We start from the raw sequence: 55,855 nt of genomic DNA on the forward strand, positions 1-55,855 counted from the left end.
AACCTCAAGGCACTGGAAGAAGAGATCCGCAACGACCCGCAGATCACCGCGGTGCTGATCGCTGCGGCCAACAGCGCGGCGCTGCATCGTGACGGTGCGGTGCAGACCCTGCTGCAGGCGTTGAACAAGCTGGGCACCACACAGAGCATGAACCTGATCATGGGCCTGGCACTCAAGCGCAGCGCCAGGCTCAGCGACCCGTTGCTGTCACGCCATGCCGAGCATTTCTGGAGCCTGTCGCTGCACACGGCCGAGTATGCCGCCAGCCTGGCGCGGTCAATGGAGCTGGACCAGGAGCGTTGCTACTGTGCCGGCTTGCTGCATTGCCTGGGCGACCTGGCGTTGCTGCGCTGCCTGCAGGAGTGGAGCCTGGCCGGGGGCGAGCTGGACGAGGACGCGGTGCAGTTGTCGTTGAACGAGTATGGCGCTGCGTACGGCTCGGCGCTGCGTACCCGCTGGCGCTTGCCGCTGGAGCTGCGCGAACTGATTGCCTCGGTGTATCAGTTGGGGGGCGGGGTGTACTCGCGGGAGAACCTGATCTTGAACCTGGCCGGGCAGCTGGCGCGGCTGCCGGCCGAGCAGGGCCTGGAGCAACTGGCCGAGAGCAAGACGGCGCGCCTGCTGAGGGTGGGGTTGGCGCAGCTGGAGCTGCTGCGCAAGGCCTGAGACCGCAATCGCGGGTCAAGCCCGCTCCCACAGGGCCCTGGTAAACCTGTGGGAGCGGGCTTGGCCCGCGATGGGGCCGGCTCAGGCGCCGGACGTTTCAGCCCCTGACAATCTGGTTCTTGCCCTGCCGCTTGGCCTGATACATCGCCGCATCCGCCCGTGCGAACAGGCTGTCGAGCACTTCATCCTCCTCATCGATGCCGGTCAGCCCCTGGCTCACCGTCACCCCGAACACCTGTTCGTCCTGGCTGAAGCTAAGGCGCTGGATCTCGCGCTGCAGACGCTGCGCCACCTGCAGCGCCAGCTCCGGCGTGCACCCGGGAAACACCGCCGCGAACTCTTCGCCGCCAATGCGCCCGAACAGGTCGCCACGGCGCAGCACCGCCTTGCCGCTGTCGGCGATGCGTTGCAGCACCTGATCACCCGTCTGGTGCCCGTAGGTGTCGTTGACCTGCTTGAAGTCATCGATGTCCAGCAGCAGGAACGCCATCGGCGCCTGCTCCTGGCGTGCCTTTGCGAAGGTGTGGTGCGCGCATTCGAAAAAGTGCCGGCGGTTGCTGCTCTGGGTCAGCACGTCGGTGGTGGCCAGGCGCTGCAACTCGCCTTCGAGCTGCTTCTTTTCGGTGATGTCCTCGGCCATGCCGACCACGATCACGCCCTGTGCGCTATCGGCCTGCTGGTTGATGAAGCACTTGTCGCTGAGCCAGCGCACCTGCCCGTCGGCGGCGATGATGCGGTACTCGCGGTCTTCCACCGCGCCCTTGACCAGCACCTCGGCCAGGCTGCGTTCGGCGTACTCCAGGTCGTCGGGGTAGATGCTGTCGCGCCACTCGTTGTGATCGGCCAGCAGCAGACCGGCCGAGCGCCCGAAAATCCGCTCGTAGGCCGGGCTCACGTACAGCACGCGCCGGGTTTCCCAATCCATGGCCCAGAGCACCGCGTTGACACTGTCCAGCAGCGAGCTGAACAGCTGCTCGCGCTCGCTCAGGCGCGCGACTTCACCCTGGGCATGCAGCAGGGCCAGCAAGGTGTGCGCGGGATGCGACGGTGGGCTGAACGACGGGGACGGCGGGTTCTTGTTGACCATGTGCACGAAGCGTCTCGAAAAGCGGAATCGAAAGGCGAAGGGCGTGCGGCCTGACACGGCCCGCCACGCGGGCGATATGCCAGTCAGAGTGAAAATCGAAGGGAGAGTTCCTCAGGCGCGCCCCAGGACGGGGCGCGCCGATCAACGGCGTCAGGCCAGGGCAGGGCGCAGCGAATAGGTCTTGAGCTGTGCGGCGAAGTCGCGCAGCGACTGGATACCGCTGGCCTCGGCCTCGTGTACCCAGTCCTTCATCGCGGCCAGCATGTCGTGGCCGTTGGCGCTGGTGCGTGCCCAGATCTGCTGCAGGGCCAGGCGCTTCTCGTAGATGGTCTTGAGTGCCTGGCTGTGCGCCAGCATCGACTCGATGCGCTGGTGGTGGCGGTCTTCGAGCAGGCTCGGCTCACGCGAAAGCAGGCGCTTGGCGCGGCGGAACTGGTGGCGCACCGAGTCGTCCACGCGCATCAGCTCCTGCTTGACCAGCGGCGCGATCACCAGCTTGCGGTACTGCGCCATGATCTGGAAGCGGTTGTTGAGGATCGCCATGGCGGTATCCATGTCGAGCTGGCCCTTGCCCTCGACGCGGTGCGCGATGGGTGCCACGCGCTGCACCTTGGCCAGGCGCAGCCAGGTGAACAGCTTGATCCACGCCCAGCCCATGTCGAACTCCCAGCGCCTGACCGAAAGCTTGGCCGAGTTGGGGTAGGTGTGGTGGTTGTTGTGCAGCTCTTCGCCGCCGATGATGATGCCCCACGGCACCAGGTTGGTGGCGGCATCGCGGCATTCGAAGTTGCGGTAGCCCACCGCGTGGCCCAGGCCGTTGACCACGCCGGCGGCCCAGAACGGAATCCACATCATCTGCACTGCCCAGATGGTGATGCCGATGGTGCCGAACAGCAGCACGTCGATCAGCGCCATCAGCGCGATGCCGCCCAGCTTGTAGCGCGAGTACAGGTTGCGTTCGATCCAGTCCTCGGGGCAGTTCTTGCCGTAGATGCGCAGGGTCTCGGGGTTCTGCGCCTCTTCGCGGTACAGCTCGGCACCCTTGCGCAGCACCGTGGACAGGCCCTTGATGACCGGGCTGTGCGGGTCGTCGACGGTTTCGCACTTGGCGTGGTGCTTGCGGTGGATGGCGGTCCATTCGCGGGTGTTCTGCGCCGTGGTCAGCCACAGCCAGAAGCGGAAGAAGTGCTTGAGCCCGGCATTGAGCTCCAGGGAGCGGTGCGCGGAATAGCGGTGCAGATAAACCGTGACCGCGACGATCGTCACGTGGGTCATCAGCAGGGTGACGGCCAGCAGTTGCCAGGCTGACAGGTCGAGAAAACCGTTGTACCACATAGGCGGGTGGGCCCTCGTAAAGCGAAAGAAACAGCGCAAAGTATTATCCCTACCCTACTAAATAAAACCAGTCGGCGTTTTAGATAGGAGGTCACGGGATATTTCTACCCCTATAATGGCCATCATTTTGCCCTGGGTTCCAGCGACTCTATGTCTGTATCCGTTCGAGACGCCCTGCGTATGTCCGCGCTGTATCTGGTGCTGTCGGTCATGTGGTTGGTGCTGTCTGATCAAATACTGAGCAATCTTTTCGATGATCCCGCCCAGTTGGCACGCTGGGAGCTGATCAACGCCTACGCGTGGATGGGCTGCAGCGCTGCGCTGATCTTCGTGTCGCGCTGGCGCCTGCTCAATTTCATCGGCGTGGGCGCGCGCCTGCGCCGCGAGGACCGCGAGCGCCTGCGCATGGCCGCAGCGGTGTTCGACAGCACCCTCGAAGGGGTGCTGGTGAGCGACCGCGACGGCCTGATCGTGCACGTCAACCGGGCGTTCATGCAGATCACCGGCTACCAGAAGGACGAGGTGCTGGGCCAGCGCCCGAGCAAGTTCAAGTCGGGCCGCCACGACACCGCGTTCTACCAGCAGATATTCGCCACCCTGGCCGAGAAGGGCGAATGGAGCGGCGAAATCTGGAACCGGCGCAAGAATGGCGAGATCTACCCGCAGTGGCAGACCATCTGCGCCATTCACGACGACAGCGGCCAGCTGACCCACTACGTGGCGGTGTTCAGCGACATCAGCGCGATCAAGCACACCGAGCGCGAGCTGGCGCACCTGGTGCACCACGACCCGCTCACCGACCTGCCCAACCGCCTGCTGTTCAACGACCGGGTCAAGCAGACCCTGGCTGCGGCCCAGGCCAACAAGCGCGGCTGTGCCCTGTTGCTGCTGGACCTGGACCACTTCCAGAGCATCAACGACAGCCTCGGCCACAACACCGGCGACCAGTTGCTCAAGGCCGTGAGCGAACGCCTGCTGGCCCAGCTGGGCACCGGCATGACCCTGGCGCGGCTGGGCGGCGACGAGTTTGCCGTGCTGTCCGAGAACTGCGCCCAGGTCGGCCAGGCCGCTGCCCTGGCGCAAGGCATCATCGATTGCCTCAAGGAGCCGTTCGAGCTCGACCACCATCGCCTGTTCACCAGCGTCAGCATCGGCATCAGCCTGTTCCCCAGCGATGCGCTGAGCGCCGAGCAATTGCTGCGCAACGCCGACTCGGCGCTGTTCAAGGCCAAGGGCAATGGCCGCTCGGGGTACGCCCTGTACACCGAGGAGCTGACCGCCCATGCCCAGCAGCGGGTCGAGACGGCCGGCGAGCTGCGCCGGGCCCTGGAGCAGCAGGAACTGCGGGTGTACTACCAGCCGGTGCACGACCTGCTGACCGGCGCCATGATCGGCGTCGAGGCACTGGTGCGCTGGCAGCACCCCGAGCGCGGGCTGGTGCCGCCGGGCGAGTTCATTCCGATTGCCGAACGCACCGGGCTGATTGCCGAGATCGACACCTGGGTGATGCGCCAGGCCTGCCAGCAGATGGTGCAGTGGCAGGCCGAGGGCAAGGCCCTGAGGTTTGTCGCGGTCAACGTGTCCAGCCGCCTGTTCGGCAAGCGCAGCCTGTACCAGCTGGTGGCCCAGGTGCTGCACGACACCGGGCTGGACCCGGCGCGGCTGGAGGTCGAGGTGACCGAAAGCGCGGTGATGGAAGACCCCGAGGTGGCGCTGGAGCAGTTGCACCGCCTGCGCGAGCTGGGCCTGCAACTGGCCATCGACGATTTCGGTACCGGTTACTCCTCGCTGCTGCGGCTCAAGCGCCTGCCGGTGCAGAAGCTCAAGATCGACCAGGGCTTCGTGGCGGGCCTGCCCCATGACGATGATGACGTCGCCATCGTGAGGGTGATCATCGCCCTGGCGCGCAGCATGGGCATGCAGATCCAGGCCGAGGGCATCGAAGAGGCCGAGCAGGCGCGCTTCCTGCTGGAGCAGCAGTGCGACATGGGCCAGGGCTACTGGTACGGTCGACCGGTGCCTGCGCAGCAACTGCGCTGGTCCTGAGGGCCCTTTCGCGGGTCAAGCCCGCTCCCACAGGGGCCGGTGGAGAACCTTGTGGGAGCGGGCTTGACCCGCGATGGGCTGCAAAGCAGCCCGCCTCTACACTTTTTAGTTATATAAAAATTCTTAAATAGTATTTTTAAGAATATTCCACCCTCTCTAAGATTGCCCTCAAGCCAGGCGCAGTCGTCCCCTTCAGATGCAGCTGCACGGCACCCCTTATTTCCAGGAGCACGAGCATGAGCGCATCTCTGCGTAGCGTTGACGGACAGGACGAAGCCACCATTCTGCGCGAGATCCAGAGCGCATTGCGCGACCTGCGTTTCGGCGCGGTGGAAATCACCGTGCACAACGCCCAGGTCGTGCAGATCGAACGCAAGGAAAAATTCCGCCTGCAGAATCCAGGCAACAAGCCCAGCTGATTCAGCCCTCTAATTAGAAAAAAATACGCCAATCGGGAGCTTCACCATGTCCATCCGCCGTTATGCCCTGGCCGCACTGGCCAGTGCCGTGTTTGCCGGTTCCGCCATCGCCAAGGACTACGAGCTGTTGAACGTGTCCTATGACCCCACCCGCGAGCTGTATCAGCAGTACAACGCCGAATTCATCAAGCACTGGCAGCAGGCGCACCCGGACGACAAGGTCAAGATCCAGCAGTCCCACGGTGGCTCGGGCAAGCAGGGCCGTGCGGTGATCGACGGCCTGCGCGCCGACGTGGTGACCCTGGCCCTGGCCGGCGACATCGACGAAATCGCCAAGCTCGGCAAGACCCTGCCGGAGAACTGGCAGACCCGCCTGCCCGACGCCAGCACCCCGTACACCTCGACCATCGTGTTCCTGGTGCGCAAGGGCAACCCCAAGGGCATCAAGGACTGGGGCGACCTGATCAAGAAGGACGTGTCGGTGATCACGCCCAACCCGAAAACCTCCGGTGGCGCGCGCTGGAACTTCCTCGCCGCCTGGGCCTACGGCCTGAAGGCCGGCGGCAGCGAAGCCAAGGCCCAGGAATACGTGCAGGAGCTGTTCAAGCACGTGCCGGTACTGGACACCGGCGCCCGCGGCTCGACCATCACCTTCGTCAACAACGGTCAGGGCGACGTGCTGCTGGCCTGGGAAAACGAAGCCTTCCTGGCCCTCAAGGAAGACGGTGGCGCCGACAAGTTCGACATCGTCGTGCCGTCGCTGTCGATCCTGGCCGAGCCGCCGGTGGCGGTGGTGGACAAGAACGCCGAGAAAAAGGGCAATACCGCGATCGCCACCGAATACCTCAAGTACCTGTACAGCCCGGCCGGCCAGAAGATCGCCGCCGAGAACTTCTACCGCCCGCGTGACGAGAAGGTCGCTGCCGAATACGCCAAGCAGTTCCCTAAACTCGAACTGGTGACTATCGACAAAGACTTCGGTGGCTGGAAAACTGCGCAGCCCAAGTTCTTCAACGATGGTGGTGTGTTCGACCAGATCTACACGGCGCAGTGATGCGTGGCCGTTAGGATAATCGCCATTCAGTAGCCAGCATGGGCCCGGGATTCGTCTCGGGCTTCGTGCGTTAAACCAGGGACTTCTATGTCGCGTCGTATCTCCCCCGTCATACCCGGCTTCGGGCTGACGCTGGGCTACACCTTGGTGTACCTCAGCCTGATAGTGCTCATACCGCTGGCGGCCATGTTCATCCATGCCGCCCAGCTCACCTGGGACCAGTTCTGGACCATCGTCACCGCACCCCGGGTGCTGGCCGCGCTCAAGCTCAGCTTCAGCACCGCGTTCTATGCGGCGCTGATCAACGGCGTGATCGGCACGCTGCTGGCCTGGGTGCTGGTGCGCTACACCTTCCCAGGGCGCAAGGTCATCGATGCGATGATCGACCTGCCGTTCGCCCTGCCCACCGCGGTGGCTGGCATCGCCCTGACCGCGCTGTATGCGCCGTCCGGTCTGGTGGGCCAGTTCGCCACCGACCTGGGCTTCAAGATCGCCTACACGCCGCTGGGCATCACCCTGGCGCTGACCTTCGTGACCCTGCCGTTCGTGGTGCGCACGGTGCAGCCGGTGCTGGCCGACATCCCGCGCGAGGTCGAAGAGGCCGCCGCGTGCCTGGGGGCCAAGCCGCTGCAGGTGTTCCGCTACGTGCTGGCGCCGGCGCTGCTGCCGGCCTGGCTGACCGGCTTCGCGCTGGCCTTCGCACGGGGTGTGGGCGAGTACGGTTCGGTGATCTTCATCGCCGGCAACATGCCGATGAAGACCGAGATCCTGCCGTTGCTGATCATGGTCAAGCTCGACCAGTACGACTACACCGGCGCCACTGCCATCGGCGTGATGATGCTGGTGGTTTCCTTCATCCTGCTGCTGCTGATCAACCTGTTGCAGCGGCGCATCGAAACCCCGTGAAGGAGGCCTGACCCATGTCTGCATCATCTGTTGGTGTGGCCGCTTCGGCCAACGCTGCCCGCCGTGGCAGCGCGATTTCACGGCGCGTGCTGATCGGCCTCGGCTGGCTGATCTTCGCGCTGTTTCTGCTGCTGCCGCTGTTCATCGTGGTGTCCCAGGGCCTGAAGATGGGCCTGGGCACCTTCTTCGAGGCGATCTTCGAGCCCGACGCGCTGTCGGCGCTCAAGCTCACCCTGATCGCGGTGGCCATCTCGGTGCCGCTGAACCTGGTGTTCGGGGTCAGCGCGGCGTGGTGTGTGAGCAAGTACAGCTTCCCCGGCAAGAGCATCCTGGTGACCCTGATCGACCTGCCGTTCTCGGTGTCGCCGGTGATCGCCGGTCTTGTCTACGTGCTGATGTTCGGTGCCCAGGGCTTCTTCGGCCCGTGGCTGCAGGACCATGACATCCAGATCGTGTTCGCCCTGCCCGGCATCGTGCTGGCGACCATCTTCGTCACCGTGCCGTTCGTGGCGCGCGAGCTGATCCCGCTGATGCAGGAGCAGGGCACCCAGGAAGAGGAGGCTGCACGCCTGCTCGGGGCCAACGGCTGGCAGATGTTCTGGCACGTCACCGTACCCAACATCAAATGGGGCCTGATCTATGGCGTGGTGCTGTGCACGGCGCGCGCGATGGGCGAGTTCGGTGCGGTGTCGGTGGTGTCCGGGCATATTCGCGGGGTGACCAACACCTTGCCGCTGCATGTCGAGATCCTCTACAACGAATACAACCATGTCGCGGCCTTCAGCGTGGCCAGCCTGCTGCTGATCCTGGCGCTCTTCATCCTGCTGCTCAAGCAGTGGAGCGAGTCCCGCATTAACCGCCTGCGCCACAGCGCCGCGGAGGAATAATTCATGTCGATCGAAGTTCGTAACGTCAGCAAGCGCTTCAACGCTTTCCAGGCCCTGGACAGCATCAACCTGGATATCCACAGCGGCGAGCTGGTGGCGCTGCTGGGCCCGTCCGGCTGCGGCAAGACCACCCTGCTGCGCATCATCGCCGGGCTCGAGACGCCGGACCAGGGCAGCATCGTGTTCCATGGCGAGGACGTGTCGGGGCACGACGTGCGTGATCGCAACGTCGGCTTCGTGTTCCAGCACTACGCGCTGTTTCGCCACATGAGCGTGTTCGACAACGTCGCCTTCGGCCTGCGCATGAAGCCCAAGGGCGAGCGCCCGAACGAGACGCGCATTGCCGAGAAGGTCCACGAGCTGCTGAACATGGTGCAGTTGGACTGGCTCAGCGACCGCTACCCCGAGCAACTGTCCGGTGGCCAGCGCCAGCGTATCGCCCTGGCGCGGGCGCTGGCGGTAGAGCCCAAGGTGCTGCTGCTGGACGAGCCGTTCGGTGCGCTGGACGCCAAGGTGCGCAAGGAGCTGCGTCGCTGGCTGGCGCGGTTGCACGAAGACATCAACCTGACCTCGGTGTTCGTGACCCACGACCAGGAAGAAGCCATGGAAGTGGCCGACCGTATCGTGGTGATGAACAAGGGCGTGATCGAGCAGATCGGCTCGCCGGGCGAGGTATACGAGAACCCGGCCAGCGACTTCGTCTACCACTTTCTGGGCGACTCCAACCGCCTGCACCTGAGCGAGGACCACCACGTGCTGTTCCGTCCGCACGAAGTGTCGCTGTCGCGACAGGAGGTGGAAGGCCACCACGCAGCTGAAGTGCGTGACATCCGCCCGTTGGGCGCGACCACGCGGGTGACGCTGAAGGTGGAAGGGCAGAGCGAGCTGATCGAGGCCGAGGTGGTCAAGGACCACGACAGCCTGACCGGGTTGGCCCGTGGCGAGACGTTGTTCTTCAAGCCGAAGGTGTGGCAGAAGGTCGGCAATATCTGAGGCCTCACGGGCCTCATCGCGGGTCAAGCCCGCTCCCACAGGTACTCCACTGCACCTTGGATCAGTGATATCCCTGTGGGAGCGGGCTTGACCCGCGACGGGCCGCGAAGCGGCCCGCTTCACCACACCCCGATCTTCACCACGCTGTCCGCCTGCGGCTCCCCGTAGCGGAACCGCTCCCCCCGCCACTCGATCTCCGCATGGCTGATCGTGGTGCGGCGCTTGAGCCCGCGCAGCCACTGCAACAGGTACCCCTGATGCACCTCGCGCACGCCGGCATGCGCCGGATCATCGCCCAGGTCGTACCGCTCCTGCGGGTCTTCCTGCAGGTCGAACAGCTGCGCCCTGAAGCCGTCATACGCGATGTACTTGAAGCGCTCGCTGCGCACCATGGTCATGCGGCAACGGTCGATCGGCTGCCCCAGCCGCTCCCGCGCCGGGGTCTGGAACGCATAGTCGTACTCGGCAATCGCGTATTCGCGCCATCCCTGCGCCGTACCGTGCAGCAACGGTACCAGTGACCGCCCCTCCAGCCGATGCTCGGCCCCCGGCAATCCCAGTGCGTCCAGAAACGTCGGCAGCGCATCGATGGTCTCCACCAGCCGCGCATCCACCGTGCCGCGGGTGGCATCTGCCGCCCCACGCGGGTCGCGCACGATCAACGGCACACCCACCGCCTGCTCCAGCAGAAACTCCTTCTCCCCCAGCCCGTGGTCGCCCAGAAAATCACCGTGGTCGCTGGTGAACACGATCAGCGTGTCGTCCCAGCGCCCGGTGCGTCGAAGCACTTCGAACAGCCGTCCGAGCTGGTCGTCCACCTGCCTGATAAGCCCCATGTAGGTGGGGATCACCTTCAGGCGCACCTCCTCGCGGGAGAAGTTCACGCTCTCCTGATGCTGGCGGAACGCGCCATACACCGGGTGATCGCTGCGCCCGCCCGGCACCGCTGGCAGCACCTGCGCCGCGCCATACAGCGCGTGGTACGGCGCCGGTGCGATGTACGGCCAGTGCGGCTTGATGTACGACAGGTGCAGGCACCACGGCTGCTCGCCCTGTTCGGTGATGAAGTCGATGGCGCGGTCGGTGGTGTACACCGTCTCCGAATGCTGCTCGGGCAGGCGCGTGGGGCGGTCGGCGTGGCGCATGTGCCAGCCGCTGAGCACCTCGCCATCTTCGCCCTGCGCTGCATTGGCCCAGTCGTGCCAGGGGTTGTCGCCGCCATAGCCGTGTTCGCGCAGGTAATGGGTGTATGGCGCGCTCTCGCGCTTGTCGGCGAACTGCGGGTCGTCGGGGTAGATACCGTCATGGCGCACATAGGCTTCGAAACCCACTTCATCGAGCTGCCTGGCCATGTCGGCGTCGATGCCCAGCTGCTGCTGCGCCTGAAGGTTCGGCGTGGCGTGGGTCTTGCCCACCAGCGCGGTGCGGATGCCGGCCGGGCGCAGGTAGTCGCCCAGGGTCAGCTCCTCCAGCGGCAGCGGCACGCTGTTCCAGGCCACCTGGTGGCTGCTCACATAGCGCCCGGTGTACGCCGACATGCGCGACGGCCCGCAGATGGTGCCTTGAGTATAGGCGCGGCTGAAGCGCACCCCGGCGGCGGCCAGGCGGTCGATGTTGGGCGTGTGCAGGTGCGGGTGGCCGTAGCACGACAGGTAATCGCGACGCAGCTGGTCGCACATGATGTACAGCACGTTGCGCACTGGGGCAGGTTGGGTCATGGCGCTCACCGGTTGAAAGTCTGGTGGGTGATTTCGCCCTGCACGCCACGCGACCACAAGCGCATTTGCCGAATACCTTCGATGCGCCCGGCGCAACACCTCAGATGGCCAGGCGCTCCAGGTTGCACAGGTCCTGGTCGGCCTGATCGGTGGCGACGATCTGCGCGATCATTGCCTCGGCCAGCGGCGACAGGCGCTGGCGCGCACGGCTGACGATGCCGTAGCGGGTGTACAGCTCCTCGCAGTCGTCGTGCAGGCCGTCGATGTTCAGGCGCACCAGTTGCTGGGCGGCGCTGTGCAGCGCATCGCTGTTGGCGCTGCAGATGCCGATCGCGTCGGAGTTCAGCACCACCCCCAGCAGGCTGTAGCCGTTCTCGCACTCGACGCTGGCGGTGAAGTCCGGGCGCCCGCTCAGGTCGCTGATCACCTTGCGCAGGTTGGGCGGGCGCAGGGTCACCGCCAGGGGGTAGGCCAGCAGTTGCTCGGCGCTGACGCTCGGCAGTTGCGCCAGCGGGTGCGCGGCGCGGCAGCAGAAGTGCCAGCGGCGCGGGCGCAGGCGCACGGTGTGGTAGGCCGGGTCGGCCTCGAAGCGGCGGGTGTCGGCCACGAAGAACTCGAACTCCTCGGCCAGCAGGCGCTTGTCCAGGTTCTGCCAGTCATCCACCTGAAAGCGCACCCGTGCCCTGGGGTAGCGCCCGATGAACGTGCCGATGGCACGCGGCACCAGCCCGGCGGCCGGCGCCGGGCCGCAGCCAAAGCGCAGCTCGCCGGCCTCCAGGCCGTTGAACTGGCTGATCTCGTTGCTCAACTGATGCGCGCCGCTGACCAGCCGGCGCGCATGTTCGAGCACCACCAGGCCCTGCTTGGTCGGCGCCAGCTCCTTGCTCGACCGGTCCACCAGCAGGCACCCGGCGCTGTGTTCCAGGGCCTGGATGCTACGGCTGAAGGCCGATTGCGAAAGGCTCACCGCGTTCGCCGCCGCCACGAAGCTGCGGTGCTCGGCAAGCGCGATCAGGTGGCGAAGCTGGCGTAGGTCGATATGCATTTTTCACATGAAAAGTATCGGGCAAATGCATTTGCTCTGCCTCGGCTGCACTCCTTATAAAGGCAATCTCTTATGCAGTAAACATATGTGAAATCATAAATAAATAACTTTAAGGAATATCAATTCCTTGCCCAGGAGCTGCCCATGCGCCCGTCTTCCCCCGCCGCACCCTTGTCTTCCCGACGGCTCAAGCGCCTGCCGCTGGCCTTGCTGCTGGCCGGCAGCGCGCATTGGCTGCCGGCCCAGGCGGCCACCGAGGCGGCGCCCGAGGTCAAGCCCGACAGCCAGCTCAAGGCCGTCACCGTGACTGCGCGCCGACGTGAAGAGAGCGCCCAGGACGTGCCCACGCCGATGAGCGTGCTCGACGGCCAGGCCCTGGAAAGCCAGCGCGTGTACCGCATCCAGGACCTTCAGCAGTTGGTGCCCAGCGTCAACGTGGCCTACATGCATGCGCGCCAGTCCAGCGTGTCGATCCGCGGCCTGGGCAACAACCCGGCCAGCGACGGCCTGGAAGGCAGCGTGGGGCTGTACCTGGACAACGTCTACCTCGGCCGCCCCGGCATGGCGGTGTTCGACCTCATGGACATCGAGCAGCTCGAAGTGCTGCGCGGCCCCCAGGGCACCCTGTTCGGCAAGAACACCACTGCGGGGGTCATCAACATCAGCACCCGTGCGCCCAGCTTCACCCCCGAGCGCAGCATCGAGGCCTCGGTGGGCGAGGACGGCTACTTCCAGACCAAGGGCACGCTTTCCGGCCCGCTCACCGAGACCCTGGCCGGTCGCTTCTCGGCCTACCGCACGCGCAGCGACGGCGACATCAGCAACGAGCACGACGGCCACACCCTCAACGGTGGCGCGCGCCAGGGCTTTCGCGGGCAACTGCTGTACAAGCCCAGCGAGCGGTTCAACCTGCGCTGGATCGGCGACTACAACGAGGAAGACTCCAGCGCCGGCACCCGCGTGCTGTACAGCACCGGGCCGACCATCAACGGCGTCAACCGCTATGAAAACCGTGCGGCGGCGGCCGGCGCCACGCTGGTCGACGGCCGCCACCGCAAGGTCAACCTGGACGACGACCAGAAGGTAACGGTGTTCCAGGGCGGCACCTCGCTGGAGGCCAACTGGACCCTGGACAACGACTTCACCCTGACCTCCATCAGCAGCTACCGCTGGTGGGACTTCACTCCGCGCAACGACGACGGCCTGGATGTGCCGGCGACCTACAACGCCGGGGTGTCGGTGCAAGACAAGCAGTACTCCCAGGAATTTCGCCTGGCCTCGCCCACGGGCGGCTTCTTCGACTACGTACTGGGCGCGTACTACTTCGGCTCCAACCTGGACAACAAGTCCTTCGCCTTCTACGGCCCCCAGGCCGACGTGTGGAACGGCACGCCGACCGGTGCGCTGGCCAACGTCAGCTCGGTGGGCAAGGGGCACATCAAGACCGACAGCTTCGCCCTGTTCGGCCAGGGCACCTGGCACCTCACCCCGCGCCTGGACTTCACCGCCGGGATACGCGGCACCTACGAAGAGAAAAGCGCCTGGGTCAACCGCAGCGCCCCGGTGGGCGGCGCTGCGGTCAGCGGGGCGGCGGCAGCGGTACGCCAGGGACGGGCCGGTGCGTATGACTCGGGCGACCTCAACCAGTACAGCACCAGCCCCTCGGGCCTGCTCAACCTCAGTTACCGCTTCACCGACGACCTGCTGGGCTACGCCACGCTGTCCCACGGCGAGAAGTCCGGCGGGGTCAACCTGGCGGTGGGCACCGCACCGGTGGCTGGCGCCGACTCGTTGCTGATCGGCACCGAGCGCGCCAACAACGCCGAACTGGGCTTCAAGAGCACCCTGTGGGACCGCCGCCTGCAACTGAACGCCAACCTGTTCTGGACCCAGGTCAACGGCTACCAGACCAACGCCTACGACGACGCCAACCGCGTGCAGTACCTGACCAACGCAGGCTCGGTGCGCTCACGCGGGGTCGAGTTCGACAGCACCCTGGTGCCGCTGCGCGGCCTTACGCTGAACCTCAACGGCTCGTTCAACGACGTGCGCTACCTCGCCTACAAGGACGCCCCGTGCGCGCCGGAGGTGGCTCTGCAACCGGGTGCCCCGGCCGCCTGCGACCTCAGCGGGCATCAGGTGGTCGGCGCCTCCAAATGGATCGCCAACGCCAACGGGCAGTACCAGTGGGACCTGGACAACGGCCTGCAGCCCTATGTCACCGCCAGCTATGCGTTCCGCTCCAGGGCGGTGGGCACGGTCGAGGACTCGGACTTCGCGCAGATCCCCAGCTACGCCGTGGTCAACCTCAGTACCGGCCTGCGCGGCGATGCCGAGGGCGGGCAGTGGGACGTGTCGCTATGGCTGAAGAACGCCTTCGACAAGACCTACTACACCACCCTGTGGAGCGCCGCCAACGGCGGCTACGAAGGGCTGCTCGGCACCCCGCGGACCCTGGGCGTGACCGGTCGCTATGACTTCTGAGGGGTTTTTCGATGCCTTTGGCGAATATTTTCGATGCCGCAAAGGCATTGCCAGATCAGCAATGCCCTCCAGCCCTTGATTGGCGCGGGCTAGAGCGGTTCAGCGGTTTTGTATATGCGATCAGGTTCTATCCATAACTTTAAAGATTACTTTAAGAGATAAGCAGCACGCGTCGATCATCCACCTCAGCGAAGGCCGGCCAGACCGGGCGGCCTCCGATGCACATGCACCGAACCTCCCAGGAGTTGATCAATGGGTAATGTCCAGACCGCCGCCAGTGCTCTCGATGTGCTTTGGCGCCAGGCGCCGGGCGGCGAGCTGGTCGACCTCGGTCGGCCGCACCGGTTGCCGCTGGCGCAACAGCGCTTGCAGCGCACCCCGCGCAGTGCCTTGAAGGGCCGCGAGAAGGTGCTGCTCGGGGTTTTCGCGCTGGTGCTGCATGGTGCCGTGGCCTACTGGGTCAGCCAGGCACCGGCCCCGGTGTTGCCGGTGGTTCCACCGGAAATCCCGCCGATGACCATCGAGTTTTCCCAGCCGGCGCCACCGGTTGTCGAGCCGCCGCCCCCGGCGCCGGCCGAGCCTGTGGTGGAGCCGCCACCGCCGGTGGTTGACGAGTTGGCCGTCAAGCCGCCGCCACCGCCCAAGCCGGTACCCAAGCCCAAGCCAAAGCCGGTGCCCAAGCCCGAGCCCAAGCCTGCGCCCAAACCGGTCGAGCCGCCGCCGGCACCGCCACAACCTGCCGCCCCGCCTGCGCCACCTGCCCCGGCGCCGGTGACCCCGGCTTCGGCCAGCGCGGCGTACCTGAAGAACCCGGCGCCGGAATACCCGTCGCTGGCCCAGCGTCGCGGCTGGGAAGGCACCGTGCTGCTGCGGGTGCATGTGTTGCCCAGCGGCAAGCCTGGCGAGATCCAGTTGCAGAAGAGCAGTGGTCGCCAGCAGCTCGACGACGCCGCGCTGGCGGCGGTAAAGCGCTGGAGCTTCGTGCCGGCCAAGCAGGGCGACGTGGCCCAGGCGGGCTGGGTCAGCGTGCCGATCGATTTCAAGATTCGCTAAAAATTTCGCGCTAACAGAGAGAAACCATCATGAGTGTATTGGCATCCCCCCTTGAATCCATCGAAAGCGCGGTGATCTGGCTGCTGGTGGTGTTTTCCGTCGCGACCTGGGGCCTGGCCCTGGTCAAGGGCTTGCAGTTCGCCCGCCTGAAGAACCAGGACAAGCGCTTCCACAAGCAGTTCTGGGCGGCCTCAAGCCTTGATTCGGCCGCCGAACTCACCCAGACCCAGGCCGGCGCCGCCGCCCGCGTGGCCCAGGCCGGCTACGCCGCCATCGCGGTGGGCGAGCCCGGCCAGGCCAATGACCTGAGCCAGGCGATCAACCACCAGGACCGCCTCGAACGCGCCCTGCGCCAGCAGATCGTGCGTGAGCGCCGCTCGCTGGAAACCGGCCTGGCGGTGGTGGCCAGTATCGGCAGCACGTCGCCGTTCATCGGCCTGTTCGGTACCGTGTGGGGCATCATGGAAGCGCTCAAGGGCATCAGTGCGGCGGGCTCGGCGAGCCTGGAAACCGTGGCCGGGCCGATTGGTGCGGCGCTGGTGGCCACGGGTGTGGGGATCGCGGTCGCGGTGCCGGCGGTGCTGGTTTACAACTACTTCCTGCGTCGCCTGAAACTCACGGCGGCCGACCTCGACGACTTTGCCCACGACTTCTACAGCCTGGCGCAGAAGAGTGCCTTCCGCGTGCTGGTGCACCCTGCGCTTCACAAAGCTGCAACAGTGAGCGGCCAACCTGTGAAAGAGGCGTCCTGACATGGCCTTTTCTACCCAGGACAGTGACGAGGTACTCAGCGAGATCAACGTGACGCCGCTGGTGGACGTGATGCTGGTGCTGCTGGTGGTGTTCATCGTGACCGCGCCGTTGTTGACCAACGCGATCCCGATCAGCCTGCCCAAGACCGAGGCCGTGGCCCCGGTGGAGCAGAAGGACCCGCTGGTGGTGAGCATCGATGGGGGCGGCAAGTTGTTCATCAACAAGGACGAGATACAGCCGGACTTGCTGGAGACCAGCTTGCAGGCGGCCAAGGCCAAGGACCCGGAGGTACGCGTGCAACTGCAGGCGGACGACGGTGTGAATTATGGGGAAGTGGCGCGCGCCATGGCCTCGATCGAGCGGGCAGGGATCACCAAGCTTTCGGTGATCACCGCGCGTTGAACACGATGCAACGGTAAGGGCAACGCATTCGGGGGCCGTATCCTGGCAGGGGACGGCCCCTTTTTTTATGCCCGTTCCGAGGGCGCCGATGCCAGCGCCCACAGGGTTGCACACAGCATTCGGAAAGAAGTTTTGGTTATTAATAAATAGCTTCTTATTCCTTTACGAATATAACCCCCGCCCTATACTTGCCCTCATGCAATGCAAACCCAGCAGGAGGCATCTCATGCGCAATGAGTCGATTCGTTACCTGATTGTGCCGGGCTGGCAAGGATCGCCAGACGATCACTGGCAAACCCACTGGCAGAACAGCCTGCCCAACAGTGCCCGCGTCGAACAGGCCGACTGGATCACCCCGCGTCGTGAAGACTGGGTTGCCGCGCTCGAACATGCCATCGCCGCCGACACCTCGCCGGTGATCCTGATCGCCCACAGCCTGGGCTGCATCACCGTCGCGCATTGGGCCGCCCACGCCAGCGAAACCCTGCTGCAGCAGGTACGTGGCGCACTGCTGGTGGCCCCGGCCGACGTCGAACGCCCGGCCTGTGCACCGGCCCTGCGCAACTTCGCGCCGATTCCGCAGAACCTGCTGCCGTTTCCCAGCCAGGTGGTCACCTCCGACAACGATCCGGCGGTCAGCGCGCCACGGGCGATGCAACTGGCTCGCGCCTGGGGCGCAGAAGCCGGTGTGCTCGGCGGCGCCGGGCATATCAACGTCAAATCTGGACACCGGCGCTGGGAGCAGGGCTTTGCCTACCTCTATCGCCTGCAGAGCCGCCTGGAACAGCACGCACTGCGTCGCGCCTGACCCCGGGCGCTACCCTCTTTTTCATCAAGACGTCCGCGCCGTGAGTCGCTCGGGCGGGAGTTTGCCATGAGCCTTCACGACACCTACGGCCAGCCACTGCTGACCTTCCCCGAGAGCGACAAGAGCCCGTTGAGCATCCGCGCCAAGGCGCTGGTGTTCGTCGACCCGCGCTCGCGCCAGCTGCGCGAAGAGCTGGAGCTGCTGGCGCCGCTGGCCTTGCCCGTGCTGATCCGCGGCGAAAGCGGCACCGGCAAGGAGCTGCTGGCCCGGCAGATCCACCGCGCCAGCGACCGCGGCGGGCTGTTCGTCTCGGTCAACTGCGGCGCCATCAGCCCCACCTACGCCGACGCCGAACTGTTCGGCTACAGCGCCGGCGCCCACAGTGGTACCGCCAGCAGCCGCGCCGGCTGGTTCGGCTCGGCCAACGGCGGCACGCTGTACCTGGATGAAATCGCCGACCTGCCGCTGCCGATCCAGGTCAAGCTGCTGGCTGCCCTGGAAAACCGCGAAGTCACCCGCGTTGGCGCCCAGCAACCCAACCCGGTGGACGTGCGCCTGGTGGCCGCCTCCAGCATCGACCTGGCCCAGGCGGTGGCCGCCGGCAAGTTCCACGACCGTCTCTACCACTACCTGCACGAAGGCCGCCTCGAGCTGCCCGCGTTGCGCGAGCGGGTGGGCGATATCCTGCCGCTGGCCGAGTACTTCGTGGGCATCTACAGCCCGCGCCTGAACCTGGCCGTGCCGCCGCTGCTCAGCGAGGCCGCGCAGCGGGTGCTGGAACTGCACAGCTGGCCGGGCAACACCCGCGAGCTGGAAAACGTCATTCACTTCGCCCTGCTGGTCAGCAGCGGGGAGGAAATACTGCCCGAGCATCTGAACCTGCCGGAAACCTTGACGCCGCTTGCCGCATTGGAGCGGCAGATCGAGGTGTTGCTGCGCGCAGGTGCAAGTGAGCGCAGTGGCCTGAAGGCCTTGCTGGAGAAGGTGGCGCTGCGGTTGGGTGTATAGGCGTAACGCACAGGCGGTTGTCTGCGGAGCAACCGTTGCAGATGCGAATGAGGTGGATTACCTTCTTGCTTCGCAAGCCTTGGATCGCTTGAAGCATTGAAAGGATATTCATGAAAAACCTACCTTGCGCGGTACGTGTCTTCCTTGCCCAGGCCAGCCGCTGATGCGCCTGTCGATGCTGTGCATGAGCACGCTGCTCGCTTCCTTTTCGGCAAGCGCCGAGCTGGAGATTCTACCGCTCAGTGGCAATACCCATATCCAGAAGGTCATTGAGAAAAGGGCGGTCTCGCCCACGGCCGAGCCAGAGAAGAACTCGACCTTTCCTGGTTTCGAGCAATTCAGTTCGATGATCACACTCGCCCAGGCGAGCGACAGAAGGCTGGCTCAAGCCGTCCGATTCAAATCGCAATCCCGAGCAGCGATCGAGAAGTTGCAATGTCGGCTGTCCAAAGAACTGCCCTCCGGGGTCGAGATGAAGGAGGGCGGCTTGAACGGCGTCATGTCGCTTTATTCGTGCGGCGATGATTATGTGGTGACCTACGAGACCCACTATGAGCGCGAGCTGACACAGCGCGTGGTGGTTTACGACGATGATTACGCCAAGCCTCAGGACCCCGGCAAGCCCCTGGTGAAAACGTCGGAAAAAGTAATGGGTGGGGTCAGGAGGACAGGATTGCGCTGGATGAATTCCACGCATGAGATCAGGTATGACATCTACGCCAATGTGCAGGGTGATGGTGCACTCGAGAAGGAACTGGCCACTGTCATCACCGAGGTTGCCATCGAGACCGCTAATCGATAGACCGCGAGCATTGTCTGTTGCGGCGCCGGATGCACCTGGCAGGCCAGCCGGTGCTCTCTTCTTTATCAGTCAAAAAGATATAAGCGTCTGCATAAAAGATATTGTTAAGGAATAAAAAATCTCGGTATTGTCGCCTTCACGCCAGCTAGCACAATACTGGCACCCTCTCTTCCGCCGTCGACGATGGCTGTGATTCGAATAAGGACTGCGCATGAAAAAGGCTTTGTTGTTGACTGCATTGGCAGCCGCTCTGTCGGTTGCAGGCTTCGCCCACGCCGGCCAGAAGCTGGTGGTTGCCGCCACCCCGGTGCCCCACGCCGAGATCCTCGAGCTGATCAAGCCAACCCTGGCCAAGGAAGGCGTGGACCTGGAAATCAAGGTGTTCACCGACTACGTGCAGCCCAACGTGCAGGTCGATCAGAAGCGTCTGGACGCCAACTACTTCCAGACCCTGCCCTACCTCAAGAGCTTCAACGAAGGTAAAGGCACCCACCTGGAAACCGTGATCGGCGTACACGTCGAACCGTTCGGTGGCTACTCGAAGAAGGTCAAGAGCCTGGCCGAGCTCAAGGACGGCGCCACCATCGCCATCCCCAACGAAGGCTCCAACAGTGGCCGTGCGCTGATCCTGCTGCAGAAGGCCGGGCTGATCGAACTCAAAGATCCGAAAAACGCCCTGGCCACGCCCAAGGACATCGCCAAGAACCCGCACAACTTCAAGTTCAAGGAGCTTGAGTCGGCCCTGCTGCCACGCGTGCTGGACCAGGTCGACCTGGACATGATCAACACCAACTATGCACTCGAAGCCGGCCTGAACCCGGCCAAGGATGCCCTGGTGATCGAGGGTTCCGACTCGCCTTACGTGAACTTCCTGGTGGCGCGCCCCGACAACAAGGACAGCGACGCCATCCAGAAGCTGGCCAAGGCCCTGACCAGCCCTGAAGTGAAAGCCTTCATCGAGCAGAAATACAAAGGCGCGGTACTGCCGGCGTTCTGATTCGCCCGCTGTAGACCGCACGATGCAAAACGCCGACTCCGGTTACCGGGTCGGCGTTTTTTTTGAATGGGGTTTCAGCGTGGTGTGTTGACCGCGCGGCGCAGGGCCGTCAGCCATTTGATCAGTTCGCTGGGGTCGAGGGTCGGCTGGTCGCTGTTCATGGTGTTGTTTTCCTTGTGGGTTGAACGGCCCACGGGGCCGCGCACGACAGCTGTTTGATGGCGCGCGCGCGGGAAAGATCCCGCCTGCCACGAGGAAATTTGCGGTTAGTTTTTTGCGTGATATCAATATGCAATAAAGATATTTAAATAAATATTTTTATAGCTTTAGAGTATTACCAAAGTGCTTACCGGCACGCCCAACCCTAGCCGCCACCGCCCGTCTACCCTCGGGCCGGTTCGAGACCACCCCCATGCAGCGCACCCTGTTTCGGACGCCGAGGCAACGCCGATGAGCTTCGACGTCGCATTCATCCTCAGCACATTGCCCGCGTTTCTCAAGGCCGTCGGGGTCACCCTGCAGGTCGGCCTGATCGCCATCGCCACCTCGCTGGTGGTGGCCGTGATCAACACCGCGATCCTGGTCTACCGCACGCCCTACCTGCAGCGTGCCGTGGGCCTGTACGTGGAGCTGGCACGCAACACGCCGCTGCTGATCCAGCTGTTTTTCGTGTACTTCGCGCTGCCCAGCCTGGGCCTGAAGATTTCCGGCTTCGCCGCCGCGATCATCACCATGACGTTTCTCGGCGGGGCCTACCTGACCGAGGTGCTGCGCGCCGGTGTCGAGGCGGTGCCCGCCGCACAGCTGGAGTCCGGGCGCTCCATCGGGTTGTCCGAAGGCCAGCTGCTGCGCCACGTGATCCTGCCCCAGGCCGGCATCCTCAGCCTGCCGGCGCTGTTCGCCAACTTCATCTTCCTGCTCAAGGAAACCACCGTGGTGTCGGCGGTGGCGGTGCCCGAGATTCTCTACACCACCAAGAGCTACATCGCCCTGTACTACAAGACCTACGAAATGCTCGCGGTGCTGACGCTGATCTGCGTGCTGCTGTTCTTGCCGTTGTCGCTGCTGCTGAGCCGCCTGGAAAGGAGGTTGCAACATGGCCAGTTCGGGTCTTGAACTGCTGCTGGTGTCGCTGCCGCAACTGGCCCAGGGCGCCGCGCAAACCCTGTCGATCTCGGCCCTGGGCATCGCCTTCAGCACCCTGGGCGGGGTGCTCTACGGCGTGCTCGCCACCCTCGGCAAGCGCAGCGTGAACCTGGTGCTGCGGGTGTACCTGGAGCTGTTTCGGGCGATACCGGTACTGGTGTGGCTGTACCTGCTGTTCTTCGGCCTGCCGATCTTCTTTGCCGTGAGCATTCCCAGCTTCTGGTGCGCGGTGCTGGTGCTGTCGCTGTGGGGTGCCAGCGAGGTGGGCGAGGTGGTGCGCGGTGCACTGCATTCGCTGCCGCGCGGGCAACGCGAGGCGGGGCTGTCGATCGGCCTGGATGGCTGGCAGCTGTATGGCTACGTGCTGCTGCCCCAGGCACTCAAGCGCATGACCCCGCCGACCATCAACATCTACACGCGCATCATCAAGACCAGTTCGCTGGCAGTGCTGATCGGCGTGGTGGACGTGATCAAGGTGGGCCAGCAGATCATCGAGCGCACCTATGAGTCGGTGCTGATCTACGGTGCGCTGTTCCTGTTCTTCTTTTTCATCTGCTACCCGCTGTCGGCCGCCTCGCGGGCGCTGGAGCGGCGCTGGACACACGCATGAGCGCATTGATCGAGTTCAAGGGTTTCAACAAGTTCTTCGGTGAGCACCAGGTGCTCAAGGACATCGACCTGCAGGTGCGCAGCGGCGAAGTGGTGGTGATCCTGGGCCCTAGCGGCTGCGGCAAGAGCACCCTGCTGCGCTGCCTCAATGGCCTGGAAGTGGCCCACGGCGGCAGCCTGACACTGGCCGGTAAAGAGCTGCTGAGCAAGGCCACCGACTGGCGCCAGGTGCGCCAGCAGGTGGGCATGGTGTTCCAGAGCTACCACCTGTTCGGCCACATGAGCGTGATGGAAAACCTGCTGCTCGGGCCGCTCAAGGTGCAGAAGCGCGAACGCCTCGAGGCCCAGGCCCAGGCCGAAGCGCTGCTGGCGCGGGTGGGCCTGCTGGACAAGCGCGACGCCTATCCGCGCCAGCTTTCCGGTGGCCAGCAACAGCGTATCGCCATTGTGCGTTCGCTGTGCATGAACCCGCAGGTGATGCTGTTCGACGAGGTGACCGCCGCCCTCGACCCGGAGATGGTCAAGGAAGTGCTGCAGGTGATCCAGGGCCTGGCCCGCGACGGCATGACCCTGTTGATCGTGACCCATGAAATGGCCTTCGCTCGCGCGGTGGCCGACCGCATCGTGTTCATGGAGGCCGGCAGGATCCTTGAACAGAGCCCCCCCGAGAGCTTCTTTACGAACCCGCAGACCGCACGCGCGCAGCAGTTCCTGGAGAAATTCTCCTTTGTCGAAAGCCTGCCCAAGACACCACACAAGGAACTGTCATGAAGACTGCCCACGCTTCAAAACTGCTGCTGTCGCTGTTCACCCTGGCCGTACTGGCCGGGTGCAACAAATCCGAAGCGCCGAGCAAGCCTGCCGCCAATGCCGCAGCGCCGGCCACCAGCTACCTGGAAACCATCAAGGCCCGCGACAAACTGATCGTCGGCGTGTTCACCGACAAGCCGCCATTCGGCTATGTGGATGAAAGCGGGCGCTATGTGGGCTTTGACACCGACATCGGTCGCGAGCTGGCCAAGTCGCTGCTGGGCGACGAGAACAAGGTCGAGTTCGTGGCCGTGGAGCCGGCCAGCCGCATTCCCTTCCTGCAGAGCGACAAGGTCGACCTGATTCTGGCCAACATGACCGTGACCCCGGAGCGCAAGGAAGCGGTGGAGTTCACCAACCCCAACCTGCGCGTGGCGGTACAGGCGCTGGTGCCCGAGGGCAGCGAGGTGAAGAAGCTCGACGACCTGGCGGCCAAGACCACCATCGTCACCACCGGCACCACGGCGGACATCTGGCTGACCAAGAACCACCCGGACTGGAAACTGCTCAAGTTCGAGAAGAACTCCGAGTCGTTGCAGGCGTTGGCCAATGGCCGTGGCGATGCGTATGCGCAGGACAACCTGATCCTGTTCAGCTGGTCCAAGCAGAACCCGGGCTACCGTGTGCTGGACGAGAAGCTGGGCGAGGAAGCGCCGATTGCGCCGGCGGTGAAGAAGGGCAACATCGAGCTGCGTGACTGGGTCAACAGCGAGCTGGCGCGCCTGGGCGAGCAGAAGTACCTGCTCAAGCTGTATGACCAGTACGTGCGCAAGGAGCTTAGCGACGACACCAAGCCGGAGAGCGTGATCGTCGAGGGCGGCAAATGGCAGGGCTGAGGCCCTGACACCGCGTCGCTCTTATCGCGGGTCAAGCCCGCTCCCACACAGACAGCGACGGTCCTTGTGGGAGCGGGCTTGACCCGCGATGGGCCGCCCCGCGGCCCCGCCTTTTCTCCGGCCACCGCCCTTGCCCCACCCCCCGCGTCTACCCCAACGCCTTCTCCAGCACGATGCAGTTGCTCTGCGCATCCTGCTCCAGCGCCGCGATCAAACGCGATGCAGGCGACAGCACCCCCCCTCGCAACGTCGCCGCTGTGCTCAATTGCCCCCAGGACAAGCGGCACGCGGAACCCTGATCTACGCTAACAGTCGCATCTAGCAACTGCCCAGAACCCACGCAAGGAGCCCGCATGACGGTGTCGCCCCCCAACCTGATCGTCTGCCTGGGGCTTGCGCTGCTGCTTGGCTGCGGCGAGAAGAAAGCCGCCGCACCCGACCTGCCCAGGGTGGCGGTGCAACAGGTCAAGGCCGGCGACTTTGCAGCCTCCGTGACCCTCACCGGCGATGTTCAGGCACGGGTACAGGCCGACCTGTCGTTTCGCGTGGGCGGCAAGATCATCGAGCGCAACGTCGACGTGGGCGATCACGTCAGCGCCAATCAGGTGCTGGCGCGCCTGGACCCCAAGGACCTGCAAACCAATGTCGACTCGGCCAAGGCCGAGGTCTTCGCCGAACAGGCTCGCGTGACCCAGACTTCCGCCGCCTTCGTGCGCCAGCAGAAGCTGCTGCCCAAGGGCTACACCAGCCAGAGCGAATACGACGCGGCCCAGGCCGCCCTGCGAAGCAGCCAGAGCGCGCTCAAGGCCGCCCAGGCGCAACTGGCCAACGCCCGCGAACAACTGAGCTACACCGCGCTGATCGCCGAGGCGCCCGGGGTGATCACCGCGCGCCAGGCCGAGGTGGGGCAGGTGGTGCAGGCCACCGTGCCGATCTTCACCCTGGCCCGCGACGGCGAGCGCGACGCGGTGTTCAACGTCTACGAATCGCTGCTGATGGCGCCACCCACCCAGCAGGCGATCATCGTCAGCCTGCTCGACGACCCCAAGGTGCAAGCCAAGGGGCACGTGCGTGAAATCACCCCGACGGTCTCGGCGCAAAGCGGCACGGTGCAGGTCAAGGTGGGCCTGAGCGAGGTGCCGCCGGCCATGCAGCTGGGCTCGGTGGTGAGTGCCACCGCCAGGGCCGAGGGCACCCCGAGCATCGAGCTGCAGTGGTCGGCGCTGACCAAGGATGTGCATGACCCGGCGGTGTGGCTGGTGGGCCAGGACAACAAGGTCAACCTGCGCAAGGTCAAGGTGCTGCGCTACCTCACCGGCAAGGTGGTGGTGGGCGACGGCCTCAAGGGCGGCGAAACCGTGGTGATCGCGGGTGGGCAGCTGCTGCACCCGGACATGCAGGTGGAAGTGGCAGACCCAGCCGACATCGGGGTGACGCAATGAGAACCCTGTGGCTGATGTTCGCTTGTGTGTTGCTGGCCGCCTGCGCCGATGACGAGCCGCCGCCCGAGCCGGTGCGCCCGGTGCTGTCCCAGGTGGTGCAGGCGCAGGACCAGGCGCGCCTGGGGCGCTTTGCCGGCTCCATCCAGGCGCGCTACGAAAGCACCCTGGGCTTTCGCGTGGGCGGGCGCATCGCCCGGCGCTGGGTGGATGTGGGCGCCACGGTGAAGGCCGGCGACACCCTGGCCACCCTCGACCCCACCGACCAGCAGAACCAGTTGCGTGCCGCCGAAGGCGACCTGGCCAAGGTGCAGGCGCAGTGGATCAACGCCCAGGCCAACGCCCGTCGTCAGCAGCAGCTGTTCGACCGGGGGGTGGGTGCCCAGGCCCAGCTGGACATCGCCCAGACCGACCTGAAGACTACCGGCGCCTCGCTCGAACAGGCCAAGGCGGCGGTCAACCAGGCCCGCGACCAGCTGGGCTACAGCACCTTGCAGGCCGACCACCCCGCCGTGGTCACTGCCTGGCAGGCCGAGGCCGGGCAGGTGGTCACCGCCGGCCAGGGCGTGGTCACGCTGGCGCGCCCGGACGTCAAGGAGGCGGTGATCGACCTGCCCGCAGGCCTGGCCGACGAACTGTCGGGCGAGGTGAAGTTCCTGGTGGCCGCGCAGCTCGACCCCAGCGTGAACACCAGTGCCGTGCTGCGCGAGATCGAGCCCCAGGCCGACGCGGCCACGCGTACCCGGCGGGCGCGCCTGACCCTGGCCGACACCCCCGAGGCCTTTCGCCTGGGCACGGCCATCAGCGTCACCCTGAGCTCGGCGATCCAACCGCGCAGCGAGCTGCCGTTGAGCGCCCTGCAGGAGGTCGACGGGCACACCCGGGTATGGGTCGTCGACCCGCAGCAGCATACGGTTTCATTGCGTGACGTGAAGGTCAGCGAGCGGCTGGACAACAGCGTGGTGCTCAGTGCCGGCCTGCAGCCGGGCGAGCGTGTGGTCACGGCGGGGGTCAACAGCCTCAAGCCTGGCCAGAAGGTAAAAATCGATGAGGAAGGCCCGCGATGAAAGGAAGCTTCAACCTGTCGGAATGGGCACTCAAGCACCAATCCTTTGTCTGGTACCTGATGTTCGTCGCGTTGCTGATGGGGGTGTTTTCCTATTTCAACCTGGGCCGTGAGGAGGACCCCTCGTTCACCATCAAGACCATGGTCATCCAGACCCGCTGGCCCGGCGCCACCCAGGACGAGACCCTGCTGCAGGTCACCGACCGCATCGAGAAGAAACTCGAGGAACTGGACTCGCTCGACTACGTGAAAAGCTACACCCGGCCCGGCGAGTCGACGGTGTTCGTCAACCTGCTCGATACCACCAAGGCTGGCGACATCCCGCAGATCTGGTACCAGGTGCGCAAGAAGATCCAGGACATCCGCGGCGAGTTCCCCCAGGGCATCCAGGGCCCCGGCTTCAACGACGAGTTCGGCGATGTGTTCGGCTCGGTATATGCGTTCACCGCCGATGGCATCTCGATGCGCCAGCTGCGCGATTACGTCGAGCAGGTACGTGCAGAAATCCGCGAGGTGCCGGGGCTGGGCAAGGTCGAGATGATCGGCCAGCAGGACGAAGTGCTGTACCTGAACTTCTCCACCCGCAAGCTGGCGGCCCTGGGCATCGACCAGCGTCAGGTGGTGCAGGCGTTGCAGGCGCAGAACGCGGTGACCCCGGCCGGGGTGATGGAGGCCGGCCCCGAGCGCATCTCGGTGCGCACCACTGGCCAGTTCGCCTCGGAGAAAGACCTGGAGCAGGTCAACCTGCGCCTGGACGACCGCTTCTATCGCCTGGCCGATATCGCCGAGATCAGCCGCGGCTACGCCGACCCGCCCACGCCGATGTTCCGCTACGACGGCAAGCCTGCCATCGGCCTGGCCATCGGCATGAAGAAGGGCGGCAACATCCAGGCCTTCGGCAAGCAGCTGCACGAGCGCATGGAGGCCGCCACCGCCGACCTGCCGGTGGGCGTGGGCGTGCACACCGTGTCGGACCAGGCGGTGGTGGTCGAGGAGGCCGTGGGCGGCTTTACCAGTGCGCTGTTCGAGGCGGTGGTGATCGTGCTGGTGGTCAGTTTCATCAGCCTCGGGGTGCGTGCCGGGCTGGTGGTGGCCTGCTCGATTCCGCTGGTGCTGGCCATGGTGTTCGTGTTCATGGAGTACAGCGGCATTACCATGCAGCGGATCTCCCTCGGCGCGCTGATCATCGCGCTGGGCCTGCTGGTGGATGATGCGATGATCACCGTGGAGGTGATGGTCACGCGGCTGGAGAAGGGCGAGAGCAAGGAGCAGGCGGCCACGTTCGCCTACACCTCCACTGCGTTCCCGATGCTCACCGGCACCCTGGTGACGGTGGCGGGTTTCGTGCCCATCGGCCTGAACGCCAGCTCTGCGGGCGAGTACACCTTCACCCTGTTTGCGGTGATCGCCGTGGCGCTGCTGGTGTCGTGGGTGGTGGCGGTGCTGTTCGCGCCGGTGCTGGGGGTGCACCTGCTCAGCGCCAAGGTCAAGGCCCACGACGCCGAGCCCGGGCGCATCGGTCGCGGTTTCAACCATGGCCTGCTGTGGTGCATGCGCCACCGCTGGATCACCATCATCGGCACCGTGGTGCTGTTCGCCCTGGCGGTGTTCAGCATGCGCTTCGTGCAGAACCAGTTCTTCCCGTCCTCGGACCGCCCGGAGATCCTGGTGGACCTCAACCTGCCGCAGAACGCCTCCATCGACGAGACGCGCAAGGCGGTGGACAAGCTGGAGGCGACCCTCAAGGACGACCCGGACATCGTGCGCTGGAGTACCTACATCGGTCAGGGCGCGATCCGTTTCTACCTGCCGCTGGACCAGCAGCTGGAGAACCCGTACTACGCCCAGCTGGTGATCGTGAGCAAGGGCCTGGAGTCGCGCGAGGCGCTGACGGCGCGTCTGAAGGAGCGCCTGCGCAAGGACTTTGTCGGCATCGGCAGCTACGTGCAGTCGCTGGAGATGGGCCCGCCGGTGGGGCGGCCGATCCAGTACCGGGTCAGCGGCAAGGACATCGACCAGGTGCGCAAGCATGCGATCGAACTGGCGGCGCTGCTCGATGGCAACTCCCATGTGGGCGAGATCATTTACGACTGGAACGAGCCGGGCAAGGTGCTGCGCATCGACATTGCCCAGGACAAGGCGCGCCAGCTTGGGCTGTCGTCCGAGGACGTGGCCAACCTGATGAACGGCATCGTCAGCGGCTCGCCGGTGACCCAGGTGAACGATGACATCTACCTGATCGACGTGATCGGGCGCGCGGTGGACAGCGAGCGTGACTCGCCGCAGACCCTGCAGAACCTGCAGATCGTCACGCCCAGCGGCACCTCGATTCCATTGCTGGCGTTTGCCACGGTGCGCTACGAGCTGGAGCAGCCGCTGGTGTGGCGGCGTGACCGCAAGCCGACCATCACGGTCAAGGCGGCGGTGCGTGACGAGATCCAGCCGACCGACCTGGTGGCGCAGCTCAAGCCGCAGATCGACGAGTTTGCGCGTAAGTTGCCGGCCGGTTATCAGGTGGCGACGGGGGGCACGGTGGAGGAAAGCGGCAAGGCCCAGGGGCCGATTGCCAAGGTGGTGCCGTTGATGCTGTTTCTGATGGCGACGTTCCTGATGATTCAGCTGCACAGTGTGCAGAAGCTGTTCCTGGTGGCGAGCGTGGCGCCGCTGGGGTTGATTGGCGTGGTGCTGGCGCTGATCCCCACGGGTACGCCGATGGGGTTCGTGGCGATACTGGGCATTCTGGCGCTGGCGGGGATCATCATCCGCAACTCGGTGATCCTGGTGACGCAGATCGATGCGTACGAGGCCGATGGGTATGCGCCGTGGGATGCGGTGGTGGAGGCCACGGACCATCGTCGCCGGCCGATTCTGCTGACGGCGGCGGCGGCGAGCCTGGGCATGATTCCGATTGCGCGGGAAGTGTTCTGGGGGCCGATGGCCTACGCGATGATTGGCGGCATCATTGTCGCCACGTTGCTGACCTTGCTGTTTTTGCCGGCGCTGTATGTGGCCTGGTACAAGATCAAGGAGCCGCAGCGCGAGTAATGGCCCGTTCGCTGGCCGGCCTGCCCCTGTAGGAGCCGGCCTTGCCGGCGAAAGCCGTTGCACGGTTCAAAGCCAGATGGCATCCCAGTGCGGATAGTCCCCGATGTTTTGCACGAGCCCGGCCCGTAGAGGATTGGCCACGATGTAACGTGCCACTGCCTGGACATCCTCATCCTTGCGCAGCGCGCGATCGTGAAAGCCGTGTTGCCAAAGACGACCTTTTCGATGGAATGTCTTGTTCACCAGGCAGGTACTGCGGGATTTGATCCTGCGCATCAGCGACGCCAAAGTGCCGTGTTGCAGTTCGATCAGCCAATGCAGGTGATCTGGCATTAGCACCCAGGCCAGTGACTTGGCCAGGCGCTGGTGCTGGGCGTACTGCAGTTGCTCGACCATCAGGCGGGCGATTTGGAAGTCGCTGAAAACCGGGTGCCGGTTCTCGACCACACTGGTGAGCAGGTACAGCCTGCCGGGTTCGGAGAACCGGCCGCGCCGCAGGAGGTGAGCGTTTGAACGATCCATGTCAGTTTCCTTGAAAGGTAGAGATTTCAAGGTAGCTGTGGCGTTGTTGGTGAGACGTATGGCTTTGGTTCTTAATGTGTTCGGCCTGGCCTCTTCGCCGGCAAGGCCGGCTCCTACAGGTAGGGCGTCGTCTGTAGGAGCCGGCGTTGCCGGCGAAGCAGTCGACGCTGCTCAACGCCTGGCCGTTTCATCCTGGCTGTGTGGGCAGTTATCGAAGGTGCAGAGTAGTTGGCTATTGATGTGTTCTGGCTGGCCTCTTCGCCGGCAAGGCCGGCTCCTACGGGTAGAGCGTTGTCTGTAGGAGCCGGCGTTGCCGGCGAAGCAGCCGACGCTGCTCAACGCCTGGCCGTTTCATCCTGGCTGTGCGGGCAGCTGTCGAAGGTGTAGGTAGTTGGTTATTGATGTGTTCGGCCTGGCCTCTTCGCCGGCAAGGCCGGCTCCTACAGGTAGGGCGTCGTTTGTAGGAGCCGGCGTTGCCGGCGAAGCAGCCGACGCTGTCCAACGCCTGGCCGTTTCATCCTGGCTGTGCGGGCAGCTGTCGAAGGTGCAGGTAGTTGGTTATTGATGTGTTCTGGCTGGCCTCTTCGCCGGCAAGGCCGGCTCCTACGGGTAGGGCGTCGTCTGTAGGAGCCGGCCTTGCCGGCGAAGCGATCACCGCTTGTTCAACCCCCGCGCCAACCGGTCCCCGCCCAGCTGGATCAACGCCACCAGCACCACCAGCATCACGATCACCGTCAGCATGATCTGGCTGTCGAAGCGCTGGTACCCGTACCGGTACGCGATGTCCCCCAACCCTCCGGCACCAATCGCACCGGCCATCGCCGACGAATTGATCATGGTCACCAGGGTGATGGTGAAGCCGCCCACGATGCCCGGCAGCGCCTCGGGCAACAGCACATGCCAGACGATGTGCCAGCGCCGGCACCCCATCGCCTGCGCCGCCTCGATCAGCCCGTGATCCACCTCGCGCAGGCTCACCTCGGCAATGCGCGCAAAAAACGGTGTGGCCGCAATCGTCAGCGGCACCACCGCCGCCCACACGCCATACGTGGTGCCCACGATCAGCCGCGTGAACGGGATCAACGCCACCATCAGGATCAGAAACGGTATCGAGCGGAACAGGTTGACGAACGCCCCCAGCACGCGGTTCACCAGCGGCGCCTCGTAGATGCCGCCCTTGCCGCTGGTCACCAGGATCACCGCCAGCGGAATGCCCGCCAGCAACGCGATCAGCGACGACACGCCCACCATCAGCAGGGTGTCGAGCACCCCCTGCAACAATCGATCAAACCACATAGCCCAGCACCTCCACCTGCGCCGCCCACTGGCGCGCCCGTTCGATCACCTGCGCATGCCCGTGCGCCGAGTTGGCCACCGACACCACCAGCTGCCCCAGCGCACGTTCCTGGATCGGTTCGATACCGCCCTGCAGCAGGCTCACCTGGCCGCCCAGCAACGCGAACAGCGTCGACAGTTCCGGTGCCTCGCGGTCGCGCCCGCTGACGCGCAGGCGCAGAACCAGCGCGGCCTGCGCATTCGGCGCCTCGGGCAGCAGGCGGGCCTGCAGGTGCTGCGGCAAGGCTGGCTGCAGCGGCGCCAGCAAGGTCTTGCTGACCGCGTGCTGCGGGTCGCCGAACACCTGCCACACCGCCCCCTGCTCGACGATGCGCCCGCGCTCGAGCACCACCACGCGATGGCAGATATCGCGGATCACCGCCATCTCGTGGGTAATCAGGATGATGGTCAGGCCCAGACGCTGGTTGATGTCGCGCAGCAGCGCCAGGATCGAGCCGGTGGTCTCCGGGTCCAGCGCCGAAGTGGCCTCGTCGCACAGCAGTATCTGCGGGTCGTGCACCAGCGCGCGGGCAATCCCCACGCGCTGCTTTTGCCCGCCCGACAACTGCGCCGGGTACACCCCGTGCTTGTCCTGCAGGCCCACCAGCTCCAGCAGTTCGGCCACCTTGCGCTGGCGCTGGGCCTTGGGCACGCCGGCCACCTTCAGCGGCAGTTCGACGTTCTGCCACACGGTCTTGGCCGACATCAGGTTGAAGTGCTGGAAGATCATGCCGATGCGTCGGCGCAACGCCACCAGGTGGTCCTCGTTGTGCTCGCCGATGTCGACCTGGTCGATCAGCACCCGGCCGCTGCTGGGTTGCTCCAGGCGGTTGAGGGTGCGGATCAGCGACGACTTGCCGGCGCCGCTGCGGCCGATGATGCCGAAGATCTCGCCGCGCTGGATGTTCAGGTCGATGTCCGCCAGCGCCGCCGTGGCCTGCCCGGGGTAGGTCTTGTTGACGCCGATCAGGCGCACTTGCGCGCTGCTCAACTCAGGGTGCAGCGCGTGCCGTGGCGCGGGCTGCGCAGGTGGGCTGGGGTGCGCCGTCTGGCGGGCGGTGGCAGCACTCATCTCAGCTCTCCCAGCCCGGCTGGTAGAGCTTGCCGTAGGCTTTGTCCAGGGCTGCGCGTACCACCGGCGAGTGCTGGTAGATATCCACGAACCTGGCCAGGCGCGGGTCGTCCTTGCTCTGCGGGCGGATCACGAACTGGATCACGTATTCCTTGTGCTCCACGCCGTCGAACATCAGCGCCGAACCTGCATCGAAGGTGTTGGCCAGGCGGATGTAGTGCGGGTAGCCCTGCACCAGGTCGGCGTCGTCATAGGCACGTACCAGTTGCACGGCCTCGACCTGCAGGATTCTGAGCTTTTTCGGGTTGGCGACGATGTCGTCCTCGGTGGCCTTGTAGCCCACCCCCGGCTTGAGCGTGATCAGGCCGGCCTTGGCCAGCAGTTGCAGGCCGCGTCCGCCGTTGATCGGGTCGTTGGCGATGGCGGCGGTGGCGCCCTGGGGCAGCTCGTCGAAGCTTTTGTACTTTTTCGAGTACAGCCCGACATTGTTGATGATGCCCGGTGCATACGGCACCAGCGTCGAGCCCGCCGCGGCGTTGGCGTTTTCCAGGAACGGGATGTGCTGGAAGTAGTTCACGTCGAGGTCGCCGGCGGCGAGGCTGACGTTGGGCGCGATCCAGTCGCTGAACTCCACCAGTTCCACCTTGAGGCCCTGCTTCTTGGCCTCGTCCACGGCCGCTTCCAGGGCCGGGGCGAAGGCTGCGGTGGTGCCGACCTTGAGCGGTGCATCGTTGGCATGGGCGCCACCGATCAGGCCGAGGGCCAGGGCCAGGGCCGCGACAGGGCGGGCCAGAAATGTCTTAAGCATGCGGTTGCGCTCCAGTCGGGTTGAGGGTGCGATAGCCCGCGCCGGTGTGGTCGGCGGGCAGGTGCGGGCCGGCGGCGAAGAGTTTTTCGCGCAGGCTACCGTCGGTGTAGGCGGTCTTGTACGAACCGCGACGTTGCAGCTCGGGGATCACCAGGTCGATGAAGTCCTCATAGCTTTCCGGGGTGACGGTGCGGGCCAGGTTGAAGCCGTCCAGGCCGGTCTCCTCGATCCAGCGCTCCAGTTCGTCGGCAACCTGGGTCGGCGAGCCGACCAGGGTGATGTAGCGCCCGCCCAGGGCGTGCTGGTCGAGCAGCTTGCGCCGGGTCCAGTCGTTGTTCTGCAGGTGCTTGGTGGCGGACTGGATGGCGTTGCTCTTGACGTACTGGATCGGCTCGTCCAGTTCGTATTCGGCAAAGTCGATGCCGGTGGAGCTGGCAAAGTGCGCCACGCCGGCCTCGGGGCTGGCATGGCGCAGGTACTCGGCGTGCTTGGCGCGGGCCTGCTCCTCGGTGCGGGCCACGATCACGGTGAGGCCCATGAACACCTTCACCGCGTCGCCATCACGCCCGGCCGCCGTGGCCGCGGCGCGCACCTTGTCGACCTGGGCGCGGGTCGCGGCCTTGTTCTGGCCACTGATGAACACGCATTCGGCATGCTGCCCGGCAAACGCCAGGCCACGCTCGGAGGCGCCGGCCTGGAACAGCACCGGGGTGCGCTGTGGCGACGGTTCGCACAGGTGATAACCCTCCACCCGGTAGAATTCGCCGTGGTGCTGCACCTTGTGCACCTTGGCCGGGTCGGCGTACACGCGCTGTTCGCGGTCATTGCGCACGGCGTCGTTTTCCCAGCTGCCTTCGAGCAGCTTGTACAGCACCTGCAGGTACTCGTCGGCCTGGTCGTAGCGCCGGTCATGCTCGGGCTGCGCGTCCAGGCCCATGGCCTTGGCCGCGCTGTCGAGGTAGCCGGTGACGATGTTCCAGCCCACCCGACCATTGCTCAGGTGGTCGAGGGTCGAGAGCCTGCGGGCGAACAGGTACGGCGGCTCGTAGGTGAGGTTGGCGGTGAGGCCGAAACCCAGGTGGCGGGTGACCGCGGCCATCACCGAAACCAGCAGCAGCGGGTCGTTGACCGGCAGCTGGATGGACTCCTTGAGTGGCACATCGACCGACTGCTGGTACACGTCGTACACCCCGACGATGTCGGCGATGAACAGGCCGTCGAACAGCCCGCGCTCGAGCAACCGCGCCAGGTCGGTCCAGTACTCGAGGGTCTTGTACCGGGTCGAGGTGTCGCGCGGGTGCGTCCACAGGCCGTGGTTGATATGCCCCACGCAGTTCATGTTGAACGCGTTGAGCAGGATCTTCTTTTTCGCCATCAGATGGTGCCCCGCAACGGTGGGTTTTCATCGTTGAGGTAGAAGTTGCCGATGGCGTGGTACTTCCAGCGCACCGGGTCGTGCAGGGTGTGCACGCGGGCGTTGCGCCAGTGGCGGTCCAGGCCGTGTTCGGCCAGGGTGGCCTGGCTGCCGGCCAGTTCGAACAGCGTGCTGCCGGCGGCCAGGGAGATCTCGGTACTGATGGCGCGTGCCTCGGCCACGGCGATGGAGGCCGCCGCGACGGTGTCGGCATTGGTCTCGGCCTGGGCTCGGTCGAGGTATTCGCCGGCGCGTTCGAGCAAGGCTTCGGTGGCATGCAGGCGGATCGCCAGGTGACCGAAGGACTTGAGCGTCAACGGGTCGTCGACTGCCTTGTCGATGCCCGAGTCGATCCATGGCCGGGTGCGCGTGCGCACAAAATGCAGGGCATCTTCATAGGCGGCGCGGGCGATGCCGGTGTCGATGGCGGCGTGCAGAATCTGCGCCAGCGGGCCGACCGGGGTCGGGCGCTCGAAGGCGCTCTGGAACGGCACCACATCGTCGGCCTCGACACGCACGTTGTCGAACACCACCGAGCCACTGCCGGTGGTGCGCTGGCCGAAGCCGCTCCAGTCGTCGATCACGTCGAGCCCGGCGCTGTCGGCGGGCACGAAGGCCAGCTGTTGCACGCCCTGTTCGTCGATCACCGAGGTGGGGATGCGCTGCGCGTACAGCGCGCCAGTGGCGTAGAACTTGCGGCCGTTGATGCGGTAGCCGTCACCGTCACGGGTGAGGGCGGTGGTGCGGTCGTGGGCGGTCTTGGTGCCCAGTTCGGCCAGGGCGTTGCCGAAGCGCCTGCCGGCCAGCACCTCGGCGTACAGGCGTGCCTGCTGCTGCGGGCTGCCGTTCACGCGCAGCACTTCAAGGGCGTAGAAATGGTTCTGCGGGATCTGCCCCAGCGAGGCGTCGGCCTGGGCGATACGGGCGATGACCTTGGCCAGGGTGACGTTGGACACGCCCGCGCCACCGAAGGCTTTCGGCACGCTGATGCCCCACAGGCCCGAGCGCGAGAACAGCGCCAGTTCCGGGTGCGGCAGGCGGCGTTCGCGATCGCGCTCGATGCTGTCGCGGCGCAGTTGTTCGGCAATCTGTTCGGCAGTTTCCAACGCCTGGGCATCAGAAGAGATGACCGCCACGAGATCGTGCGGTTGCGGCAATAGGCTCATGAGAGGGCTCCAGTGGTCTGGTCAGATCCAGGAATGCCGGGCAGGCAGGGTCGCGTTGAGGTGGTAGGCGCCCACGGCGTGGTACTTCCAGCGCACCGGGTCGTGAAGGGTGTGCACGCGGGCGTTGCGCCAGTGCCGGTCGAGGTTGAACTCGGCCAGGGTGGCGCGGCTGCCCGACAGCTCGAACAGCTTCTCGCTGGCCTGCAGGGCAATCTCGGTGGTCAGCACCTTGGCTTCGGCCACGGCAATCGAGGCACGTGCGGCAGCGGCGGCATCGATGGGCGCGGCGTTGACCTCGTCGAGCACGCGCGCGGCGCGGCCGAGCAGCGCCTGGGCGGCATGCAGTTCGAGGGTCAGGCGGCCGATGTCGGCAATCACATAGGGGTCGTCACTGGCGCGATCGACCTTGGCGTCGACCCACGGCCGCGCGCGTTCGCGCACGAAGCTGATCGCATCGGCCACTGCGGCCTCGGCGATGCCGGCGTCGATGGCGGCCTGCACCAGCTGCGAGGCGGCGCCCTGGATGTTGGGGCTGTCGGCCTGGCGCCAGTTGTCGAGCACCAGCTCCGCGTCCACCGGCACCTCGTTGAGCAGCACCGTGCCGCTGGCGGTGGTGCGCTGACCGAAGCCGGACCAGTCGTCGACGATACGCAGGCCCGGGCTGCCACGGCGCACGAAGGCCATGACCTGGCGCCCGTCGTCGTTCAGCGCCTTGACTGCCACCCAGTGGGCGAACAGCGCGCCGGTGGAATAGAACTTCTGCCCGGTGAGCAGAAAGTGATCGCCCTGGCGCACGGCGCGGGCCTTGAGTTCGAGGGTGTTCTTGCTGCCGCGCTCGGGGCCGGCATTGCCGATGCGCCAGCCGTCGAGCACCGACTTGAACAGCAGGTGCTTCTGGCGTTCGTTGCCGGTGTTCTTGACCTGCTGGAGGATGCCGAACTGGTTCTGCGGGATCTGCCCCAGGGCCGGGTCGGCCGCACTGATGATGCGGAACACCTCGGCGATGGTGGCGAAGGAAACGTCCGGCCCGCCGTGCTCGCGCGGGATGCTGATGCTGCCCAGGCCGCTGCGGGTGAACTGCTCGATCTCGGCCCACGGCAGCTTGCGCTGCTGGTCGCGCCGGGCGGCCTGCAGGCGCGCGGCGGCGGCCAGTTCATGGGCGGCCTCCAGGGCCTCTGCGTCATTGCGCAGGACCTTGGCCGGCAGCAGTAATGGGGCGTTGTCCAGATCGCTGTGGACTGCGTCGTGTACCAAGCTGGACATCAGTACCGCTCCTTGGCTGCACTCAATGCCCTGGCGTTGCGCACTGGGGTGATTGTGTTCCTGACCATACCTACCTCACGTATTGGAAACGTCGCCGTGATCGATATGGGCGACAGAAATGCGCTGGTCCGGTGGTCCGGTCTATATACCCTAAGCGTGTATAAAAATTAAATAAACTAACCTTTAGGAATATGCATAGAAGTGCCTCCGCGGCCCTTGGCCGAACACCCGCAGGCGCACGGCCGGGGCCCACTGCGAGCAGTTGCCGACCTTGTCCAGAATGCAGTAGCTGGCGTCCAGGTGCTCGTCGTTGCCGGCTTCCAGCAGCACTTGGGTCGGGATCAGGCCCTGTATCGGGCAGCCGATACCGTCGCCGGGCAGTGGCGCCAGGTCGATGCGCAGGTCGGCCCAGCGCAGGGTGATCGCATCGCCTTCGGCCATGTGCCGGTACGGCGCGATGTTGAACGGTACACCCTGCCCGCAGCGGCTCAGATCCAGCCCTTGGCGCAGCAGCCGGCCAGGCAGGCGCAAGGGCGTCAGGTGCGGGTTCTCCGGGGTGGTCACGTAGCCGCCGGGGCAGTTCAGCTTGACCGCTACCTGCAATGGCGCGGAGCGTCGCGGGTGCTGGCCGGGCTGGAGCAGGCGGTAGTGCAGGGTGTTGAGCCCCGGGTAGAGCATCTGCCTGGGCACGCCGAGGGCGATCGAGGTGCCGGGCTCGCCGGCGCGCAGTAGATGCGCGGCCACGTAGCGGTTGCCCCAGAACAGCTCCAGCAGGTCGCCGGCCTGCAGGGTCGGTGCGGTCTGGATGCTGGCTTGCAGGTGGCTGGCGGTGTGCACGCCAATGCCATGGGGCGCGATATGGAGCAGGGCGGGGGGCGGCAGTTCAGATCCTTTGGCTGCGCGGTGCATGGTCCGTTTCCTCGTGCGGGTGGTGGCACGAGGCTTTGGTTATTGGCTGGATCGGCAGGTGAGTCAAGGTGCCCGATGGCCGTGACCGGGCAGTCGGCAGCGCTTCAGAGCGGTCCTACCCGAAGCGGCATGGGGGCTGTGGATAAACTCGGATTTGTCTGTGCTCGGGCGGTGCATCCGGGTCAGTGGGCGTGGCCCTGCGCGCCGAGAAACTTGCCCAGAAACTGGCGTGTGCGTTCTTCCTTCGGCGCGGCGAACAGGGCCTTGGCCTCGCCCTGTTCGACGATCACGCCCTTGTCGAAAAAGATCACCCGGTTGGCCACGTCGCGGGCGAAGTTCATTTCGTGGGTGACGATGATCATGGTGCGGTTTTCCTGGGCCAGGCCGCGAATGGTCGCCAGCACCTCGCCCACCAGCTCGGGGTCCAGCGCCGAGGTGGGTTCGTCGAACAGGATCACCTGCGGCTCCATGGCCAATGCCCGGGCAATGGCCACGCGCTGTTGCTGGCCACCGGACAGGCGCCGCGGGTAGGCGTCCTCCTTGCCCGCCAGGCCGACCTTGGCCAGCAGCGCACGGCCCAGGGCCAGGGCCTTTTCGCGGGGGGCCTTCTTGACCACCAGCGGCCCCTCGATGACGTTCTCCAGGGCGGTGCGGTGCGGGAACAGGTTGAAGTTCTGGAACACGAAACCGACCTGCTGGCGCAGGTGGCGAATCAACGTGGCCTGCTTGGCCAGCGGGCGGTCGCCGTCGATCTCGATGTCGGCCACACGAATGCGTCCGCTGCTGGGGGTCTCCAGCAGGTTCAGGCAGCGCAGGAAGGTGGTCTTGCCCGAGCCGCTGGGGCCGATGATGGCGATCACTTCACCGGCCTCGACTGTCAGGCTGATGTCGTCGAGCACGGTCAGGCCGTTGAACTGCTTGCTCAGGCGGGTGACTTCGATCATGCCTCAGGGCTCCAGGTCATGGCGGTTGACCCGCGCTTCCAGACGGTTCTGCAGGTGGGCCAGCGCGCTGGCCAGCACCCAGTAGATCAGGGCGGCGGCCAGGTACATGGTGAAGATCTCGAAGGTGCGTGCGGTGATCAGCTGGGCCTGGCGGAACAGCTCCGGCACCTGGATGGTGGCGGCCAGCGCGGTGTCCTTGACCAGCGAGATGAAACTGTTGCCCAGCGGCGGCAGGGCGGTGCGCGCCGCCTGCGGCAGGATCGCGCGGCGCATCGCCTGGCCGCGGGTCATGCCGATGCTGGCGGCGGCCTCCCACTGGCCGCGGTCGATGGAGCTGATCGCGGCGCGCAGGATTTCACAGGCATAGGCGGCCATGTTCAGCGAAAACCCGATCAGCGCCGCGGGCAGCGGGTCCAGCTCGATGCCCAGCTGCGGCAGGCCGTAATAGATCATGAACAGCTGCACCAGCAGCGGCGTGCCGCGAAAGAACGATACATAGACCCGTGCCGTCCAGCTCAGCAGCTTGATCGCAGACAGGCGCATCAGCGCCAGGCCGAAGCCGATCAACAGGCCGAAGAACATCCCGCCCAGGCTCAGGAACACCGTGAAATAGGCGCCCTTGAGCAGAAAGGGCGCGCTGTCCAGGGCCAGTTGCAGGCTCTCTTCGATCATTGCGTCACGTCAGCACTGAAATACTTCTCGGAAAGCTTTTTCAGCGTGCCGTCGGCGCGCAGTTTGTCGAGGGCCTTGTTGATCGCGTCGAGCAGTTCCGGCTCGCCCTTGCGCAGGGCCACGCCGGCTTCCTGGCGCGAGAAGGCGTCGCCGGCGGCGATGGTGTCCTTGGCTTTTCTGGCGTATTCCAGTGCGGCCAGGCGGTCGATCAGGATGGCGTCGATGCGGCCCACGCGCAGGTCCTGGAACTTGCTCGGGTCATCGTCGTAGGTCTTGATGATGGCCTTGGGCACGTTGTCCTTGAGCCATTGCTCGTAGTTGGTGCCCAGGCCCACGCCCACCTTCTTGCCGGCCAGGTCCTGTGCGGTCTTGAGGGTGTCCTTGTTCTTGGTCAGCACCAGGGCCTGGATGCCGGAAACGGTGTAGGGCTCGGAGAAGTCGTATTTCTTCTTGCGCTCGTCGGAGATGGTCACCTGGTTGACCACGATGTCCAGACGCTTGGATTCAAGGGCGGCGAGGATGCCGTCCCACTTGGTCGGCTGCAGCCTGGCCTTGACCCCCAGCTCCTTGGCCAGGGCCTCGGACAGCTCGACCTCGAAGCCGGTCAGCTTGCCGTCGGTGTCGACGAAGCTGAACGGCGGGTAGGTGCCCTCCAGGCCGACACTGATGCTGCCGCTGTCCTTGATCTTCTGCAATTGCTCGCCGGCGACCGCCTGGCCAAGCAGGCCCAGGCCAAGTACCAGGGCAGCCCCTGTGCCCAGCAACTGTTTACCGAATACGGAAATCGTCATGACTGGCCCCGCTGATATCAATTAAGCCGTTATTGGTTGACTGCTCCAGACCTCAGGGTAGGCGAATAATGCAGGTGCCCCACCGGTATGCAGAAAAATCAGCGGGCCCTCGTCGAAACGCTGGCGCGCGATGCCGTCGAGCAGCCCGGCCATGGCCTTGCCGGTGTACACCGGGTCCAGCAGCAGGCCCTCGTGGCTGGCCAGCAGGCGGATGGCGGCCAGGGTGCCGGCATTCGGTTCGCCGTAGCGCGGCGCGAAGTACTCGTCCCACAGCTCGACCTTGAAGGCGTCAGGCAGGTCGATGCCCAGCAGCTCGGCGGTGCGTTCGGCCAGGCCCTGCACCTTGGGGCGCTGGGCCTCGTCGCTGCGCGACACGGTCACGCCGATCAGCGGCAGTTGCGGCAGCGCTTGGGCCAGCGCCAGGCCCAGGCCGCTGTGGGTGCCCGCACTGCCGGAGGCCAGCACCACCCCGGCGAAGGTCTGCCCGCTGCGGGTGATCTGCTCGGCCAGCTCCAGCCCGGCGCGCACATAGCCCAGGGCGCCACGCGCATTGGAACCGCCAATCGGCACGATGTAGGGCTTGCGTCCGCTGGCATGCAGGCGCACGGCCAGCGCCTGCAACTGGTCATCGGCATCGTCGAGGTTATCCACAAGCTCGACCCTGGCGTCGAACAGTTCCAGCAGCAGGCGGTTGCCGTTGTGCTGGTAGGCGGGGGAATCGGTGCCGATGGGGTTTTCCAGCAGGGCCACGCAGCCCAGGCCCAGTTGCGCGGCCAGTGCTGCGGTCTGGCGCACGTGGTTGGACTGGATGGCGCCGGCGGTGATCAGCGTATCGGCACCGCTGGCCAGCGCGTCGGCGGCCAGGTACTCGAGCTTGCGCAGCTTGTTGCCGCCCAGGGCCAGCGGGGTGAGGTCGTCGCGCTTGATGTAGATGTCGCGCCCGGCCCAGGCCGACAGGCGTTCGAGCCGGTGCAGCGGGGTGGGTGCATCGAGCAAGGGCAGGCGTTTGAAGCGTTCGAGCTGGTGTTCGATCATGGCATCGGGCTGACTGGGGAAACTTCGACTATAGGCAGCCGTGGGCGTCTCTTCCACTGGGCCGGCTTATGCCGGATTTATAGCCAAAGCGCATAAAGGGATATTTTTTCCGCCGTGGCCATTTGCCGTAAAGTGATCCGCAACAAGGCGGCCACCCCCTCCACAAGCCGCCGCCGCGTCAGGAGAGACAACCGTGAGCGACAACGCGCAAACAGGCCATTGGCAGTTGCAAACCCTCGTCAGCCAGCTGCGTTCAGCCCGTGACCAATGGCGCAGCCGCAATGGCCGCAGCAGTGGCGAGCAGGGCGGGCGCGAGCTGCCCTCGCGCGAGGCGATGCGCCAGATTCTCGAGCAGCTGTGCGGCGCGCTGTTCCCCATGCGCCTGGGCCCGGTGGACCTGCGCGAAGAGAGCGAAGACTTCTATGTGGGCAACACCCTGGACGCGGCGCTGACCGCATTGCTGGCCCAGGCGCGCCTTGAGCTGCGCTACGCCGCGCGCCAGGGCAAGGCCGAGTCGCTGGAGATTGACGCCCAGGCACTGCGCCTGATCCAGGATTTCGCCGCCGCCCTGCCGGGCCTGCGCACGTTGCTCGATACCGATGTACTGGCGGCCTATCACGGCGACCCGGCGGCGCGCAGCGTGGACGAGGTGCTGCTGTGCTACCCCGGCGTGCTGGCAGTGATCCACCACCGCCTGGCGCATCACCTGTACCGCGCCGGGCTGCCGCTGCTGGCGCGCATCAGTTCGGAGCTGGCGCATTCGGCCACCGGCATCGACATTCACCCCGGCGCACAGATCGGCCCGAGCTTCTTCATCGACCATGGCACCGGTGTGGTGATCGGCGAGACGGCGATCATTGGCGAGCGGGTGCGTATCTACCAGGCGGTGACCCTGGGCGCCAAGCGGTTCCCGGCGGACGAGTCGGGGCAGTTGCAGAAGGGCCAGCCGCGCCACCCGATCGTCGAGGACGACGTGGTGATTTACGCCGGCGCGACTATTCTGGGGCGTATCACCATCGGCAAGGGCTCGACCATCGGCGGCAATGTGTGGCTGACCCGCAGTGTGGCGGCAGGCAGCAACCTGACCCAGGCCAATCTGCAGCATGATGATGGGACGCAGAAGTAAGGAACTTTCCTGGGAGCGCCAGCCTCTGTAGGAGCCGGCCTTGCCGGCGATCGAGCGCGTAGCGATCGCCGGTTGCCCATGCGCTGATGCGGGCCTGATCCATTTTTCGCCGGCAATGCCGGCTCCTACAGGGTCGCGCACCGACCCCATCCATGTTTAACTTGAACGCTCGTTCAACTTAAACGGTGGTCCGCTGCCGGTGTTCAACAGGAGGAAACCCTTTGCTGAACCCGTACAACTCAACCCTCACACACCCCCGCGAGGTGCACACGCAATGAGTGCACCGTCTTCGAATACCCCCAGCACTATCCGCATGAACCCCCCGGTGTTCTATTTTGCCGCCAGCTTCATCCTGCTGTTCGGCCTGGCCGTGATCAGCAACCCGCAGGTGGCCGGTGAATGGCTGCTGGCGGCGCAGAACTGGGCCGCCAACACCGTGGGCTGGTACTACATGCTGGCGATGACCCTGTACCTGGTCTTCGTGGTGGTCACCGCCTTGTCCGGCTACGGCAAGATCAAGCTCGGTGCCGACCACGACGAACCCGAGTTCAGCTACCTGTCGTGGGCCGGCATGCTGTTCGCCGCCGGCATCAGCATCACGCTGTTCTTCTTCTGCGTCTCCGAACCCCTGACCCACCTGCTGCAGCCGCCCCAGGGCGAAGCCGGCACCGCCGAGGCCGGGCGCCAGGCGATGCAGCTGCTGTTTCTGCACTGGGGCCTGCATGGCTGGGGCGTGTTCGCCTTCGTGGGCATGGCGCTGGCCTACTTCGCCTACCGCCACAACCTGCCGCTGGCGCTGCGTTCGGCGCTGTACCCGCTGATCGGCAAGCGCATCAACGGCCCCATCGGCTACGCGGTGGACGGCTTCGGCATCATCGCCACGGTGTTCGGCCTGGGCGCCGACATGGGCTTTGGCGTGCTGCACCTGAACTCGGGCCTGGACTACCTGTTCGGCATCCCGCACACCCAGTGGGTGCAGGTGATCCTGATCAGTCTGATGATGGGGGCCGCGGTGGTGGTGGCCATCGCCGGGGTCGACAAGGGCGTGCGGGTGATGTCCGACATCAACATGGTGCTGGCCTGCGCACTGCTGCTGTTCGTACTGTTCGCCGGGCCTACCCAGCACCTGTTCAACACCCTGATCCAGAACCTGGGCGACTACCTGGGCGCGCTGCCGCGCAAGAGTTTCGACGTGTACGCCTACAACGAACCGAGCGACTGGCTGGGCGGCTGGACGGTGTTCTACTGGGCCTGGTGGATTGCCTGGGCGCCGTTCGTCGGGTTGTTCATCGCACGGATTTCCCGCGGGCGCACCATCCGCGAGTTCGTGTTCGGCGTGCTGCTGATTCCGCTGGGCTTCACCCTGGCGTGGATGTCCATCTTCGGTAACAGCGCGATCCTGCAGGTGCTCAATGGCGCTACGGCGCTGGGGCAGTCGGCGCTGGAAAACCCCTCGATGAGCCTGTACCTGCTGCTGGAAACCTACCCGTGGAGCAAGGTGGTGATCGCGGTCACGGTGTTCATCAGCTTCGTGTTCTTCGTCACTTCGGCCGACTCGGGCACGGTGGTGCTCTCGACCCTGTCGGCCCGTGACGGCAGCCCGGACGAGGACGGCCCCAACTGGCTGCGGGTGTTCTGGGGTGCGATGACGGCGCTGGTGACCAGCGGGCTGCTGTTTGCCGGCAGCATCGACTCGCTCAAGTCGGCGGTGGTGCTGACCTCGCTGCCGTTCTCGGTGATCCTGCTGGCGATGATGTGGGGCCTGCACAAGGCGTTCTACCTGGAGTCGCAGCGTCAGATCGCGCAGATGCACTCGCTGGCACCGTTCGCCAACTCGCGGCGCGGGCGTGGCGGCTGGCGGCATCGCCTGAGCCAGGCGGTGCACTTCCCCTCGCGGGACGAGGTGTACCGGTTCATGGATGACGTGGTGCGCCCGGCGATTGCCGAGGTGACCGACGTGTTTGCCGAGAAGGGGCTGAATGTCATCACCCAGGAAGACCCGAGCCACGACAACGTGAGCCTGAAGATCGGCCATGGCGAAGAGCAGCCGTTCATCTACCAGGTGCAGATGCGCGGCTACTTCACGCCATCGTTCGCACTGGCCGGGCTGGGCACGCAGGAGTTGAAGAACCGGCGCTACTACCGCGCCGAGGTGCACCTGAGCGAAGGCAGCCAGGATTACGACCTGGTGGGCTACAGCAAGGAGCAGATCATCAACGACATCCTCGACCAGTACGAGCGTCACCTGCAGTTTTTGCACATGGTGCGTTAGGGCTGCCGGCCCCTTCGCCGGCAAGGCCGGCTCCTACAGGAGCCGGATTTGCCGGCGAATGCCCCCCTCTTGCCAGCTACGCCCAACGGGGTGTTTTCATACCTTGATTCGTACCACGTAGTACGTAATCAATGGCCGCGGCGCACCGCCTCAAAACGGCTTGTCGCCCAGAATAGTCGCCCGATGCATTACCCGCCGCTGCGGTCGGTAATCGTCCACCGCGTAATGCTGCGTTACGCGGTTGTCCCAGAACGCCACGTCGTTTTCCTGCCAACGCCAGCGGATGGTGAACTCCGGGCGCGTGGCGTGGGCGAACAGCAGTTTCAGGATCGCCTCGCTCTCGGCCTCGCCCAGTTCGTTGATGCGGGTAGTGAAGCCTTCGCTCACGAACAGCGATTTGCGCCCGCTCACCGGGTGCGTGCGGATCACCGGGTGCGACAACGGCGGGTTGTTGCGCCGCGCCGCTTCCCAGCGCGCCAGGTCTTCGGCGGTGTTGCCAAAGCGCTCCAGCGGAAACGACTTGGTGAAGTCGTGGGTGGCGGTCAGCCCGTCGAGCAGCTGGCGCAGCGGCGCCGACAGTGCCTCATAGGCGGCAATGCCGCTGGCCCACAGGGTGTCGCCACCATAGGCCGGCAACTGCTTGGCGCTGAGCACCGCACCCAGCGCCGGGGTGGGCAGAAAGGTCACGTCGGTATGCCAGATGGCGTTGTCGCGTACATCGGTGACGGCCGTGTCGAGCACCAGCACCTGTGGCGTTTCGGGCACGTTGGGGTAGATGGGGTGAATGTGCAGATCGCCGAAACGCGCGGCAAAACTGGCCTGCTGCTGCGGGGTCAGCGGCTGCTCGCGAAAGAACAGCACCTGGTGCTGGAGCAGCGCCTGCTCCACGGCGTCACGGTGTTCACGGCTGATCTCGCGGGTCAGGTCGATGCCGCTGATCTGGGCGCCGAGCGCGGGGCTCAGCGGGGTAATGGTCAGGCTCATGTCGGTCTCTTTGTGCAAGTCTCAATGGCTCTGGCCATGCCAGGGCACCAGCTTGCGCTGCAGGGCGCGCAAGCTCATTTCCAATGCGAAGGCGATCAGGGCAATCACCAGAATGCCCAGCACCACCACGTCGGTCACCAGGAACTGCGCGGCTGACTGCACCATGAAGCCCAGCCCGCTGGTGGCGGCAATCAGTTCGGCGGCCACCAGGGTCGACCAGCCCACGCCCAGGCCGATGCGCACGCCGGTAAGAATGTCGGGCAGTGCGCTGGGCAGGATCACGTGGCGAATCAGTTGTGCCCGGGTGGCCCCCAGCGACTGCGCGGCGCGCAGCCTGGCCGGGTCGACGGTGCGCACGCCGGTGGCAGTGGCGATGGCGATCGGGGCGAAGATCGCCAGGTAGATCAGCAGCACCTTGGACAACTCGCCGATGCCGCACCAGATCACGATCAACGGCAGGTAGGCCAGCGGCGGGATCGGCCGGTAGAACTCGATCAGCGGGTCGAAGATGCCGCGGGCAATACGGTTGTGGCCGATGGCGATGCCGATCGGGATTGCGGTCAGGATCGCCGCGCCCAGGGCCAGGCCGATACGCTGCAGGCTCGCGCCCAGGTGCTGCCACAGGGTCGATTCCATGTAGCCCTGGGTCATCAGTAGCCAGGCCTTGCCCAGCACCGCCTCGGGCGAGGGCAGAAACAGCGGCTCGATCCATTCGGCGGCGGTCACCGCCCACCAGGCCAGCAGCAGCGTGGCCAGGGTCAGTACGCTGATCCAGCGTGTGCTCAGGCTGCGCCGCGCCTTCACGGGCACCGCTGCAGCAGCGGCAGGTTTGGCCGTTACCGGCAGGTCGAGGCTGCTCATGCGAGCTCCTTGCGCGGGGTGGCGCTGCGTTGGGAGAACACCCGCGACAGTACGTGCTCGCGGGTTTCGATGAAGCGTGGGTCGGACTTGATCGCGCGTGCCGATTCGCCTGCGGCGTAGCGCTGGCCGAAGTCCAGTTGCAGGCGCTCGACGATCTGCCCCGGGTTGGGCGCCAGCAGCACCAGTTCGGTGGCCAGGAACACCGCCTCCTCGATGTCGTGGGTAATCAGGAACACCGGCTTGGCGGTGCGTTGCCACACCTGCAGCAGCAGTTCCTGCATCTGTTCGCGGGTGAATGCATCCAGGGCGCCGAACGGCTCGTCCATCAGCAGGATGCGCGGGTCGGCAGCCAGTGCACGGGCCAGGCCCACACGCTGCTTCTGCCCGCCCGACAACTGCCAGATACGCCGGCTGCCGAAGTCGGCCAGGTCCACCAGGGCGAGCATTTCGCGGGCCCTGGCTTCACGTTGTGCACGGGGTACGCCGGCCAGTTCCAGGCCGAAGCCGACGTTGGCCAGTACGTCCTGCCAGGGCAGCAGGGCGTCGTCCTGGAACACCACGCCACGGTCGGCGCCGGGGCCCTGCACCGCTTGGCCATCGAGGGTGATGCGCCCGGCGCTGGGGGTGACGAAGCCGGCGATCAGGTTGAGCAGCGAAGTCTTGCCGCTGCCGGAAGGGCCCAGGGCCACCAGCAGCTGCTGCGGGCCCAGGCTCAGTGAGATGTCGGCCAGTACGGGTTCGGCAGCGCCGGGGTACTGTGCGCTGATGCGCTCCAGTTGTAGCAGGGCCATGAAGGGGCTCCGGTGTCAGTTGGTGATGAACTGGGCGCTGACATAGGGCGCGTAGTCCGGCAGTACCGCGTCGACCTTGCCTTGTTCCTTGAGGAAGGTGGCGGTGTCGGTGATGGCCTTGGTGGTCGGTGCGCCCAGGGCCGCGACCTGGTCGGCGGCCAGCGGGAACACGTTGCCCTGCAGCAGGCCCGGAATGTCCGCGGCCTTGGCGCCGGAAAGCTTGACCAGCTTGTCGACGTTGGCCTTGTCGGCCAGCCAGGCTTGCGGGTTTTTGCGGTAGTCGGCGTAGGCGTCGAGGGTGACCTTGGCGAAGGCCTTGACGATCTCGGGGTGCTTGGCGGCGAAGTCCTTGCGCACGATCCAGGCGTCGAAGGTCGGTGCGCCTTTTTCGGCCAGCTCGCCGGAGGTGATCAGCACCTTGCCGTTTTCCTTGGCCACGCCCAGGGCTGGGTCCCATACGTAGGTGGCGTCGATGTCGCCGCGCTTCCAGGCGGCGATGATCGCCGGTGGCGCGAGGTTGAGGATCTGCACCTTGGACGGGTCGATGTTCCACTGTTTGAGTGCGGCCAGCAGGCTGTAGTGGCCGGTGGACACGAACGGTACGGCGATCTTCTTGCCGATCAGGTCCTGCGGCGAGTTGATGCCGCTGCCCTCGCGAGCCACCAGTGCCTCGGCGGCGCCGATCTGGGTGGCGATCAGGAAGGTTTCCACCGGCAGCTTGCGGGTGGCGGCGGCGGCCAGGGGGCTGGAGCCCAGGTAGCCGATCTGTACGTCACCGGAGGCGACGGCGGTGATCACGTCGGCGCCGCTGTCGAACTTGCGCCAGTCGATGCTGGCCTTGCTGGTCTTTTCATAGGTGCCATCGACCTGGGCCACCTTGGCCGGATCGACGGTGGTCTGGTAGGCCACGGTCAGGTCGGCGGCCTGGACGAAGAAGGCGGCACCGGCCAGGGCCAGGGCGGTGAACAGGCGCAGCGGGGCAGGCAGGGTCATGGAAAACTCCTCGTCAGGCGGGTAGGCGGTGTGGATGACGAGAAGACTAATTGATCTAAGAATGTCGAAATAAATAACTTTTTGGCATTAGCTTAGGAGTCATTGGCTGGATGACCCGAGTCAAGGTGGTCGCTGCCAGGGTGGTGAACAATCGCGGGCTGCCGGGGCAATGAGGAAGATGATCGGTATAAAAAATATATTTTTAAGAAGATATGGGAATTAGCTTATGGGCTATCCTGCAAAACGCTGAAATAATCGGACTATATTCCGTAATAATCTGAAAAATTCACAAAATTGTCTTTTTTGATTTATAGGATTGTCATTATCCTTCGCACCCAAGGCCGGCGCCTTAGACCAAAGTAGTGAAACGACTGGTTACGATTGACTTATCAGTCACGCTTTGGTGCTAATCGCCAATCGTCTTTGGAGCGGAACGACAGAGTCTGCCCATCAAGCGACACACAAAAATTAGAATCGAAAGGAGTGATGCATGAACAAGTCCAGCCTGGCACTTGCCGTGGCCGTAGGGGTACTGGCCCAGCAAGCGGGTGCAGCCGGTTTCGTAGAGGACAGCAAGCTGTCGCTCAGTTCGCGAACCATGTATTTCGATAACGACAACCGTTATTCCCCTACTCCGGCTAACAACCGCGGTCCGGATAACCGTGAGGTTGGCCAGGGATTCAAGCTGGACTACCTGTCGGGTTTCACCCAAGGTACCGTGGGCTTTGGTGTAGATGTACAGGCACTCTGGGGTATCCATCTGGACGGTGGCCGTGGCAAGCACCCGGATAACAGCACCTTCCTGCCAAGCGACACCGACGGCTCTGCAGTGAGCCAATGGGCGCGTATTGGTGGTAACGCCAAGGCTCGTTTCTCCAAGACTGAGGCTCATTTCGGCAGCGCTCTGGCCCCGAACCTGCCAATCCTGGTCGCGAACGATGGCCGTTTGCTGCCGCAAACGTTTGAAGGCGGCACCATCCAGTCGAAAGAAATCGACAACCTGACCCTGAACGGCGGCCAGCTGACCCACGCCATGGGCCGTGCTTCGAGCAACCGTACCGGCCTGTCGGTGAACGGTGCGAGCGCAGACAGCAACAAGTTCCAGTTTGCCGGTGGCGACTGGAAGGTCACCAAAGATCTGACCCTGCAGTACTACTACTCGAACCTGGAAGACTTCTACAAACAGCACTTCCTGGGCCTGGTGCACGTGCTGCCAATCGGTGAAGACCAGTCCTTCAAGACCGACCTGCGCTACTTCGACAGCAGCAGCGACGGCAAGAACAGCAGCGGCGACGCTGGTTATGGCTTCAACAATAACAACGGTTATGCCAAGCACGCAGGCGAAGTCGACAACAAGACCTGGAGTGCAATGTTCACCTACACCCTGGGCGGCCATGCAGTCTTGCTGGGCCACCAGCAAGTGGGTGATGACGGTGGTTTCGTCTGGTTGAACCAAGGTTCGGTGCGTGACGGTAACGGTCGTCCAGAAGGTGCGGGTGGCGCAAGCTTCTACCTGTTCACCGACAGCATGATCAACCAGTTCGCCCGTGCGGGTGAGAACACCACATTCGGCCAATACTCGTATGACTTCGCTCGCCTGGGTGTTCCGGGTCTGAAGACTGCGATCTCGTATCTGCACGGTGAGAATGTTCGCAACGCCTCCGGTCAGGGCTCCTACAGTGAGTGGGAACGCGATGCGCGTATCGACTACGTGCTGCAAGAAGGCACCTTCAAGGGCCTTGGCGTCAGCTTGCGTCACGGCGTATATCGCGGCACCAACGGTGATACCAGCGAGTACACCAAAGATACCGACCAAACCCGCCTGATCTTCAACTACACCTACAACTTCATGTAAGTGTGATTGATGAAGAAACCCCGCCTTGCGCGGGGTTTTTTTCGCCTCCATTCCAATAGATCTAAAAATTATAAATAAATCGATATTTATTCTTTTTAACCTTATGCACAGGGAGGCTACAGTGAGGTCATAAACAACCCAGCCAAGGAGCCGCACCATGAGCCTCAGACTCGGCGATATCGCCCCCGATTTCGAACAGGATTCCAGCGCGGGCAAGATCCGCTTCCACGAGTGGCTGGGCGACAGCTGGGGCGTGCTGTTCTCGCACCCCGCCGACTTCACCCCGGTGTGCACCACGGAACTGGGCTTCACCGCCAAGCTCAAGGACCAGTTCGCCGAGCGCGGGGTCAAGGCCATCGCGCTGTCGGTCGACCCGGTGGACTCGCACCACCGCTGGATCGAAGACATCAATGAAACCCAGAACACCCTCGTCAACTTCCCGATCCTGGCCGACGCCGACCGCAAGGTGTCGGACCTGTACGACCTGATCCACCCCAACGCCAGCGACACCCTGACGGTACGCTCCCTGTTCGTGATCGACCCGAACAAGAAGATCCGCCTGACCATCACCTACCCGGCCAGCACCGGCCGCAACTTCAACGAGATTTTGCGGGTGATCGATTCATTGCAGCTCACCGACAATCACAAGGTCGCCACCCCGGCCAACTGGCAGGACGGTGACGAGGTGGTGATCGTGCCGTCGCTCAAGGACGAAGAGGAAATCAAGCGGCGCTTTCCGAAGGGCTACCGGGCGGTCAAGCCGTACCTGCGCCTGACCCCGCAGCCTAACCGTTGAATGTTTTGATGTAGCCACAGCAGGGCATTTCGGGGCCGTTTCGACGGCCCTTTTTTTATGTCCGCGCGGGCCTCTTTCGCCGGCAGGGCCGGCTCCTGCAAGGTTGCACTGCCCCCTGTAGGAGCCGGCCTTGCCGGCGAAGCTCTTATAGTTCTAGATAGAATAAACAAATGAAAAAATATGATTTATTGGTATATATGCCGAGCTGTTATGGTCACTCCACTCCAGCGAGATCCAATCTCGCGGCCCTCTAGAACACGATCAAGGAAGTGCTCCAATGCTGGTTGTTTCTCTCGGCGGTAGTCCCAGTCTGCGTTCGCGCTCCGGCGTCCTGCTCGACCGCGCGCGGCAATGGCTGAACAGCCAGGGCGTGGAAGTGGTGAGCTTCCAGGTGCGTGATTTCCCCGCCGAAGACCTGCTGCACGCACGTTTCGACAGCCCCACGGTGCAGCACTTCCTGCAACTGGTAGCCCAGGCCGACGGCCTGGTGGTTGCCACCCCGGTATACAAGGCGTCTTTCGCCGGTGCGCTGAAGACCCTGCTCGACCTGCTGCCCGAGCGTGCGCTGGAACACAAGGTGGTTCTGCCCATCGCCACCGGTGGCAGCATCGCCCACATGCTGGCGGTGGACTACGCGCTCAAGCCGGTGCTCTCGGCGCTCAAGGCCCAGGAGACCCTGCAGGGGATCTTCGCCGACGACAGCCAGATCGCCTACGGCGAAGGCAGCGCCGCCGCCCAATTGGCGCCGGTGCTTGAGCAGCGTCTCAACGAATCGCTGGAGCTGTTTCACAGCGCCCTGGCGCGCCGCCCCAAGCCGGTGGCCCCGGGCCTGCTCAACGAACGTCTGCTCAGTGCTCGCTGGAGCATCTGAAGCGCTACACCGGCTTTACCGTCTTACCCCACCTTACTCGCCCGCCAACGGGCAAGCAGGTGCAGCCTGAACCCCCACAGCAAAAAGGAGAGCGCTATGCGCACTGTCGTTTTGCGTCGCGGTCTGGTCGCTCTGTTTGCTGCGGCTGTGTCCTTCGGCGCCATCACTCAAGCCCAGGCCGAGAGCCTGCGCATCGGTTACCAGAAGTACGGCACCCTGGTGCTGCTCAAGGCCAAGGGCTCCCTTGAAAAGCGCCTGGCTGCCCAGGGCGTGCAGGTGCAGTGGACTGAATTCCCCGGCGGCCCGCAGCTGCTCGAGGGCCTCAACGTGGGCTCCATCGACTTTGGCGTGACCGGCGAAACCCCGCCCGTGTTTGCCCAGGCCGCCGGTGCCGACCTGCTCTACGTGGCCTACGAGCCGCCGGCCCCCACCAGCGAGGCGATCCTGGTGCCCAAGGGTTCGCCGATCCAGTCGGTGGAGGAACTCAAGGGCAAGAAGGTCGCCCTGAACAAGGGCTCCAACGTGCACTACCTGCTGGTGCGCGCCCTGGAAGACGCCGGCCTCAAGTACACCGACATCACGCCGGTATTCCTGCCGCCAGCCGATGCCCGCGCCGCGTTCGAGCGTGGCAGCGTCGACGCCTGGGTCATCTGGGACCCGTACCAGGCTGCCGCCGAGCAGCAGTTGCAGGCACGCACCCTGCGCGATGGCAGTGGCATTGTCGACAACCACCAGTTCTATCTGGCCACCCGGCCCTATGCGCAGCAGCACCCTGAAGTGATTGCCGCGCTGGTGGACGAGGTGCGCGCGGTGGGCGAGTGGTCCAAGGCCAACCCGCAGGAGGTCACCGACCAGGTGGCGCCGCTGCTGGGCCTGCCGGCCGACATCACCCTGACCTCGGTCAAGCGCCAGGGCTACGGTGCGCATTTCCTGACCCCGGACGTGGTCACCGCCCAGCAGAAGATCGCCGACACCTTCCATACCCTGAAGCTGATTCCCAAGCCGCTGAGCATCAAGGATGTGATCTGGACGCCACCGGCCAAGGTCGCCACCGCGCCTTGACGTTCGACCGCACCGGGGCGCCGCCCCGGCTTGCGCCACCCCTTAGGAGACAACTCCAATGAGCCTCAATGTTTTCTGGTTTCTGCCAACCCACGGCGACGGTCATTACCTTGGCACCGCCGAAGGTGCTCGCGCTGTCGATCATGGTTACCTGCAACAGATCGCCCAGGCCGCCGACCGTCTGGGCTTCGGTGGCGTGCTGATCCCTACCGGCCGCTCGTGCGAAGACTCGTGGCTGGTGGCCGCGTCGCTGATTCCGGTGACCCAGCGCCTGAAGTTCCTGGTGGCCCTGCGCCCGGGAATCATCTCGCCGACCGTGGCGGCGCGCCAGGCCGCGACCCTCGACCGCCTGTCCAATGGCCGTGCGCTGTTCAACCTGGTGACCGGTGGCGACCCGGAAGAGCTGTCCGGCGACGGCCTGTTCCTCAGCCACGAAGAGCGCTACCAGGCCTCGGTGGAATTCACCCGCATCTGGCGCCGCGTGCTGGAAGGCGAAACCGTCGACTACGATGGCCAGCACATCAAGGTAAAAGGCGCCAAGCTGCTCTACCCGCCGGTGCAGCAGCCACGCCCGCCGCTGTACTTCGGTGGCTCGTCGGAAGCGGCGCAAGACCTCGCCGCCGAACAGGTCGAGCTGTACCTGACCTGGGGCGAGCCACCGGCCGCCGTGGCCGAGAAAATCGAACAGGTGCGCGCCAAGGCCGCCCAGCAGGGCCGTAGCGTTCGTTTCGGTATCCGCCTGCACGTGATCGTGCGCGAGACCAACGCCGAGGCCTGGCAAGCGGCCGAGCGCCTGATCTCGCACCTGGACGACGACACCATTGCCCGTGCCCAGGCCTCGCTGGCGCGCTTCGACTCGGTGGGCCAGCAACGCATGGCTGCGCTGCATGGCGGCAACCGCGACAACCTGGAGGTCAGCCCCAACCTGTGGGCCGGGGTCGGCCTGGTGCGTGGCGGTGCCGGCACCGCGCTGGTCGGCGATGGCCCGACCGTGGCCGCACGGGTCAAGGAATACGCCGACCTGGGTATCGACACCTTCATCTTCTCCGGTTACCCGCACCTGGAAGAGTCCTACCGCGTGGCCGAACTGCTGTTCCCGCACCTGGACATCCAGCGCCCCGAGGCCCCGGCCGGTGCCAACTACGTGAGCCCGTTCGGTGAGATGGTCGCCAACGACATCCTGCCCAAAGCCGCGGCCAAGGCGTGAGGATCGAAGCATGAAAAGATCCTCCATTCCCTTGTCGCATCGCCTGGCGCCGTGGGCCCTGCCCGTGCTGCTGCTGGCGGTGTGGCAGCTGGCGGTCAGCGCCGGCTGGCTGTCGACGCGCATCCTGCCAGCGCCGAGCGCGGTGCTCAGTGCCGGCGTGGAGCTGGTGCGCAGCGGCGAAATCTGGACCCACCTGGCCATCAGCGGCTGGCGCGCCGCGGTCGGCTTCGTGATCGGCGGCAGCATCGGCCTGGCGCTGGGCTTCATCACCGGCCTGTCGAAGTGGGGCGAACGCCTGCTCGATAGCTCGGTGCAGATGATCCGCAACGTGCCGCACCTGGCGCTGATCCCGCTGGTGATCCTGTGGTTCGGCATCGACGAGTCGGCAAAGATCTTCCTGGTGGCCCTGGGCACCCTGTTCCCGATCTACCTGAACACCTACCACGGCATCCGCAACGTCGACCCGGCGCTGGTGGAGATGGCCCGCAGCTATGGCCTGAGCGGTTTTGCGCTGTTTCGCCAGGTGATCCTGCCCGGTGCGCTGCCCTCGATCCTGGTGGGCGTGCGCTTCGCGCTGGGCTTCATGTGGCTGACCCTGATCGTGGCCGAAACCATCTCGGCCAACGCCGGCATCGGCTACCTGGCGATGAACGCCCGCGAATTTCTGCAAACCGACGTGGTGGTGCTGGCGATCGTGCTGTACGCCGTGCTCGGCAAGCTCGCCGACCTGGCCGCCCGTGGCCTGGAGCGTGTATGGCTGCGCTGGCACCCGGCCTATCAAGTCAGCAAGGGAGACGGCGCATGACCGTGCTCAAGGAACAACCGCCACGGCTGCTGCGCGGAATACCGCTGGCCGTGCACAAGCTGCAAAAGACCTTTGGCCAACGTCAGGTGCTGCGCGACATCGACTTGCACATCCCGGCGGGCCAGTTCGTTGCCATCGTCGGCCGTAGCGGCTGCGGCAAGAGCACCCTGCTGCGTCTGCTGGCCGGGCTCGACCAGCCCAGTGCCGGCGAGCTGCTGGCCGGATCTGCGGCGCTCAGCGATGCCCGCGAGGACACCCGGCTGATGTTCCAGGAGGCGCGCCTGCTGCCCTGGAAGAAAGTCATCGACAACGTCGGCCTGGGGCTGACCGGCAACTGGCGTGAGCGTGCGTTGCAGGCGCTGGAGGCGGTGGGCCTGGCAGACCGGGCCAACGAGTGGCCGGCGGCGTTGTCCGGTGGGCAGAAGCAGCGCGTGGCCCTGGCCCGTGCGCTGATTCACCAGCCGCGCCTGCTGCTGCTGGACGAGCCGCTGGGCGCACTGGATGCGCTGACCCGGATCGAGATGCAGCAACTGATCGAGAACCTGTGGCGCAAGCACGGCTTCACCGTGTTGCTGGTGACCCATGACGTCAGCGAAGCGGTGGCGGTGGCCGATCGGGTGATCCTGATCGAGGACGGCGAGATCGGCCTGGACCTGCTGGTCGACCTGCCGCGTCCGCGGGCACGCGGCTCGCATCGCCTGGCGGCGCTGGAAACCGAAGTGCTGAACCGTGTCCTGTCGGTGCCGGGCACCCCGCCCGAGCCTGAACCTGTAGCACCTTTGCCCACGCAACTGCGTTGGGCCCATTGATCTTTCGTCTTTAAAAGGAAACCTGCACATGACCATCAAAGCGATCAACGTACGTAACCAGTTCAAAGGCACTGTGAA

The 55,855-nt window shown here is 65.0% G+C and carries 52 protein-coding genes (2 of these 52 cut by a window edge); 32 read left to right on the forward strand and 20 right to left on the reverse strand.

What is annotated here, in order from left to right; genetic code table 11:
- Positions 1-666, forward strand: the 3' portion of a protein-coding gene (locus tag N0B28_RS00775) for a response regulator (RefSeq protein ID WP_275729853.1). It extends 537 nt beyond the left edge of the window; only the last 666 of its 1,203 coding nucleotides appear in the window; its start codon lies off the left edge, out of view; its stop codon occupies positions 664-666.
- Between the two features lie 97 nt (positions 667-763).
- On the opposite strand, the gene N0B28_RS00780 is transcribed toward N0B28_RS00775, so the two are convergent.
- Complete coding sequence (locus N0B28_RS00780) at positions 764-1,753, reverse strand: sensor domain-containing diguanylate cyclase (protein WP_255000782.1); 990 nt, start codon at positions 1,751-1,753, stop codon at positions 764-766.
- A 150-nt stretch (positions 1,754-1,903) separates the two neighbouring features.
- Positions 1,904-3,088, reverse strand: a complete 1,185-nt coding sequence (gene desA / locus N0B28_RS00785) for a delta-9 fatty acid desaturase DesA (RefSeq protein ID WP_043861303.1) — start codon at positions 3,086-3,088, stop codon at positions 1,904-1,906.
- A 150-nt stretch (positions 3,089-3,238) separates the two neighbouring features.
- On the opposite strand from desA, the gene dibA reads away from it, so the two are divergent.
- The 6 genes from dibA (at position 3,239) to N0B28_RS00815 (ending at position 9,393) form a co-directional block, all read left to right on the forward strand.
- Positions 3,239-5,134, forward strand: a complete 1,896-nt coding sequence (dibA, locus tag N0B28_RS00790; protein WP_043861302.1) for a phosphodiesterase DibA — start codon at positions 3,239-3,241, stop codon at positions 5,132-5,134.
- A 236-nt stretch (positions 5,135-5,370) separates the two neighbouring features.
- Positions 5,371-5,553 (forward strand): sulfur starvation response protein OscA, encoded by a 183-nt coding sequence (oscA, locus tag N0B28_RS00795; RefSeq protein ID WP_007941032.1) that lies wholly within the window; start codon positions 5,371-5,373, stop codon positions 5,551-5,553.
- Between the two features lie 46 nt (positions 5,554-5,599).
- The gene (locus N0B28_RS00800) at positions 5,600-6,607 is read left to right on the forward strand and encodes a sulfate ABC transporter substrate-binding protein (RefSeq protein ID WP_043861301.1); all 1,008 of its coding nucleotides are present in this window, start codon (positions 5,600-5,602) and stop codon (positions 6,605-6,607) included.
- Between the two features lie 87 nt (positions 6,608-6,694).
- Complete coding sequence (cysT, locus tag N0B28_RS00805) at positions 6,695-7,513, forward strand: sulfate ABC transporter permease subunit CysT (RefSeq protein WP_043859898.1); 819 nt, start codon at positions 6,695-6,697, stop codon at positions 7,511-7,513.
- A 14-nt stretch (positions 7,514-7,527) separates the two neighbouring features.
- Positions 7,528-8,400, forward strand: a complete 873-nt coding sequence (gene cysW / locus N0B28_RS00810; RefSeq protein WP_043859899.1) for a sulfate ABC transporter permease subunit CysW — start codon at positions 7,528-7,530, stop codon at positions 8,398-8,400.
- Between the two features lie 3 nt (positions 8,401-8,403).
- Complete coding sequence (locus N0B28_RS00815) at positions 8,404-9,393, forward strand: sulfate ABC transporter ATP-binding protein (RefSeq protein WP_043859900.1); 990 nt, start codon at positions 8,404-8,406, stop codon at positions 9,391-9,393.
- 119 nt (positions 9,394-9,512) lie between these two features.
- On the opposite strand, the gene N0B28_RS00820 is transcribed toward N0B28_RS00815, so the two are convergent.
- Together N0B28_RS00820 and N0B28_RS00825 are read right to left on the reverse strand one after the other, a co-directional pair.
- A complete protein-coding gene (locus N0B28_RS00820) occupies positions 9,513-11,111 on the reverse strand; it encodes an alkaline phosphatase family protein (RefSeq protein WP_275729857.1) in 1,599 nt (532 codons plus the stop codon).
- A 100-nt stretch (positions 11,112-11,211) separates the two neighbouring features.
- A complete protein-coding gene (locus tag N0B28_RS00825) occupies positions 11,212-12,156 on the reverse strand; it encodes a LysR family transcriptional regulator (RefSeq protein ID WP_043859902.1) in 945 nt (314 codons plus the stop codon).
- A gap of 144 nt (positions 12,157-12,300) precedes the next feature.
- Between N0B28_RS00825 and N0B28_RS00830 the strand changes: the two genes are divergently transcribed.
- The 15 genes from N0B28_RS00830 to N0B28_RS00900 all read left to right on the forward strand — a co-directional run bounded on the left by N0B28_RS00830 (position 12,301) and on the right by N0B28_RS00900 (position 29,414).
- Positions 12,301-14,640, forward strand: a complete 2,340-nt coding sequence (locus tag N0B28_RS00830; RefSeq protein WP_275729858.1) for a TonB-dependent receptor — start codon at positions 12,301-12,303, stop codon at positions 14,638-14,640.
- A 252-nt stretch (positions 14,641-14,892) separates the two neighbouring features.
- Complete coding sequence (locus N0B28_RS00835) at positions 14,893-15,693, forward strand: energy transducer TonB (RefSeq protein WP_043859904.1); 801 nt, start codon at positions 14,893-14,895, stop codon at positions 15,691-15,693.
- A gap of 29 nt (positions 15,694-15,722) precedes the next feature.
- Complete coding sequence (locus N0B28_RS00840; RefSeq protein WP_275729859.1) at positions 15,723-16,445, forward strand: MotA/TolQ/ExbB proton channel family protein; 723 nt, start codon at positions 15,723-15,725, stop codon at positions 16,443-16,445.
- A 1-nt stretch (position 16,446) separates the two neighbouring features.
- Complete coding sequence (locus tag N0B28_RS00845) at positions 16,447-16,848, forward strand: biopolymer transporter ExbD (protein WP_043859906.1); 402 nt, start codon at positions 16,447-16,449, stop codon at positions 16,846-16,848.
- Positions 16,849-17,074: 226 nt separating this feature from the next.
- Positions 17,075-17,656, forward strand: coding sequence for an alpha/beta hydrolase (locus N0B28_RS00850; RefSeq protein WP_043859907.1), 582 nt, complete (start codon positions 17,075-17,077; stop codon positions 17,654-17,656).
- A gap of 66 nt (positions 17,657-17,722) precedes the next feature.
- A complete protein-coding gene (locus N0B28_RS00855; protein ID WP_043859908.1) occupies positions 17,723-18,664 on the forward strand; it encodes a sigma 54-interacting transcriptional regulator in 942 nt (313 codons plus the stop codon).
- Positions 18,665-18,827: 163 nt separating this feature from the next.
- Complete coding sequence (locus N0B28_RS00860; protein WP_054915895.1) at positions 18,828-19,466, forward strand: hypothetical protein; 639 nt, start codon at positions 18,828-18,830, stop codon at positions 19,464-19,466.
- A 211-nt stretch (positions 19,467-19,677) separates the two neighbouring features.
- Positions 19,678-20,463 carry a MetQ/NlpA family ABC transporter substrate-binding protein gene (locus N0B28_RS00865; protein WP_043859910.1) on the forward strand — a complete coding sequence of 262 codons (786 nt, stop codon included), beginning with the start codon at positions 19,678-19,680 and terminating at the stop codon, positions 20,461-20,463.
- A gap of 450 nt (positions 20,464-20,913) precedes the next feature.
- A complete protein-coding gene (locus N0B28_RS00870; RefSeq protein ID WP_043859911.1) occupies positions 20,914-21,579 on the forward strand; it encodes an amino acid ABC transporter permease in 666 nt (221 codons plus the stop codon).
- The gene (locus N0B28_RS00875; RefSeq protein ID WP_043859912.1) at positions 21,560-22,219 is read left to right on the forward strand and encodes an amino acid ABC transporter permease; all 660 of its coding nucleotides are present in this window, start codon (positions 21,560-21,562) and stop codon (positions 22,217-22,219) included. The genes N0B28_RS00870 and N0B28_RS00875 overlap by 20 nt, the downstream gene beginning before the upstream one ends.
- Positions 22,216-22,989: an amino acid ABC transporter ATP-binding protein gene (locus N0B28_RS00880; protein WP_088514090.1), complete on the forward strand. Its 774-nt coding sequence runs from the start codon at positions 22,216-22,218 to the stop codon at positions 22,987-22,989. The genes N0B28_RS00875 and N0B28_RS00880 overlap by 4 nt, the downstream gene beginning before the upstream one ends.
- Entirely contained in the window at positions 22,986-23,864 is an 879-nt protein-coding gene (locus N0B28_RS00885; RefSeq protein WP_054915897.1) for a transporter substrate-binding domain-containing protein, read from the forward strand. Before N0B28_RS00880 ends, N0B28_RS00885 begins: the two co-directional genes overlap by 4 nt.
- Positions 23,865-24,217: 353 nt before the next feature.
- Complete coding sequence (locus N0B28_RS00890) at positions 24,218-25,306, forward strand: efflux RND transporter periplasmic adaptor subunit (protein ID WP_275729867.1); 1,089 nt, start codon at positions 24,218-24,220, stop codon at positions 25,304-25,306.
- Positions 25,303-26,370, forward strand: a complete 1,068-nt coding sequence (locus N0B28_RS00895) for an efflux RND transporter periplasmic adaptor subunit (protein ID WP_043861587.1) — start codon at positions 25,303-25,305, stop codon at positions 26,368-26,370. Before N0B28_RS00890 ends, N0B28_RS00895 begins: the two co-directional genes overlap by 4 nt.
- Positions 26,367-29,414 carry an efflux RND transporter permease subunit gene (locus N0B28_RS00900; protein WP_043861588.1) on the forward strand — a complete coding sequence of 1,016 codons (3,048 nt, stop codon included), beginning with the start codon at positions 26,367-26,369 and terminating at the stop codon, positions 29,412-29,414. The genes N0B28_RS00895 and N0B28_RS00900 overlap by 4 nt, the downstream gene beginning before the upstream one ends.
- A gap of 66 nt (positions 29,415-29,480) precedes the next feature.
- On the opposite strand, the gene N0B28_RS00905 is transcribed toward N0B28_RS00900, so the two are convergent.
- The 12 genes from N0B28_RS00905 to N0B28_RS00960 all read right to left on the reverse strand — a co-directional run bounded on the left by N0B28_RS00905 (position 29,481) and on the right by N0B28_RS00960 (position 41,345).
- A complete protein-coding gene (locus N0B28_RS00905) occupies positions 29,481-29,936 on the reverse strand; it encodes a transposase (protein ID WP_058541694.1) in 456 nt (151 codons plus the stop codon).
- Positions 29,937-30,587: 651 nt separating this feature from the next.
- A complete protein-coding gene (locus tag N0B28_RS00910) occupies positions 30,588-31,232 on the reverse strand; it encodes a methionine ABC transporter permease (protein ID WP_054915900.1) in 645 nt (214 codons plus the stop codon).
- The gene (locus N0B28_RS00915; RefSeq protein WP_043861591.1) at positions 31,222-32,343 is read right to left on the reverse strand and encodes a methionine ABC transporter ATP-binding protein; all 1,122 of its coding nucleotides are present in this window, start codon (positions 32,341-32,343) and stop codon (positions 31,222-31,224) included. Before N0B28_RS00915 ends, N0B28_RS00910 begins: the two co-directional genes overlap by 11 nt.
- 1 nt (position 32,344) lies before the next feature.
- A complete protein-coding gene (locus N0B28_RS00920) occupies positions 32,345-33,151 on the reverse strand; it encodes a MetQ/NlpA family ABC transporter substrate-binding protein (RefSeq protein ID WP_054915901.1) in 807 nt (268 codons plus the stop codon).
- The gene (locus tag N0B28_RS00925) at positions 33,144-34,526 is read right to left on the reverse strand and encodes an LLM class flavin-dependent oxidoreductase (RefSeq protein ID WP_275729875.1); all 1,383 of its coding nucleotides are present in this window, start codon (positions 34,524-34,526) and stop codon (positions 33,144-33,146) included. Before N0B28_RS00925 ends, N0B28_RS00920 begins: the two co-directional genes overlap by 8 nt.
- The gene (locus tag N0B28_RS00930) at positions 34,526-35,731 is read right to left on the reverse strand and encodes an SfnB family sulfur acquisition oxidoreductase (RefSeq protein WP_058541693.1); all 1,206 of its coding nucleotides are present in this window, start codon (positions 35,729-35,731) and stop codon (positions 34,526-34,528) included. The genes N0B28_RS00925 and N0B28_RS00930 overlap by 1 nt, the downstream gene beginning before the upstream one ends.
- A gap of 21 nt (positions 35,732-35,752) precedes the next feature.
- A complete protein-coding gene (locus tag N0B28_RS00935; RefSeq protein WP_054915904.1) occupies positions 35,753-36,994 on the reverse strand; it encodes an SfnB family sulfur acquisition oxidoreductase in 1,242 nt (413 codons plus the stop codon).
- A 183-nt stretch (positions 36,995-37,177) separates the two neighbouring features.
- Positions 37,178-37,903 carry a hypothetical protein gene (locus N0B28_RS00940; RefSeq protein WP_043861596.1) on the reverse strand — a complete coding sequence of 242 codons (726 nt, stop codon included), beginning with the start codon at positions 37,901-37,903 and terminating at the stop codon, positions 37,178-37,180.
- A 182-nt stretch (positions 37,904-38,085) separates the two neighbouring features.
- A complete protein-coding gene (tcyN, locus tag N0B28_RS00945) occupies positions 38,086-38,847 on the reverse strand; it encodes an L-cystine ABC transporter ATP-binding protein TcyN (protein ID WP_058541691.1) in 762 nt (253 codons plus the stop codon).
- Between the two features lie 3 nt (positions 38,848-38,850).
- The gene (tcyL, locus tag N0B28_RS00950) at positions 38,851-39,519 is read right to left on the reverse strand and encodes a cystine ABC transporter permease (protein WP_088514101.1); all 669 of its coding nucleotides are present in this window, start codon (positions 39,517-39,519) and stop codon (positions 38,851-38,853) included.
- On the reverse strand, positions 39,516-40,310 hold the full coding sequence (gene tcyJ / locus N0B28_RS00955) for a cystine ABC transporter substrate-binding protein (RefSeq protein WP_100632959.1): 795 nt from the start codon (positions 40,308-40,310) through the stop codon (positions 39,516-39,518). The genes tcyL and tcyJ overlap by 4 nt, the downstream gene beginning before the upstream one ends.
- Positions 40,311-40,331: 21 nt before the next feature.
- Positions 40,332-41,345, reverse strand: a complete 1,014-nt coding sequence (locus tag N0B28_RS00960) for a D-cysteine desulfhydrase (RefSeq protein WP_043861602.1) — start codon at positions 41,343-41,345, stop codon at positions 40,332-40,334.
- Positions 41,346-41,538: 193 nt separating this feature from the next.
- On the opposite strand from N0B28_RS00960, the gene epsC reads away from it, so the two are divergent.
- Together epsC and betT are read left to right on the forward strand one after the other, a co-directional pair.
- Complete coding sequence (gene epsC / locus N0B28_RS00965) at positions 41,539-42,471, forward strand: serine O-acetyltransferase EpsC (protein WP_043861603.1); 933 nt, start codon at positions 41,539-41,541, stop codon at positions 42,469-42,471.
- Between the two features lie 313 nt (positions 42,472-42,784).
- Positions 42,785-44,743, forward strand: coding sequence for a choline BCCT transporter BetT (gene betT / locus N0B28_RS00970; RefSeq protein ID WP_210014772.1), 1,959 nt, complete (start codon positions 42,785-42,787; stop codon positions 44,741-44,743).
- A gap of 150 nt (positions 44,744-44,893) precedes the next feature.
- Here the strand turns inward: betT and tauD are convergent, their stop codons facing one another.
- From tauD to tauA, 4 genes are read right to left on the reverse strand one after another with little or no spacing between them, the layout of a single operon-like run.
- Positions 44,894-45,727, reverse strand: coding sequence for a taurine dioxygenase (gene tauD / locus N0B28_RS00975; RefSeq protein ID WP_054915908.1), 834 nt, complete (start codon positions 45,725-45,727; stop codon positions 44,894-44,896).
- 21 nt (positions 45,728-45,748) lie between these two features.
- The gene (tauC, locus tag N0B28_RS00980) at positions 45,749-46,588 is read right to left on the reverse strand and encodes a taurine ABC transporter permease TauC (protein ID WP_088514105.1); all 840 of its coding nucleotides are present in this window, start codon (positions 46,586-46,588) and stop codon (positions 45,749-45,751) included.
- A complete protein-coding gene (gene tauB / locus N0B28_RS00985) occupies positions 46,585-47,379 on the reverse strand; it encodes a taurine ABC transporter ATP-binding subunit (protein ID WP_043861607.1) in 795 nt (264 codons plus the stop codon). The genes tauC and tauB overlap by 4 nt, the downstream gene beginning before the upstream one ends.
- A 15-nt stretch (positions 47,380-47,394) precedes the next feature.
- A complete protein-coding gene (tauA, locus tag N0B28_RS00990; protein ID WP_043861608.1) occupies positions 47,395-48,372 on the reverse strand; it encodes a taurine ABC transporter substrate-binding protein in 978 nt (325 codons plus the stop codon).
- Positions 48,373-48,862: 490 nt separating this feature from the next.
- Between tauA and N0B28_RS00995 the strand changes: the two genes are divergently transcribed.
- The 8 genes from N0B28_RS00995 to N0B28_RS01030 form a co-directional block, all read left to right on the forward strand.
- Positions 48,863-50,227: an OprD family porin gene (locus N0B28_RS00995; RefSeq protein WP_058541687.1), complete on the forward strand. Its 1,365-nt coding sequence runs from the start codon at positions 48,863-48,865 to the stop codon at positions 50,225-50,227.
- Between the two features lie 157 nt (positions 50,228-50,384).
- Positions 50,385-51,023: a peroxiredoxin gene (locus tag N0B28_RS01000; RefSeq protein ID WP_054915909.1), complete on the forward strand. Its 639-nt coding sequence runs from the start codon at positions 50,385-50,387 to the stop codon at positions 51,021-51,023.
- A gap of 277 nt (positions 51,024-51,300) precedes the next feature.
- Positions 51,301-51,894 carry an NADPH-dependent FMN reductase gene (ssuE, locus tag N0B28_RS01005; RefSeq protein ID WP_043861611.1) on the forward strand — a complete coding sequence of 198 codons (594 nt, stop codon included), beginning with the start codon at positions 51,301-51,303 and terminating at the stop codon, positions 51,892-51,894.
- A 96-nt stretch (positions 51,895-51,990) separates the two neighbouring features.
- Positions 51,991-52,956: a sulfonate ABC transporter substrate-binding protein gene (locus N0B28_RS01010; RefSeq protein ID WP_275729888.1), complete on the forward strand. Its 966-nt coding sequence runs from the start codon at positions 51,991-51,993 to the stop codon at positions 52,954-52,956.
- Between the two features lie 58 nt (positions 52,957-53,014).
- The gene (gene ssuD, locus N0B28_RS01015) at positions 53,015-54,163 is read left to right on the forward strand and encodes an FMNH2-dependent alkanesulfonate monooxygenase (protein WP_078481609.1); all 1,149 of its coding nucleotides are present in this window, start codon (positions 53,015-53,017) and stop codon (positions 54,161-54,163) included.
- Positions 54,164-54,173: 10 nt separating this feature from the next.
- Positions 54,174-54,968: an aliphatic sulfonate ABC transporter permease SsuC gene (ssuC, locus tag N0B28_RS01020; RefSeq protein WP_043861614.1), complete on the forward strand. Its 795-nt coding sequence runs from the start codon at positions 54,174-54,176 to the stop codon at positions 54,966-54,968.
- Entirely contained in the window at positions 54,965-55,777 is an 813-nt protein-coding gene (gene ssuB, locus N0B28_RS01025; protein ID WP_043861615.1) for an aliphatic sulfonates ABC transporter ATP-binding protein, read from the forward strand. The genes ssuC and ssuB overlap by 4 nt, the downstream gene beginning before the upstream one ends.
- 28 nt (positions 55,778-55,805) lie before the next feature.
- On the forward strand, positions 55,806-55,855 hold the beginning of the coding sequence (locus N0B28_RS01030) for a TOBE domain-containing protein (RefSeq protein WP_043861616.1). 166 nt of this gene lie beyond the right edge of the window; 50 of the gene's 216 nt are visible here — the first part of the coding sequence; the start codon lies at positions 55,806-55,808; the stop codon falls past the right edge of the window.

Origin of the sequence: Pseudomonas sp. SD17-1, from assembly GCF_029201585.1 — a bacterium.
Lineage (GTDB): Bacteria > Pseudomonadota > Gammaproteobacteria > Pseudomonadales > Pseudomonadaceae > Aquipseudomonas > Aquipseudomonas palmensis.

Excerpts from the sequence above, each read along its gene's own strand:
- N0B28_RS00780 (WP_255000782.1), bottom strand. The coding sequence starts at position 1,753 with ATGGTCAACAAGAACCCGCCGTCCCCGTCGTTCAGCCCACCGTCGCAT.
- desA (WP_043861303.1), bottom strand. The coding sequence starts at position 3,088 with ATGTGGTACAACGGTTTTCTCGACCTGTCAGCCTGGCAACTGCTGGCC.
- dibA (WP_043861302.1), top strand. The coding sequence starts at position 3,239 with ATGTCTGTATCCGTTCGAGACGCCCTGCGTATGTCCGCGCTGTATCTG.
- oscA (WP_007941032.1), top strand. The coding sequence starts at position 5,371 with ATGAGCGCATCTCTGCGTAGCGTTGACGGACAGGACGAAGCCACCATT.
- N0B28_RS00800 (WP_043861301.1), top strand. The coding sequence starts at position 5,600 with ATGTCCATCCGCCGTTATGCCCTGGCCGCACTGGCCAGTGCCGTGTTT.
- cysT (WP_043859898.1), top strand. The coding sequence starts at position 6,695 with ATGTCGCGTCGTATCTCCCCCGTCATACCCGGCTTCGGGCTGACGCTG.
- cysW (WP_043859899.1), top strand. The coding sequence starts at position 7,528 with ATGTCTGCATCATCTGTTGGTGTGGCCGCTTCGGCCAACGCTGCCCGC.
- N0B28_RS00815 (WP_043859900.1), top strand. The coding sequence starts at position 8,404 with ATGTCGATCGAAGTTCGTAACGTCAGCAAGCGCTTCAACGCTTTCCAG.
- N0B28_RS00820 (WP_275729857.1), bottom strand. The coding sequence starts at position 11,111 with ATGACCCAACCTGCCCCAGTGCGCAACGTGCTGTACATCATGTGCGAC.
- N0B28_RS00825 (WP_043859902.1), bottom strand. The coding sequence starts at position 12,156 with ATGCATATCGACCTACGCCAGCTTCGCCACCTGATCGCGCTTGCCGAG.
- N0B28_RS00830 (WP_275729858.1), top strand. The coding sequence starts at position 12,301 with ATGCGCCCGTCTTCCCCCGCCGCACCCTTGTCTTCCCGACGGCTCAAG.
- N0B28_RS00835 (WP_043859904.1), top strand. The coding sequence starts at position 14,893 with ATGGGTAATGTCCAGACCGCCGCCAGTGCTCTCGATGTGCTTTGGCGC.
- N0B28_RS00840 (WP_275729859.1), top strand. The coding sequence starts at position 15,723 with ATGAGTGTATTGGCATCCCCCCTTGAATCCATCGAAAGCGCGGTGATC.
- N0B28_RS00845 (WP_043859906.1), top strand. The coding sequence starts at position 16,447 with ATGGCCTTTTCTACCCAGGACAGTGACGAGGTACTCAGCGAGATCAAC.
- N0B28_RS00850 (WP_043859907.1), top strand. The coding sequence starts at position 17,075 with ATGCGCAATGAGTCGATTCGTTACCTGATTGTGCCGGGCTGGCAAGGA.
- N0B28_RS00855 (WP_043859908.1), top strand. The coding sequence starts at position 17,723 with ATGAGCCTTCACGACACCTACGGCCAGCCACTGCTGACCTTCCCCGAG.
- N0B28_RS00860 (WP_054915895.1), top strand. The coding sequence starts at position 18,828 with ATGCGCCTGTCGATGCTGTGCATGAGCACGCTGCTCGCTTCCTTTTCG.
- N0B28_RS00865 (WP_043859910.1), top strand. The coding sequence starts at position 19,678 with ATGAAAAAGGCTTTGTTGTTGACTGCATTGGCAGCCGCTCTGTCGGTT.
- N0B28_RS00870 (WP_043859911.1), top strand. The coding sequence starts at position 20,914 with ATGAGCTTCGACGTCGCATTCATCCTCAGCACATTGCCCGCGTTTCTC.
- N0B28_RS00875 (WP_043859912.1), top strand. The coding sequence starts at position 21,560 with ATGGCCAGTTCGGGTCTTGAACTGCTGCTGGTGTCGCTGCCGCAACTG.
- N0B28_RS00880 (WP_088514090.1), top strand. The coding sequence starts at position 22,216 with ATGAGCGCATTGATCGAGTTCAAGGGTTTCAACAAGTTCTTCGGTGAG.
- N0B28_RS00885 (WP_054915897.1), top strand. The coding sequence starts at position 22,986 with ATGAAGACTGCCCACGCTTCAAAACTGCTGCTGTCGCTGTTCACCCTG.
- N0B28_RS00890 (WP_275729867.1), top strand. The coding sequence starts at position 24,218 with ATGACGGTGTCGCCCCCCAACCTGATCGTCTGCCTGGGGCTTGCGCTG.
- N0B28_RS00895 (WP_043861587.1), top strand. The coding sequence starts at position 25,303 with ATGAGAACCCTGTGGCTGATGTTCGCTTGTGTGTTGCTGGCCGCCTGC.
- N0B28_RS00900 (WP_043861588.1), top strand. The coding sequence starts at position 26,367 with ATGAAAGGAAGCTTCAACCTGTCGGAATGGGCACTCAAGCACCAATCC.
- N0B28_RS00905 (WP_058541694.1), bottom strand. The coding sequence starts at position 29,936 with ATGGATCGTTCAAACGCTCACCTCCTGCGGCGCGGCCGGTTCTCCGAA.
- N0B28_RS00910 (WP_054915900.1), bottom strand. The coding sequence starts at position 31,232 with ATGTGGTTTGATCGATTGTTGCAGGGGGTGCTCGACACCCTGCTGATG.
- N0B28_RS00915 (WP_043861591.1), bottom strand. The coding sequence starts at position 32,343 with ATGAGTGCTGCCACCGCCCGCCAGACGGCGCACCCCAGCCCACCTGCG.
- N0B28_RS00920 (WP_054915901.1), bottom strand. The coding sequence starts at position 33,151 with ATGCTTAAGACATTTCTGGCCCGCCCTGTCGCGGCCCTGGCCCTGGCC.
- N0B28_RS00925 (WP_275729875.1), bottom strand. The coding sequence starts at position 34,526 with ATGGCGAAAAAGAAGATCCTGCTCAACGCGTTCAACATGAACTGCGTG.
- N0B28_RS00930 (WP_058541693.1), bottom strand. The coding sequence starts at position 35,731 with ATGAGCCTATTGCCGCAACCGCACGATCTCGTGGCGGTCATCTCTTCT.
- N0B28_RS00935 (WP_054915904.1), bottom strand. The coding sequence starts at position 36,994 with ATGTCCAGCTTGGTACACGACGCAGTCCACAGCGATCTGGACAACGCC.
- N0B28_RS00940 (WP_043861596.1), bottom strand. The coding sequence starts at position 37,903 with ATGCACCGCGCAGCCAAAGGATCTGAACTGCCGCCCCCCGCCCTGCTC.
- tcyN (WP_058541691.1), bottom strand. The coding sequence starts at position 38,847 with ATGATCGAAGTCACCCGCCTGAGCAAGCAGTTCAACGGCCTGACCGTG.
- tcyL (WP_088514101.1), bottom strand. The coding sequence starts at position 39,519 with ATGATCGAAGAGAGCCTGCAACTGGCCCTGGACAGCGCGCCCTTTCTG.
- tcyJ (WP_100632959.1), bottom strand. The coding sequence starts at position 40,310 with ATGACGATTTCCGTATTCGGTAAACAGTTGCTGGGCACAGGGGCTGCC.
- N0B28_RS00960 (WP_043861602.1), bottom strand. The coding sequence starts at position 41,345 with ATGATCGAACACCAGCTCGAACGCTTCAAACGCCTGCCCTTGCTCGAT.
- betT (WP_210014772.1), top strand. The coding sequence starts at position 42,785 with ATGAACCCCCCGGTGTTCTATTTTGCCGCCAGCTTCATCCTGCTGTTC.
- tauD (WP_054915908.1), bottom strand. The coding sequence starts at position 45,727 with ATGAGCCTGACCATTACCCCGCTGAGCCCCGCGCTCGGCGCCCAGATC.
- tauC (WP_088514105.1), bottom strand. The coding sequence starts at position 46,588 with ATGAGCAGCCTCGACCTGCCGGTAACGGCCAAACCTGCCGCTGCTGCA.
- tauB (WP_043861607.1), bottom strand. The coding sequence starts at position 47,379 with ATGGCCCTGCTACAACTGGAGCGCATCAGCGCACAGTACCCCGGCGCT.
- tauA (WP_043861608.1), bottom strand. The coding sequence starts at position 48,372 with ATGACCCTGCCTGCCCCGCTGCGCCTGTTCACCGCCCTGGCCCTGGCC.
- N0B28_RS00995 (WP_058541687.1), top strand. The coding sequence starts at position 48,863 with ATGAACAAGTCCAGCCTGGCACTTGCCGTGGCCGTAGGGGTACTGGCC.
- N0B28_RS01000 (WP_054915909.1), top strand. The coding sequence starts at position 50,385 with ATGAGCCTCAGACTCGGCGATATCGCCCCCGATTTCGAACAGGATTCC.
- ssuE (WP_043861611.1), top strand. The coding sequence starts at position 51,301 with ATGCTGGTTGTTTCTCTCGGCGGTAGTCCCAGTCTGCGTTCGCGCTCC.
- N0B28_RS01010 (WP_275729888.1), top strand. The coding sequence starts at position 51,991 with ATGCGCACTGTCGTTTTGCGTCGCGGTCTGGTCGCTCTGTTTGCTGCG.
- ssuD (WP_078481609.1), top strand. The coding sequence starts at position 53,015 with ATGAGCCTCAATGTTTTCTGGTTTCTGCCAACCCACGGCGACGGTCAT.
- ssuC (WP_043861614.1), top strand. The coding sequence starts at position 54,174 with ATGAAAAGATCCTCCATTCCCTTGTCGCATCGCCTGGCGCCGTGGGCC.
- ssuB (WP_043861615.1), top strand. The coding sequence starts at position 54,965 with ATGACCGTGCTCAAGGAACAACCGCCACGGCTGCTGCGCGGAATACCG.